The organism is Candidatus Binataceae bacterium (genome assembly GCA_035308025.1).
GTDB lineage: Bacteria > Desulfobacterota > Binatia > Binatales > Binataceae > JAJPHI01.
In genome coordinates, this window is sequence record DATGHL010000041.1 from 1 (window position 1) to 56,191 (window position 56,191).

The 56,191-nt window shown below is 62.0% G+C and carries 60 protein-coding genes and 1 tRNA gene (1 of these 61 cut by a window edge); 22 read left to right on the top strand and 39 right to left on the bottom strand.

The annotated features are described in order from the left end of the window. Positions 1–188: 188 nt before the first annotated feature. The 4 genes from VKS22_11985 to VKS22_12000 form a co-directional block, all read right to left on the bottom strand. A tRNA-Ser gene (locus tag VKS22_11985) sits at positions 189–278 on the bottom strand. An 83-nt stretch (positions 279–361) separates the two neighbouring features. Beyond that, a complete protein-coding gene (locus VKS22_11990) occupies positions 362–1,243 on the bottom strand; it encodes an alpha/beta fold hydrolase (GenBank protein ID HLW71329.1) in 882 nt (293 codons plus the stop codon). Next, positions 1,155–1,370 (bottom strand): epoxide hydrolase N-terminal domain-containing protein, encoded by a 216-nt coding sequence (locus VKS22_11995; protein ID HLW71330.1) that lies wholly within the window; start codon positions 1,368–1,370, stop codon positions 1,155–1,157. Before VKS22_11995 ends, VKS22_11990 begins: the two co-directional genes overlap by 89 nt. A gap of 89 nt (positions 1,371–1,459) precedes the next feature. Next, on the bottom strand, positions 1,460–2,962 hold the full coding sequence (locus VKS22_12000; protein ID HLW71331.1) for a right-handed parallel beta-helix repeat-containing protein: 1,503 nt from the start codon (positions 2,960–2,962) through the stop codon (positions 1,460–1,462). A 243-nt stretch (positions 2,963–3,205) separates the two neighbouring features. Between VKS22_12000 and aroQ the strand changes: the two genes are divergently transcribed. The 8 genes from aroQ to VKS22_12040 all read left to right on the top strand — a co-directional run bounded on the left by aroQ (position 3,206) and on the right by VKS22_12040 (position 11,414). Continuing rightward, on the top strand, positions 3,206–3,721 hold the full coding sequence (gene aroQ / locus VKS22_12005) for a type II 3-dehydroquinate dehydratase (protein HLW71332.1): 516 nt from the start codon (positions 3,206–3,208) through the stop codon (positions 3,719–3,721). An 86-nt stretch (positions 3,722–3,807) separates the two neighbouring features. Then, complete coding sequence (accB, locus tag VKS22_12010) at positions 3,808–4,281, top strand: acetyl-CoA carboxylase biotin carboxyl carrier protein (protein HLW71333.1); 474 nt, start codon at positions 3,808–3,810, stop codon at positions 4,279–4,281. A 57-nt stretch (positions 4,282–4,338) separates the two neighbouring features. Beyond that, positions 4,339–5,724 (top strand): acetyl-CoA carboxylase biotin carboxylase subunit, encoded by a 1,386-nt coding sequence (gene accC / locus VKS22_12015; protein ID HLW71334.1) that lies wholly within the window; start codon positions 4,339–4,341, stop codon positions 5,722–5,724. A 1-nt stretch (position 5,725) separates the two neighbouring features. Next, complete coding sequence (locus tag VKS22_12020) at positions 5,726–6,850, top strand: DUF1573 domain-containing protein (GenBank protein HLW71335.1); 1,125 nt, start codon at positions 5,726–5,728, stop codon at positions 6,848–6,850. Between the two features lie 102 nt (positions 6,851–6,952). Continuing rightward, a complete protein-coding gene (locus tag VKS22_12025; protein ID HLW71336.1) occupies positions 6,953–7,858 on the top strand; it encodes a YiiX/YebB-like N1pC/P60 family cysteine hydrolase in 906 nt (301 codons plus the stop codon). A gap of 99 nt (positions 7,859–7,957) precedes the next feature. Further along, positions 7,958–9,409 (top strand): MFS transporter, encoded by a 1,452-nt coding sequence (locus VKS22_12030; GenBank protein ID HLW71337.1) that lies wholly within the window; start codon positions 7,958–7,960, stop codon positions 9,407–9,409. 245 nt (positions 9,410–9,654) lie between these two features. Next, complete coding sequence (locus tag VKS22_12035) at positions 9,655–10,959, top strand: aspartate aminotransferase family protein (protein HLW71338.1); 1,305 nt, start codon at positions 9,655–9,657, stop codon at positions 10,957–10,959. A 53-nt stretch (positions 10,960–11,012) separates the two neighbouring features. Beyond that, entirely contained in the window at positions 11,013–11,414 is a 402-nt protein-coding gene (locus VKS22_12040) for a BON domain-containing protein (protein HLW71339.1), read from the top strand. Between the two features lie 57 nt (positions 11,415–11,471). Here the strand turns inward: VKS22_12040 and ggt are convergent, their stop codons facing one another. The 4 genes from ggt to acpP all read right to left on the bottom strand — a co-directional run bounded on the left by ggt (position 11,472) and on the right by acpP (position 15,295). After that, on the bottom strand, positions 11,472–13,163 hold the full coding sequence (gene ggt, locus VKS22_12045; protein HLW71340.1) for a gamma-glutamyltransferase: 1,692 nt from the start codon (positions 13,161–13,163) through the stop codon (positions 11,472–11,474). A gap of 47 nt (positions 13,164–13,210) precedes the next feature. Then, the gene (gene ribD / locus VKS22_12050; protein ID HLW71341.1) at positions 13,211–14,323 is read right to left on the bottom strand and encodes a bifunctional diaminohydroxyphosphoribosylaminopyrimidine deaminase/5-amino-6-(5-phosphoribosylamino)uracil reductase RibD; all 1,113 of its coding nucleotides are present in this window, start codon (positions 14,321–14,323) and stop codon (positions 13,211–13,213) included. Then, positions 14,320–14,916, bottom strand: a complete 597-nt coding sequence (nrdR, locus tag VKS22_12055) for a transcriptional regulator NrdR (protein ID HLW71342.1) — start codon at positions 14,914–14,916, stop codon at positions 14,320–14,322. The genes ribD and nrdR overlap by 4 nt, the downstream gene beginning before the upstream one ends. Before the next feature lie 136 nt (positions 14,917–15,052). Then, positions 15,053–15,295 carry an acyl carrier protein gene (gene acpP, locus VKS22_12060; GenBank protein ID HLW71343.1) on the bottom strand — a complete coding sequence of 81 codons (243 nt, stop codon included), beginning with the start codon at positions 15,293–15,295 and terminating at the stop codon, positions 15,053–15,055. A gap of 386 nt (positions 15,296–15,681) precedes the next feature. Between acpP and VKS22_12065 the strand changes: the two genes are divergently transcribed. Beyond that, on the top strand, positions 15,682–17,340 hold the full coding sequence (locus tag VKS22_12065; protein ID HLW71344.1) for a tail fiber domain-containing protein: 1,659 nt from the start codon (positions 15,682–15,684) through the stop codon (positions 17,338–17,340). Between the two features lie 130 nt (positions 17,341–17,470). Here VKS22_12065 and VKS22_12070 read toward each other — a convergent pair whose 3' ends face one another. Further along, a complete protein-coding gene (locus VKS22_12070; protein ID HLW71345.1) occupies positions 17,471–19,396 on the bottom strand; it encodes a hypothetical protein in 1,926 nt (641 codons plus the stop codon). A gap of 102 nt (positions 19,397–19,498) precedes the next feature. Then, entirely contained in the window at positions 19,499–20,500 is a 1,002-nt protein-coding gene (locus VKS22_12075) for a hypothetical protein (protein HLW71346.1), read from the bottom strand. Positions 20,501–20,714: 214 nt separating this feature from the next. Between VKS22_12075 and VKS22_12080 the strand changes: the two genes are divergently transcribed. Then, the gene (locus VKS22_12080; GenBank protein ID HLW71347.1) at positions 20,715–21,638 is read left to right on the top strand and encodes an LLM class flavin-dependent oxidoreductase; all 924 of its coding nucleotides are present in this window, start codon (positions 20,715–20,717) and stop codon (positions 21,636–21,638) included. Positions 21,639–21,896: 258 nt separating this feature from the next. On the opposite strand, the gene VKS22_12085 is transcribed toward VKS22_12080, so the two are convergent. The 20 genes from VKS22_12085 to VKS22_12180 form a co-directional block, all read right to left on the bottom strand. Further along, complete coding sequence (locus VKS22_12085; protein HLW71348.1) at positions 21,897–23,276, bottom strand: M20/M25/M40 family metallo-hydrolase; 1,380 nt, start codon at positions 23,274–23,276, stop codon at positions 21,897–21,899. Positions 23,277–23,390: 114 nt separating this feature from the next. Continuing rightward, entirely contained in the window at positions 23,391–23,801 is a 411-nt protein-coding gene (locus VKS22_12090) for a VOC family protein (GenBank protein HLW71349.1), read from the bottom strand. Positions 23,802–23,846: 45 nt separating this feature from the next. Next, entirely contained in the window at positions 23,847–24,629 is a 783-nt protein-coding gene (locus VKS22_12095; GenBank protein HLW71350.1) for a thioredoxin family protein, read from the bottom strand. A gap of 32 nt (positions 24,630–24,661) precedes the next feature. After that, positions 24,662–25,159, bottom strand: coding sequence for a GyrI-like domain-containing protein (locus VKS22_12100; GenBank protein ID HLW71351.1), 498 nt, complete (start codon positions 25,157–25,159; stop codon positions 24,662–24,664). Between the two features lie 33 nt (positions 25,160–25,192). Beyond that, on the bottom strand, positions 25,193–25,663 hold the full coding sequence (locus VKS22_12105; protein ID HLW71352.1) for an SRPBCC domain-containing protein: 471 nt from the start codon (positions 25,661–25,663) through the stop codon (positions 25,193–25,195). Then, positions 25,650–26,006: a metalloregulator ArsR/SmtB family transcription factor gene (locus VKS22_12110; protein HLW71353.1), complete on the bottom strand. Its 357-nt coding sequence runs from the start codon at positions 26,004–26,006 to the stop codon at positions 25,650–25,652. Before VKS22_12110 ends, VKS22_12105 begins: the two co-directional genes overlap by 14 nt. A 428-nt stretch (positions 26,007–26,434) precedes the next feature. Continuing rightward, positions 26,435–28,363, bottom strand: coding sequence for a phage tail tape measure protein (locus VKS22_12115; protein HLW71354.1), 1,929 nt, complete (start codon positions 28,361–28,363; stop codon positions 26,435–26,437). 160 nt (positions 28,364–28,523) lie between these two features. Beyond that, on the bottom strand, positions 28,524–28,799 hold the full coding sequence (locus VKS22_12120) for a hypothetical protein (GenBank protein ID HLW71355.1): 276 nt from the start codon (positions 28,797–28,799) through the stop codon (positions 28,524–28,526). 40 nt (positions 28,800–28,839) lie between these two features. After that, positions 28,840–29,931, bottom strand: a complete 1,092-nt coding sequence (locus VKS22_12125; protein HLW71356.1) for a phage protease — start codon at positions 29,929–29,931, stop codon at positions 28,840–28,842. Next, positions 29,928–30,230 carry a hypothetical protein gene (locus VKS22_12130; protein HLW71357.1) on the bottom strand — a complete coding sequence of 101 codons (303 nt, stop codon included), beginning with the start codon at positions 30,228–30,230 and terminating at the stop codon, positions 29,928–29,930. Before VKS22_12130 ends, VKS22_12125 begins: the two co-directional genes overlap by 4 nt. Next, complete coding sequence (locus VKS22_12135) at positions 30,214–30,531, bottom strand: hypothetical protein (protein HLW71358.1); 318 nt, start codon at positions 30,529–30,531, stop codon at positions 30,214–30,216. Before VKS22_12135 ends, VKS22_12130 begins: the two co-directional genes overlap by 17 nt. Positions 30,532–30,736: 205 nt before the next feature. Continuing rightward, complete coding sequence (locus VKS22_12140; protein HLW71359.1) at positions 30,737–31,033, bottom strand: hypothetical protein; 297 nt, start codon at positions 31,031–31,033, stop codon at positions 30,737–30,739. Between the two features lie 279 nt (positions 31,034–31,312). Then, on the bottom strand, positions 31,313–31,942 hold the full coding sequence (locus tag VKS22_12145) for a hypothetical protein (GenBank protein HLW71360.1): 630 nt from the start codon (positions 31,940–31,942) through the stop codon (positions 31,313–31,315). Between the two features lie 42 nt (positions 31,943–31,984). Then, positions 31,985–32,626, bottom strand: a complete 642-nt coding sequence (locus tag VKS22_12150) for a hypothetical protein (protein HLW71361.1) — start codon at positions 32,624–32,626, stop codon at positions 31,985–31,987. A 25-nt stretch (positions 32,627–32,651) separates the two neighbouring features. Further along, on the bottom strand, positions 32,652–33,224 hold the full coding sequence (locus VKS22_12155) for a phage protein Gp27 family protein (protein ID HLW71362.1): 573 nt from the start codon (positions 33,222–33,224) through the stop codon (positions 32,652–32,654). Continuing rightward, on the bottom strand, positions 33,224–33,532 hold the full coding sequence (locus tag VKS22_12160; GenBank protein HLW71363.1) for a hypothetical protein: 309 nt from the start codon (positions 33,530–33,532) through the stop codon (positions 33,224–33,226). The genes VKS22_12155 and VKS22_12160 overlap by 1 nt, the downstream gene beginning before the upstream one ends. Beyond that, the gene (locus VKS22_12165) at positions 33,532–33,960 is read right to left on the bottom strand and encodes a hypothetical protein (GenBank protein HLW71364.1); all 429 of its coding nucleotides are present in this window, start codon (positions 33,958–33,960) and stop codon (positions 33,532–33,534) included. The genes VKS22_12160 and VKS22_12165 overlap by 1 nt, the downstream gene beginning before the upstream one ends. 10 nt (positions 33,961–33,970) lie before the next feature. Then, a complete protein-coding gene (locus VKS22_12170; protein ID HLW71365.1) occupies positions 33,971–34,426 on the bottom strand; it encodes a regulatory protein GemA in 456 nt (151 codons plus the stop codon). A 14-nt stretch (positions 34,427–34,440) separates the two neighbouring features. Continuing rightward, the gene (locus VKS22_12175; GenBank protein HLW71366.1) at positions 34,441–35,241 is read right to left on the bottom strand and encodes an AAA family ATPase; all 801 of its coding nucleotides are present in this window, start codon (positions 35,239–35,241) and stop codon (positions 34,441–34,443) included. Beyond that, the gene (locus tag VKS22_12180; GenBank protein ID HLW71367.1) at positions 35,234–37,405 is read right to left on the bottom strand and encodes a transposase domain-containing protein; all 2,172 of its coding nucleotides are present in this window, start codon (positions 37,403–37,405) and stop codon (positions 35,234–35,236) included. Before VKS22_12180 ends, VKS22_12175 begins: the two co-directional genes overlap by 8 nt. Here VKS22_12180 and VKS22_12185 point away from each other — a divergent pair. Beyond that, positions 37,386–37,574, top strand: coding sequence for a hypothetical protein (locus tag VKS22_12185; GenBank protein HLW71368.1), 189 nt, complete (start codon positions 37,386–37,388; stop codon positions 37,572–37,574). The two genes, VKS22_12180 and VKS22_12185, sit on opposite strands and share 20 nt — an antisense overlap. A gap of 247 nt (positions 37,575–37,821) precedes the next feature. Further along, a complete protein-coding gene (locus VKS22_12190; protein HLW71369.1) occupies positions 37,822–38,550 on the top strand; it encodes a helix-turn-helix transcriptional regulator in 729 nt (242 codons plus the stop codon). Between the two features lie 574 nt (positions 38,551–39,124). Here the strand turns inward: VKS22_12190 and VKS22_12195 are convergent. The 3 genes from VKS22_12195 to VKS22_12205 all read right to left on the bottom strand — a co-directional run bounded on the left by VKS22_12195 (position 39,125) and on the right by VKS22_12205 (position 40,760). Further along, entirely contained in the window at positions 39,125–39,616 is a 492-nt protein-coding gene (locus VKS22_12195) for a GNAT family N-acetyltransferase (protein HLW71370.1), read from the bottom strand. 73 nt (positions 39,617–39,689) lie between these two features. Continuing rightward, on the bottom strand, positions 39,690–40,439 hold the full coding sequence (locus VKS22_12200; GenBank protein HLW71371.1) for a ubiquinone/menaquinone biosynthesis methyltransferase: 750 nt from the start codon (positions 40,437–40,439) through the stop codon (positions 39,690–39,692). A gap of 18 nt (positions 40,440–40,457) precedes the next feature. Further along, positions 40,458–40,760 carry an iron-sulfur cluster assembly protein gene (locus tag VKS22_12205; protein ID HLW71372.1) on the bottom strand — a complete coding sequence of 101 codons (303 nt, stop codon included), beginning with the start codon at positions 40,758–40,760 and terminating at the stop codon, positions 40,458–40,460. Positions 40,761–40,825: 65 nt separating this feature from the next. On the opposite strand from VKS22_12205, the gene VKS22_12210 reads away from it, so the two are divergent. Both VKS22_12210 and malQ read left to right on the top strand, forming a co-directional pair. Next, on the top strand, positions 40,826–41,170 hold the full coding sequence (locus VKS22_12210; GenBank protein ID HLW71373.1) for a tetratricopeptide repeat protein: 345 nt from the start codon (positions 40,826–40,828) through the stop codon (positions 41,168–41,170). Between the two features lie 32 nt (positions 41,171–41,202). Next, positions 41,203–42,777, top strand: coding sequence for a 4-alpha-glucanotransferase (gene malQ / locus VKS22_12215; protein ID HLW71374.1), 1,575 nt, complete (start codon positions 41,203–41,205; stop codon positions 42,775–42,777). A gap of 126 nt (positions 42,778–42,903) precedes the next feature. On the opposite strand, the gene VKS22_12220 is transcribed toward malQ, so the two are convergent. The 5 genes from VKS22_12220 to VKS22_12240 all read right to left on the bottom strand — a co-directional run bounded on the left by VKS22_12220 (position 42,904) and on the right by VKS22_12240 (position 47,348). Continuing rightward, the gene (locus VKS22_12220) at positions 42,904–43,707 is read right to left on the bottom strand and encodes a TIGR03084 family metal-binding protein (protein HLW71375.1); all 804 of its coding nucleotides are present in this window, start codon (positions 43,705–43,707) and stop codon (positions 42,904–42,906) included. 2 nt (positions 43,708–43,709) lie between these two features. Further along, entirely contained in the window at positions 43,710–44,051 is a 342-nt protein-coding gene (locus VKS22_12225; protein ID HLW71376.1) for an EthD domain-containing protein, read from the bottom strand. Positions 44,052–44,169: 118 nt separating this feature from the next. Beyond that, entirely contained in the window at positions 44,170–45,288 is a 1,119-nt protein-coding gene (locus tag VKS22_12230) for an amidohydrolase family protein (protein ID HLW71377.1), read from the bottom strand. A gap of 72 nt (positions 45,289–45,360) precedes the next feature. Further along, on the bottom strand, positions 45,361–46,281 hold the full coding sequence (locus VKS22_12235) for an NAD(P)-dependent oxidoreductase (GenBank protein HLW71378.1): 921 nt from the start codon (positions 46,279–46,281) through the stop codon (positions 45,361–45,363). A 47-nt stretch (positions 46,282–46,328) separates the two neighbouring features. Next, positions 46,329–47,348 carry an alcohol dehydrogenase catalytic domain-containing protein gene (locus tag VKS22_12240; GenBank protein ID HLW71379.1) on the bottom strand — a complete coding sequence of 340 codons (1,020 nt, stop codon included), beginning with the start codon at positions 47,346–47,348 and terminating at the stop codon, positions 46,329–46,331. A 127-nt stretch (positions 47,349–47,475) separates the two neighbouring features. Here VKS22_12240 and VKS22_12245 point away from each other — a divergent pair, with 127 nt between their 5' ends. Then, positions 47,476–47,733 carry a hypothetical protein gene (locus VKS22_12245; protein ID HLW71380.1) on the top strand — a complete coding sequence of 86 codons (258 nt, stop codon included), beginning with the start codon at positions 47,476–47,478 and terminating at the stop codon, positions 47,731–47,733. Between the two features lie 286 nt (positions 47,734–48,019). Here the strand turns inward: VKS22_12245 and VKS22_12250 are convergent, their stop codons facing one another. Then, on the bottom strand, positions 48,020–49,390 hold the full coding sequence (locus tag VKS22_12250) for a citrate/2-methylcitrate synthase (GenBank protein HLW71381.1): 1,371 nt from the start codon (positions 49,388–49,390) through the stop codon (positions 48,020–48,022). 95 nt (positions 49,391–49,485) lie between these two features. Here VKS22_12250 and VKS22_12255 point away from each other — a divergent pair, with 95 nt between their 5' ends. The 7 genes from VKS22_12255 to ligA all read left to right on the top strand — a co-directional run. Next, positions 49,486–50,556, top strand: coding sequence for an LLM class flavin-dependent oxidoreductase (locus tag VKS22_12255; protein HLW71382.1), 1,071 nt, complete (start codon positions 49,486–49,488; stop codon positions 50,554–50,556). Positions 50,557–50,829: 273 nt separating this feature from the next. Beyond that, positions 50,830–51,933 (top strand): inositol-3-phosphate synthase, encoded by a 1,104-nt coding sequence (locus VKS22_12260; protein ID HLW71383.1) that lies wholly within the window; start codon positions 50,830–50,832, stop codon positions 51,931–51,933. An 81-nt stretch (positions 51,934–52,014) separates the two neighbouring features. Then, positions 52,015–53,217, top strand: coding sequence for a CaiB/BaiF CoA-transferase family protein (locus tag VKS22_12265; protein ID HLW71384.1), 1,203 nt, complete (start codon positions 52,015–52,017; stop codon positions 53,215–53,217). A 48-nt stretch (positions 53,218–53,265) separates the two neighbouring features. Continuing rightward, complete coding sequence (locus VKS22_12270) at positions 53,266–53,547, top strand: hypothetical protein (protein HLW71385.1); 282 nt, start codon at positions 53,266–53,268, stop codon at positions 53,545–53,547. Between the two features lie 67 nt (positions 53,548–53,614). Beyond that, the gene (locus VKS22_12275; GenBank protein ID HLW71386.1) at positions 53,615–54,250 is read left to right on the top strand and encodes a cob(I)yrinic acid a,c-diamide adenosyltransferase; all 636 of its coding nucleotides are present in this window, start codon (positions 53,615–53,617) and stop codon (positions 54,248–54,250) included. A 124-nt stretch (positions 54,251–54,374) separates the two neighbouring features. Next, positions 54,375–55,070: an MBL fold metallo-hydrolase gene (locus tag VKS22_12280; protein HLW71387.1), complete on the top strand. Its 696-nt coding sequence runs from the start codon at positions 54,375–54,377 to the stop codon at positions 55,068–55,070. A gap of 10 nt (positions 55,071–55,080) precedes the next feature. Further along, positions 55,081–56,191 carry the 5' portion of an NAD-dependent DNA ligase LigA gene (gene ligA / locus VKS22_12285; GenBank protein ID HLW71388.1) on the top strand. Its footprint extends 917 nt past the window's final position, so 1,111 of the gene's 2,028 nt are visible here — the first part of the coding sequence; its start codon is at positions 55,081–55,083; its stop codon lies beyond the right edge, outside the window.

Consider the following 56,191-nt stretch of genomic DNA (forward strand, 5'->3'; position numbering starts at 1 on the left):
GGCTTTGTCGCCCGCCTCGATCGCCTCAATCACGCGATCGACACTGAGCTTCTCCATCTCCGCGATTTCATCTTTACTCAGAATCCGCTCTGGCATAATGAGCCTCCAACGTGTGCGATTTTATATGTCTGAACGAGTGGGACGACGCAGTCTATTACGAATCCGCCTTTGAGCTGGCGAAGAGTCTATGGCGGAGGGGGTGGGATTCGAACCCACGAGCGACTCGCGTCGCTGCCGATTTTCAAGACCGGTGCCTTCAACCGCTCGGCCACCCCTCCCCGCTGCCGCAGTTTATACGCTCTCGTGTGCCCACTGCACGCAGAGCGGCGCGCTCCGCGCGGAGCCCGCGCACCGCTAGTGTTTAGCGCAACGTTCGGAAGAAGGCGCGGATGTCGTCGATGAGCATCTGCGGCTCCTCCATCGGCGCGAAGTGGCCGCCCGACGGCATCACCGTCCAGCGCTTGAGATTGTAGTAACGCTCGACCCATTTGCGCGGCATCAGCATCACCTCCTTGAGGAAGAGTGCCGCGGCCGTCGGGGCTTCGACGACCGGCGTGCGGTTGTGCGAGGGCTGCCAGAGGTTATGCGCCGCCTCGTAGTAGTAGCGCGCCGAGGTGCCGTAGTTCTCGCTGATCCAGTAGAGCGTGCAGGTGGTGCAGAGATCGTCCTTGCTGAAACGACTCTCGACGTTACCACCACAGTCGCCCCAAGTGCGGCGCTTCTCGACGATCCACGCGGCGAGTCCCGCGGGTGAATCATTGAGCGCCGCGGCGATGGTTTGCGGCTTGGTGCATTGCAAACGCATGTAGCCAGCTTCGTTATCGATGAAATTGCGGTTGTGCTCGAGCCAACCTTCTTCGCCCGGCCCGTAGTCTTCGGGGGCCGGACCACCGCCAGTAAAGAAACCCAGCGTAATCGGCAAGTGGGTATAAATTCCGATCAATCGATCGGCATATTTGTGCCCAAGTTGCGCGGTGACGATCGCGCCCCAATCGCCGCCCTCAGCCGAGAATTTCTTGTAGCCGAGCACGTCCTGCATCAGCTTGACCCAGCGGTCGGCGGTGTTTGAGTAATTGATCCCGGGGGTCGTCAGCGGGGTCGAAAAGCCATAGCCCGGCAGCGACGGCACGACGACGTCGAAGGAATCCTGCGGGTCACCGCCGAAAGCCGCCGGATTGGTCAGTGGGCGAATCAGCTTGTGCAGGTCCCAGAAGGTCCACGGCCAGCCGTGGGTCAGAATCAGCGTTCGTGCCGTACTCCCAGTTGGGGTTGGCGAAGTCGCGCGGGTAGCGCGTGCGGGCGAGGCGGTCGCGCAGGTCTTCGAGGACAGCCTCGGGGACGGCAATCGTGAAGGGTTCTTTTTTGGCCATGCGCCGGCTCCAACGGAAGGATTTTCGTGCTGATCGGCGCCAGCGTAGCCCGCATCGGGTCGAGCGACAAGCGCGAACGCACGCATCACTCATCGCGCCGGATGTGACAGGAACGGGCTGCTGGTAACCGCGCCCGAAGTGCTGGAACAGCCGGAGGCGCCGGGGCCATCCGGACATCCCCACCAGTTGTCGGTCGCAGTCACGTTTCCACTTCCGGCGTTGGTAATGCCGCTGGCGCCGCTCCCGATCAGATTGTTGAGCATCGCGTTCGCATCGGTGTCCGTGTTGCCCACCCAGATATCGATATCTTCGTTCGACACAATGTTGTCCGCGATCGTGGTCCCCACGATCGGCGTGGCGGCGCCAAAGCCATTGCCGAAATCACCGTTGCTGAGGAGCTCGATGCCGAGGCCCGGCGGAGTGCCGCCGGGCGTCGCTTCCGAGTCGCCGCCATTGCCGCTCACCGTATTGTTAACGATCACGTTGTTATCGGCGTTACCGTTGGCCGCATGGACATGAATCGCGATCCCGGGCTGGCCGTTGTTTTTGACGATGTTGCCTGAGATCACATTGCCGTAGGCGGCGGTTGCGGAACCCGGCGGGATGCCAGGATTGGCAAAGAGTCCGGCGCCGGAAGCGCCGTTATTCTGCATCACGTTACTGTCAACGACGTTGTGGAATACGCCCGCCGACGGCGTCGATGGCGCCAGGGTACAACCCGTAACGTCGGTCGAGCCGGCCGCACAGGTGATGTGCGAAGCCAGGGTTACCCCGCAATCACCACCAAATTCGCGGTTGTTCTCCGAGAGGTTGCGGCTCACCAAATTGTTGGAGTTGGGACCGGTTTCATCTGAGAGCAAGATCCCGCCGATATTGTTAAAGACGTGATTGCCCTGCACCACCGAATTGGTCACGCTGCGCAGATGAACACCTTCGCCGCAATCGTCGTTGTCATTCGGAAAATTCCCGGGGCCGCCGGCAAACGCATCGGGACAGCATTGAATCACACCAGGAGGTGTACCGGGTGACAGGAACGACGGACACGGTGGAGTACCCAGACCAATTGTCGCACTCATGGCCTGGTCGTTGAGGGTGACCTGGTTGTTCGTGACGTTGGCGTTGTTGCTGTTCTCGACGAGAATGCCTTCGCGGGCCGCGTGCGCGGCGGTGCAACCCGCAATCGTCACCCCATTCACGCCGCTCACGTAGAGTGCATGGTTAAGGCCGCTCGCATTCAGAACTACCGATTGCGCGAGTTGGCCATTGCCGCAGAGCAGCGTCAGGCCGCTGAGCGAGGCGCCGTTTGCTGCGGTGCTGCTGATCATGCCGACCGCGCATCCTGGACCGCCGCACGTTGCGGTATAGCTTCCGGGATTAACTACGATGGTGCTGTTGGTCGAATTCACCGCGTTGATCGCCGCCTGGACCGTGCTGAAGCAGCCGGCGCCCTTCCCGACGCACAAGGGTGTGGCCGCGTCTGCGCCCAGCCCGGCTAACCCGAGCACCAGGCACGACGCGACGACAGGCAAAACCCAGCGAGTTAGATAACCACGGGCGGCCGGAGGGCGACGTTGACCATGATTGAAACCCATCGAAATTTCCTCCTGGTTAGACGGGGATTTCGGGCTTTTAAGCAGCGATGCCAGTCCACTGTATAGAATGAACGGCGTTCGTCGGCAAGGATTAGCCAGTTTTGGTCAAGCTGTTTTCCAGCGCGCCGGCCGTGGCGCATTCACGCCCAAGCGAGTCAGCAACGGTATGAGAACTCGAATCCTATCGACGCGCGAGCCGCTTGAACGTCCGTACCCTGTGAGGTTCAATATCGCGCAGGGCTGATGGCGACAAAGAGCAGGGGCGAGGTGGTGGCGGTGGCGAGCGTGAGGCGGACGCCGGTCGTGCTGGTGATTCATGGGCCGAACCTCAACCTGCTGGGCGAGCGCGAACCCGAGATTTACGGCCGCACGACGCTGCGCGAGCTCGATCGGCGGCTGATCGCGCTCGGCCGCGAGCTCGGCCTCAAGGTCGAGACCTTTCAGTCGAATAGCGAAGGCGCGATCGTCGACCGCATCCAGGCGGCGCGCGGGCAAATCGACGTTTTGATTATCAATCCAGCGGCCTATACTCATACTAGTATCGCGATTCGCGACGCGATCGCTGCGCTCGACGCGCCAGTAATCGAAGTCCATCTTTCCAACGTCTATAAGCGTGAAGCGTTTCGCCATCATTCGACGATCGCCGATGTCGTGGCCGGGCGAATCATGGGTTTTGGCGCGGAGACCTATATACTGGCGCTACGGGCCGCGGTGGGAATCGACGCCACGACAGCGCACAGCGAGGCCGAGAAAGGGTGAAGCGCGATCGTGGCGGGACTGCGAAGCGGCCGCAGCGCCGAGTCGCAGGAGCAGGAGGAGCGGGGCGGAGTTCAGTAGAAAGCCTGATGGAGACGCGGGAGATCAAAGCGCTGCTCGCCCTGATGCAAGAATACGAGCTGCTTGAACTTGAGATAGACGACAAGAAGCGCGGCAAGGTGCGACTGGTGCGTGCTGGCCGCCCGCGCGAGGCGGTCGCAGCGCCGCCGCCTGGTCAATCCACGACCGCCGCGCTGTCGCGTCATGTGCGCGCGCCGGCGCGGGAAGGAGGAAAGGCTGCCGCGCCCGAGTTGGCCGAGAATCAGCGGCTGATTGTCAGCCCGATGGTCGGAACGTTCTATCGCGCCTCCTCGCCCGACGCCGACCCTTTTGTCGAAGAGGGCGATTCGGTGCGCAAGGGCCAGACGCTGTGCATCATCGAGGCGATGAAGATGATGAATGAGATCGAGGCGGAGGTGGCGGGGCGGGTGGTGAAAGTGTTGTGCGAAAATGCGCAGCCGGTCGAATACGGGCAGCCGCTCGTCATCGTCGAGATCGGCTGAGCCGCAACCAGGGAGACCGCCTGAGCCGGAACCGAGATCGGCTAGGCCGAAACAAGCATGGCGACATTCAAGAAATTGCTGGTGGCGAATCGCGGTACGATCGCGATACGGATTATCCGCGCCTGTCGCGAATTAGGCATCGAGACGATCGCGGTCTATTCGACCGCGGACAAGGACGCGTTGCATGTGCGGATGGCCGATGAGGCGGTCTGCATCGGACCACCCGCCGCCGAGGACAGCTACCTGAGCATTCCGTCGATCATGAGCGCGGCGCTGAGCTACGGCGCTGACGCCGTCCATCCGGGCTATGGCTTCCTGTCCGAGAATGGCGATTTTGCCGAGGCCTGCCGCCGCTCGGAGGTCAATTTCGTGGGGCCGCGTGCTCGCCATATCCGGCTGATGGGCGACAAGCCGCGAGCCCGCCGCATCATGCAACGCGCGGGTGTGCCGACCCTGCCGGGCAGCGTCGGCACCGGAATCACCGAGCTGCGTGACGCGCTGGCCGACGGCCAGCGGCTGGGCTTCCCGGTGCTGATCAAAGCCGCGGCCGGCGGCGGCGGCAAAGGGATGCGGATTGCGCGCGACGCCGACGAACTCGCGAAACTGTTTCCGCTGGCGCGCGGCGAGAGCGAGGCGGCGTTCGGCTCGCGGACGATGTACCTCGAGAAGTATCTCGAGCGCGCGCGGCACGTCGAGTTTCAGATTGTGGCGGACAATCATCGCAATGCGATTCATCTGGGCGAGCGCGATTGCTCGATTCAGCGGCGGCATCAGAAGGTGCTCGAGGAATCACCCTCGCCCGCGATGACGGCGCGGCTGCGCGAGAAGATGGGTAAGGCCGCGGTGCGCGCGGCCGAGGTCGTCGGCTATTCCAACGTCGGTACGGTCGAGTTCCTGCTCGCCCCCGACGGCGCGTTCTATTTTATCGAGATGAACACGCGGATTCAGGTCGAGCACGGCGTCACCGAGATGGTCACCGGCATCGACCTGGTGAAGGAAAGCATCCGGCTTGCGGCGGGCGAGCCGCTGGGCCTCAAGCAGCGGCAGGTGAAATTTGCCGGCGCCGCGATCGAGTGCCGGGTCTATGCGGAAGACCCGCAGACTCATCTGCCGTCGCCGGGTGTCGTCAGCAGCCATCATCCGCCGGGCGGCCTGGGAGTGCGGATCGAGACGGCGTTGTACGACGGTTATCGCGTGCCGGTGCATTACGATCCGCTGATCGCGAAGGTGATCGTGCAGGCGGAAGACCGCGCGCTCGCGATCAAGCGGGCCGAGGCCGCGCTGCGTGAATACCTGATCGACGGGATCAAGACGAATATCCCGCTCCATCTGCAGATTCTGGCCGACCCGGATTTTCGCGCAGGCCATTACGCGACGGATTTTCTCAAGCGTTACGAAGGTCGCGACGCGGCCGGCGAACTCCGACTCGCGAAGGCCTCCTGACTTGCGCGAGAAGGGCGGGGCGGACGGTTTGTCAATTCATCGGCGGAGCGTCGCAATCGCGATAGTTGCAATTGGGGTTTTGCTTGGCGCAACCGCGCGAGGATTCGCGCAAAGTTCCAGCGATGCACCGATCCAGCTACCACCGGGACTGTCATCGGAGTCCAGCGGCGGGCTCAGCGGGCTGACCGCCGGCGCCTCGACGGCGGCGCCCTCGGCCAAGGTGCGCGAGCCGGTTTATGATTTCGGCACGGTCTTTCAAGGTGACAAGGTCGAACACACTTTTTGGATCGGCAACGGCGGCCCCGGACAGTTGACGATCGGCAACGTGCAGACCTCGTGCGGATGCACCGTCGCGCAGCCGGACAAACGGCAGCTCTCGCCGGGCGAGCTCGCGCAGATCACCGCAACTTTCGACACCAGCGCCGACCGCGGTCCTTCGCAACGATTGATCACCGTCGCGACCAATGACCCGAAAGAGAAACTTGTCACGCTGACGATCAAGGGCGAAGTCAAGGTCAGAGTTGACGCTAATCCGAGCCCGGTGGTGTTCGACAAGGTGCGGCATGGGACCGAGGTCTCGCGCCAGGTGATGGTCAGCGATCTGATCGACAAGGGCGGCTTCCGCATCACGTCGATCACGAATTCGAGCCCCAACCTCAAGGTCACCCAGCAGCCGCGTACTGACGGCAAACCCGGTGCCGTCCTGCTTCTGACTCTGCTCAACACCACGCCGGCGGCGACCTTTACCGATGTCGTCAAAATCGCCACGAACGTTTCGCCGCTCAATATTCCGGTGTATGGGACGGTGCTCGGCGATCTGAATGTGACGCCGCCGCAGATTTCCTTCGGCATCGTGAAAGCGCACGCGGGCGCCGTCCGGATGGCGCGGCTGGTGAACGCGAGCGATCGCGCCGTCAAAGTGCTCGGCGTTTCGACCAATAACCGCGGTGTCAGCGCGGCAATCGCGCCGATCACGCCCGGCAAGGAGTTCAAGCTGACGCTCGAGCTCGCGCCGAACTCGCCCAACGGCACCCTGCGCGGCAGCGTCGCGATCCAGACCGATGACCCGGGCCAACCGGTCGTGCAGGTGCCGTTCTACGGCATCGTCGGGACGTTCAGCGGCTGAGACCCGGCGGTTTTCCAAATATCGCAGACACATAGCAGGCTCGATCTGTTCTCCCGCGCGCCCCAGCGTTAGCATGGGTTGACCCGCGAGAATGCGGATACGATGTCGCTGCTCAGTCGAATCAATCCGATCACCTACCTGCGGCGGAAAATGGCCGCCTGGGCGATTGCGATCCTGACCAAGCCCGTCGCCCGCTACACACTCACGATCCCCAACGATATGGCTGCGCTCCGACGCATCCTGCGCAAGGGCGATGTCATCCTGATCGAAGGTAACGAGCGCGTCAGCGAATGCATCAAATACCTGACGCAGAGCTCCTGGTCGCACGCCTGCATCTATGTCGGCGACGAAGTGATGCGGCGGGGTGGTGAGCGCGCGCGCGAGGTGCGCGAGCAGTTTGCCGACGAGGCCGAATTCCTCGTGGTCGAAGCCCTGGTCGAGCACGGCGTGTTGCTGACGCCGATCAGCAAATACGTGAATTTCAATATCCGTCTCTGCCGGCCTTATGGTCTCACTGCCGCCGACCAGCGCGAGGTCGTGGACCACGCCCTGGCCACGGTTGGCCTGCGCTACGATTTCAAAAACATTTTCGATTTGATGCGCTATTTTCTGCCGGTGCATCTGGTGCCGGCGCGGCTGCGGCGGCGGGCGTTGCAGTTCGGCAGCGGCGATCCGACGCGCGTAATCTGCTCGAGCATGATTGCGGAATGCTTCGAGCGCGTGCGCTTCCCAATCGTACCGCACTATGAGCCATATCCGGACGGCTTCGTACTGCCGCGCCCGATCGGCTTACTGCGGCGCTTCGGGCGTGGCGGCCCGGCGGCGCCCGGGTTGCTGCGGCAGGTCGCAGCGTCACTGGTGACGCCGCGCGATTTCGATCTTTCGCCCTATTTCGCGATCGTCAAATTCAACGCGATCGAGAACGCACGCTTCAACTATCAGCAGCTCCGCTGGGTCGAGGAAGAGGCGAAGCCCCCCGAGCCCGCCAAGCTCGAAAAATCGGCCTAGCCGCACCGGATAGTTTCGCGGCTTTGGCACCCGCAAACCGATCTATCAGCGCTTTCGACCGATGGCAGCGGAGCCCTCCGCGCTGTAAAGAATGGTTGCGTGGCCATCCCAACCCGCGACGAAGAAACCTTTGAGACGCTGATTCCGGCGCGCCTCGACCGTTTACCCTGGAGCCGGTTTCATTGGCTGCTGATCATCGGCCTGGGCGTAACCTGGATTCTCGACGGGCTCGAAGTCACGCTGATGGGAGCAATCAGCGCGGTGCTTCAGCGGCCCGACGTCCTGCATTTTACCGGCGCGCAAATTGGCGCGATAAGCTCTGCCTATCTGGCCGGCGCCGTCATCGGCTCGCTGATTTTCGGCCATCTGACCGATCGCTACGGTCGCCGGACGTTTTTCTTCATCAGTCTGGGTATCTATCTTATCGGCGTCGGCCTGACGGCCCTGTCCTGGAATCTATGGAGCTTCGCGCTGTTTCGCTTCATCACCGGAAGCGGGATCGGCGGCGAGTATTCCGCGGTCAACTCCGCCATCGACGAGCTCATTCCGGCGCGCCTGCGCGGCAAAGTCGATCTGATCATAAACGGCAGCTATTGGCTCGGCGCCGCCGCCGGGGCCGCCTCGACGGCGCTCCTGCTCGACCCTCGCCTCATTGCGCCGAACCTCGGATGGCGCTGTGGCTTCGGCGCGGGCGCTCTTATCGGACTTGTAATTCTTTACTTGCGCAGATTCATCCCGGAGAGCCCGCGCTGGTTGATGACCCATGGGCGACGTGACGAGGCCGAAAAAACCCTGGGCGAAATCGAAGCGCTCGTTGCACAGGAGACCGGCGCATCGCTTCAGCCGCCGCCGCCCGCCGAGGCTATCCGGCTCCGGGCGCGTCACGAATTCGGACTGGGCGCGATGCTGAAGCCATTAATCACCAGCTTGGGCGGCCGCTCGATACTCGGGCTGTCGTTGATGAGCGCCCAGGCCTTCCTCTACAACGCGATCCTCTTTACCTACGCACTCGTACTCGCACGCTACTATGGCGTCGCGGCTGATCGCACCGGCCTTTATCTTCTGCCTTTCGCGATCGGGAATTTTCTCGGTCCGCTCGCGCTTGGACACTTCTTTGACACGATCGGACGCCGTCAAATGATCGCCGCGACCTTCGCGATCGCGGCGGCGCTCTTGGCGGTGAGCGGATACCTCTTTTATCGCCAGGCGCTGACCGCCACCAACCAGACGGTTTTATGGAGCGTAATCTTCTTTTTTGCTTCGCCCGCGGGCTGCTCGGCCTACCTGACAGTGAGCGAGATCTTTCCGCTCGAAATGCGCGCTCTGGCCATCGCGATTTTCTTCTCGGCCGGAACCGCGGTGGGCGGTGTCGTCGCGCCGTGGCTTTTCGGCCGGCTCATCGATTCAGGCTCGCGGCTCGAGCTGTTTGGCGGCTATCTCATCGCTGCCGCCCTGATGCTCGCAGCGGCGATATTCGAAATACTGCTCGGCGTGGCGGCCGAAGGGACCAGTCTCGAGAAGATCGCCGCGCCGTTATCCGCCGTTAGTTGAGAGGCATCAGCGGTGCTTTCGTTTCGCCAGCGGTGCTAAGGTTGTTTGGTAAGAAAAGCCGAAGAAGCTCAAAGCGGCGCCTGCTTCAAGAGATTAAAGTATCACTTTAGCTATACGTGCGGCCGACGGTCTTAGACAAAACTTAAAGTTCTTCCTGAAGATTGAGATTGCCCAATGAAACTCAACCAGCTTATCGGCACGGGACGCGCATAATGTCGGAGTACAGTTCGCGATCCACGATGTTCATGGAGAGTCCCTACGAGCCGCTGGTGATCGAGCGCGCTGAGGGCGCGTGGCTCTTCACCCGCGACGGCCGCAAAATCCTCGATGCCGCGGCCGGCGCAGTCGTCGTCAATATCGGCCAAGGCCGCGAGGAGATTGCGCGCGTCGCCGCCGAGGAAGTCGCCCGCGTCAACTACGTCCTGCCGGTATGGTCTCATCCTGCACGCGAGCGCCTGATCGCACGCCTGACGCGCTGGACGCCGCGCGGCCTCGACCGCTTCTTCTTCACCAGCGGCGGCTCGGAGGCGATCGAGATGGCGCTCAAATTCGCGCTGATGTACCACAAGGTCCACGGCCGCACGACGCGCAAGAAGATCATCTCGCGATGGCTCTCCTACCACGGCAACACGCTCGGCGCGCTTTCGGTCGGCGGTAACCGCGCCCGCCGCGCCGATTACGAGCATGTCATGTTTGACTGGCCACATATCGATCCGCCGTTTTGCTATCGATGCCCGTGGGAAAAGAGCTACCCCGGATGCGGAATCGATTGCGCCGTCGCGCTCGAACGCGAGATCGAACGTCACGGCGCGGAGACGATCGCGGCCTTCGTCGCCGAGCCGATGATGGGCGCGACCGGCGGCGCGGTCCCGCCGGTCAAAGAATACTGGCCGATGATCGCCGACATCTGCCGGCGCCACAACATCCTGCTCATTGCCGATGAAGTGATGACCGGCCTCGGTCGCACCGGTAAACGCTTCGCCGTCGATCACTGGAACGTCAAGCCGGACATCATCGTCGCAGCCAAAGGCCTCACCGGCGGCTACATGCCGATGGGGATGATCGCGGTGGACTCGCAACTGGTCGAGGAGTGCGAGCAGCGGGACGCCAATTTCATGTTCTTCACCTACAGCGCACATCCACTGGCCTGCGCCGTCGCTGACAAGGTGCTCGAAATCATGGAGCGCGAGCATCTGGTCGAGCGCTCCGCCGAGCTCGGCGCACGGCTCGGCGCGCAACTTAAAGAAGAACTTTCAGGTCATCCGATGGTCGGCGACATCCGCGGCGCGGGCCTCTTTTGGGGTATCGAGCTGGTGCGAGATAAGGCCACGCGCACGCCCTATCCAGCCGAGATGCGCCTGACCCGGCGCGTCCTCGACGCCGCGATGACGCGCGACCTCTTTGTCTATCCGTCGATCGGGATGGCGGGTCCGCTCCTCGGCGGCGACGCGGTGATGGTCACGCCGCCCTTCGTGATTGGGCTACCGGAGATCGATTTCATCGTCAGCAATCTCCGGGCCGCCCTCGATGAAGTTCATGACGGGCTCTAGCTATGCTTGCGCTCCGGTATAATCATTTCTTGAAAGCAAAGGAGGTAAAACCGATGAAAGTCAGATCAGCCCTTAAGCCTGTTGTACCAATGGTTGCTCTTGCACTCGCGTTTGCGGGGCCGCTGTTTGCGCAATCGGCCAGCGAGTCGTTTCACAAGGCCGGCGAAGATACCGAGAATGCCGGTTCCAGCGTCGGCCATGCCGCGGTCAACGTTTACCACGGCACCGCGACGGCTACGGAAGATACTGCGATCACCGCCAAGGTGAAGACTGCTCTGCACGAGAACGATATCACCGAGGGCGCCGACATCCACGTTACTACCGTCGCGGGGGTCGTTACTTTGCGCGGCAGGGTCGCGTCCGAAAGGGTTTCCGGAGAGGCGCGCCACGTCGCAGAGACGACCGGCGGCGTTAAGGGCGTCAGGAACCGCCTGCGCGTTCGATCCGCAAGCTGAGCCGCAGTTTCAAGGCGCCCTCCCACCCTTCGTCAATCAGAGAAGGGGCCGGGGTTCTTAGTAGCCGAGGGCCGCGCCGCCTTTGCGCCGGTCATAGCCGCCGTCGAGGGCGTCAGGGGCGATCCCGATAGCGTTCACCGCGCCCAACTCCGGCACCACTTTGGTCTGATAGCCCATCCTGGTTAGCGTCTCGATGGTCGGGGCCCCGATACTCTTCTCGACGAAGACGGTCGTCGGTCGCGCCTGATGGTGGATGCGCGGGAGATCGACTGCGGTCTGCGCCGGCATTTTGAAATCCAGCATGTCGAGGGCAATCTGCGCGACCCCGGTAATGATCGTGGGACCGCCCGAGCCGCCGGCGACCAGCGCCGGGCGCCCGCCGCGTAGCGCGATCAGCGGCGACATGCTCGAGAGCGGACGCTTGCCCGGGGCGACCGCGTTCGCTTGCGCCTGGATCAGCTTGTAAGCGTTGGGGGTCTGCGGCGCGATCGCAAAATCGTCCATCTCGTCGTTCAGGATCAGCCCGAGCTCGGGCACCATGAGCTTTGCGCCAAAGATGGTGTTGACCGTCGTCGTCACATCGACGACGTTGCCGGCCGCATCGACCACGCAAAAATTCGAGGTGCCGTGATCATGCGCAACGCTGACCTGCGGCGGCCGGTGATCGCGCAGGGCGGCGGCGCGTGCCGCCGCCAGATGGGTCGGCGAGAGCAGTTGCGCGATCGGAACTTTGACGAAGGCCGGGTCGGCGTATTGGTCGCGATCGGTGAAGCCCTCGCGCATCACCTCGATCAACTGCACCAGGTAGGCGGGAGAGTCCACCCCGAAGGCGCGCAGATGACCGGGCGCGAGCATCCCGAGCATCTCGAGCACGACGCCGCCCGAGGATGGCGGCGGCATCGTATAGAGGTCATAGTCGCGATAGCCCAGATGAATCGGCGCGCGCCAGACCGGACGATAAGCGGCAAGATCGTCGGCGGTGACGATCCCGCCGTGGGCCTTCATATAGGTTGCGATCGCGTTGGCGACGCTGCCGTGGTAAAACTCGCGGACCGGATCGTCGCCGAGCTTTTCCATCAGGGTTGCGAGATTTTTCGCATAGACGGTAGCGCCCGCCTTGAACGGGGTGCCGTCGGAGTTGAAGAAGGCCGCGCGAAAGCTCGCGTCCTGCCGGGTCTGATCGGCTGAAAAATCAACGTCGCGGGCCATGTGTTCGCTCAACGGAAAGCCGTCGCGCGCGAGCTTGATCGCGGGCGCTGCCAGAGCGGAAAACTTCATCGTGCCGAAGCGCTTGAGCGCGGCGTCGAGTCCGGCTACTTCGCCCGGGACAGCGACGGCGAGCGAGCCCGTGCGCGCGAGTTGTTCGTCGGGCTTGCCGTCGCGGATGTACATGGTCGAGCTGGCCGCCTTGGGCGCCACCTCGCGATAGTCGAGCGCATAGATTTTGTGTTCGTGCGCATGATAGATCAGCATGAAGCCGCCGCCGCCGATTCCGCACGAGCCCGAGTTCGTCACGCCCAGCACCAACGAGATGGCGACCGCCGCATCGACGGCGTTGCCCCCGTGTCTCAGGACGTCGAGGCCGGCCTGCGCGGCGAGGTCGCCCTCGGCCGCGACCATCGCATGATGGCTATCGGCGGCCTGCGCGGCGGCGGGAGGCGCCGGTAATATGAGGAGCGCGACCAGCAAAGGCGCGGCGCAGGCCAGGTGTCGGGGATTCTTCGGAGAGCGGAGCAGCAGGCTGGGCATGGGCTTTTACCTAACAGCGGCGGATGCGTTAAGGAAGCGCTCGGGGGTTAGGCGATGAGGTCGCCTTCGAGCAGCCAGTCGGAACCAACCTGAGAGGCGGATAAATTAATAAGATGTAGAGCATCGCGCATCGTGCGCGGAGTGAGCCCATCGACGGCGCTGCGCCCGCCGCCGAGAAGTTTCGGTGCAACAAAAAAGGCGACCCGATCGACAACTTTGGCGCGCAGGGCCGCGCCGGCGAGCCGTGCGCCGCCCTCGAGCAACACCCGTGACCATCCGCGGCCGGCCAGTTCGCGCATCAGCAGCGCCACGTCGATACCGTCGCGCGCGGGCGGCACGGCGATCAGTTCGACGCGCTTGCCATAGCGCGCAGCCGCGCGCGACAGATTTTGCGGAGTCGTCGCGATGATCGTCGGCGCGGGCGAACGCTGGCGGAAAACCCGCGATACGGGATCGCAGCGCAGCTGCGTATCGACAATCACGCGGGCGGGATCACGACCCTCCGGCAGTCGGCAGGTCAGGCGCGGATTGTCGGCGATTACGGTTCCCGCACCCACCATTACAGCGTCACATTCGCCGCGCCAGCGATGGACGATCACGCGTGCCGCGGCCGAGCTGATCCAGCGCGAGTCGCCGCTCGCGGTGGCGATACGGCCGTCGAGCGTGGTGGCAAGTTTGAGGATGGTAAACGGACGGCCGCGCGTCACGCGCGTGATGAAGCCTTGGTTGAGCCGGAGGCAGGCGTCTTCGAGCACGCCAAGCGTGACGCTGATTCCGGCCCGCCGCAGAATCGCGAGGCCGCGGCCGCGCACGAGGGGATAGGGATCGCGGCATCCAACAACGACGCGCGCGACGCCGGCCTCGATCAGGGCGCGGGCGCAGGGCGGCGTTTGACCCTGATGGGCGCAGGGTTCGAGCGAGATGAAGGCGGTCGCGCCGCGGGCGCGGGGGCCGGCGTCGGCAATCGCCTGGGTCTCGGCATGGGGACGGCCGCCGGGTGCCGTGGCGCCATGCCCGACGATCCTGTCACCTTGCACGATGACGCAGCCGACAGCCGGGTTGGGCGCGGTGCGACCGAGCATCGGCGCGGCCATCGCGAGGGCGGCGCGCATGAAGTGCTCGTCGCGCGCGACGGCCGGGAGTTTGCTCCGAGCGGTCACTCAGTTGTGCCGGGCTTCTGCGTGCGGGGCGAATCATCCTGAATCCGCGGCCCGCGAGCGCGCTCGTCCGGCTCCGCGACGCTCCGCGTGGCGGGCCGTTTTTTCTCGGGCGGAGGCGTGGTCTCGGCCGGCTCGCGCTTGCGATGTTCGATCAGCTCTTCGAGTTCGTGCATGAACTCTTCGATGTCTTTGAACGAGCGATAGACCGAAGCGAAACGGACGTAGGCGACCTGATCGATCTGGTGCAGCTCGTTCATCACGGCGGCGCCGATGAAGGTGCTGGGGACCTCGCTGGCGCCGCGCTCGGCGACGGCGGCTTCGATGCGATCGCTGATTTCGGCGATGGTTTCGGTCGAGACCGGCCGCTTCTCGCAGGCCTTGGTCAGGCCGGCGACGATCTTGTTGCGGTCGTAGGGCTCGCGGCGGTTGTCCTTCTTGACCACCATGGTCGGCGTCTCCTCGACGCGCTCGTAGGTGGTGAAGCGCCGCTCGCAGCCGCTGCAGACGCGGCGGCGGCGAATCGTCGCGCCGTTGCCAGACATGCGCGAATCGACCACACGATTCCCGCGATGGCGGCAGAAAGGACAGCGCATCTGCTTATCCTATCTGCGGTGCAGCCGCGGGGCATACCGTTGGTGCGGAGGTCCTGATGCGATCTCGGCTTTGCGGCTGCGTCGATCCTGTGGCGCGTGGGACGGGTGGCGGTCGCGAGTGGAGACGGGGATGAGGTCAGCTCTTGTGCGCCTCGATATACCCGATGACGTCTTTGACCGTGCGGATTTTCTCGGCGTCCTCATCCGAGATTTCCATCCCGTATTCCTCCTCGAGCGCCATCACGAGCTCAACGATGTCGAGCGAGTCGGCGCCGAGATCTTCGATAAACGAGGCCTCCGGCGTAACTTCGTCGGCGGCGACGCCAAGTTGCTCGCTGATAATTTCACGGACCTTCGCTTCCACCTCTGCAGCAGCCATCGTGACCTCCGTCCAGCTCTCGGCGCGTGCCGATGTATCGCGCAGCTTAGGGACTTAAAACCCTTCAAGCAAGTTCGCGGGCCGAAATTGTCGATCGCACCGCCTACGGGCTCGGCGACAAGTATCGGAATCCCGCTCTGCGGCTGAGCGCGGCGATCGAGGTGACTCAAGAAGGCCGGATCGGCGGGTCGCAATTTCACGTGCCGAACATTGATAAAGATAATCGATTTGTGCTTGTTCAAAATATGGCATAGCGATATATACGCTAGTTAGACCTGAATTTATATGAGTTGAGGGAAAATATGATGAATAGAGTCCGCATAAAGCTGTCAGTGACAGCTCTGCTCGCTGTAAGTGCTCTGATTTTATTTATTGATGCGCCAAGCGTGCTGGCGCAAACTTTTAGCGCCTGCGCCAAGAAAACCGGCAGCCTGAGTAAGCTCACCGTCGGTACGGTGGTCTGTGGCAAAACTTCGACGTCTGTGACCTGGAATTCATCAGGGCCGGCCGGGCCTGCCGGTGCGATCGGTACGACCGGGCCGGCTGGGCCCATGGGGGCAGTCGGGCCGCAAGGACCGGCAGGGCCGAACGGGGCAATCGGCGCACAGGGACCAGCCGGTCCGGCGGGACCCGTCGGTCCGGCGGGTGCGGTCGGTGCGACTGGGGCGGCAGGACCGATGGGACCGGTGGGAGCAATTGGGGCGACCGGACCGGCTGGACCGATCGGACCCATGGGACCGGCAGGACCGGTGGGAGCAACCGGGGCGAATGGTCCGGCCGGGCCGGCTGGACCGATCGGGCTGACCGGAGCGACCGGACCCACAGGACCCACAGGACCGGCAGGACCGGTGGGAGCAAGCGGGGCAAAGGGGCCGGCTGGGCCGACCGGAGCAACCGGAGCAACCGGCGCAACCGGCGCAACTGGCGCGGAAGGACCGGCGGGTCCCGCGGGTTCCAAGGATGCGTGGTCATTGACGGGCAGCGCAGGCACGACCGCGGGGCTCAACTTCGTCGGCACGACTGACGATCAACCTCTCGAGCTTGAGGCTAACGGCGGACGCGTGATGCGCTATGAGCCGGCGATGAGCAACGCGTTCGAAGACGTCAGCCCGAACCTTATCGGCGGCGACGCCGGCAATATGGTCGAAGCAGGAATCCAAGGTGCGACGATCAGTGGCGGCGGTGGACTTAGTGGCAAGGATCTGATTGGTCCTAACCTTGTGCAAGCTGATTTCGGCACGATCGGCGGCGGCTTTCATAACCTCGTATCAGGCCCGCTTGCTACTATCAGCGGTGGCGAGAGTAATGTGGCGTCCGCAGACGGGGCCAGCGTCCTCGGCGGTTTGACGAATGTGGCGAGCGGCCCCTACGCGATTGTCGCAGGTGGTACGGAGAATCAGGCGGACGGTTTCGGAAGCTTCGCCGCGGGCAGCGAGGCCGACGCCGCCTTCGACGGCACTTTCGTCTGGAGTGACGCGAGCAAGGCGGTACCCTTCCTGCCCTTGGGCCCTAACGAGTTCGCGGCGCGCGCGGCTGGAGGGGTGCGCTTCGTCACCGCGGTCGACAGCTTCGGCAATCCGACCGCCGGGGTGCATCTGTCGGCGGGCAGCAGTGCGTGGTCAACGCTCAGTGATCGCAACGCGAAGGCGAACTTCAAGCCGGTCAATAGTGAAGAAGTGGTGCGCGAGCTGGATGCAATTCCGGTTTTGACTTGGAACTACAAGACGCAAAATCCGTTAATCCGTCATATCGGGCCGATGGCGCAGGATTTTTATGCGGCCTTCAAAGTCGGCGAGGATAATCGGCATATCACGACGCTGGATTCCGAGGGCGTCGCGCTGGCGGCGATCCAGGGGCTGTATGCGATGGTTCAGGAGAAGGACGCGCAGATCGCGGCACTGCGTCGGGATGATGCGCGGCGCGACGCGCAACTCACGGGCCTCACGCGGGAGTTGCAGACCCAGCAGGTACGGCTCGAGGTGCTCGAGCACAATGCGGCAGTGGGACGAATCGGCGTAACGCCCGCCCGCGCGATCGCGAATTAATTTCTATCTGCCAGTGTAGCAGACGGGCTTCGACGCGCTGCGCGTCGAAGCCCGTCTGCTTTTGGCGATCGGAGCTTGTGGTTCGCGCTGGACGCGGCGCGCAACATTCCTGCCGGCGCCCAAGCTCGCTTCAGTCTTGATGGAACTTTTGATTGAGGCTGACGGCGCATTGGCCGGTGGTCTGCGCATTGCCGAAATAGTCATTGCAGGTCCGGCTGGCGGTGGTCGAGAAATACAGATTGGTCTCGGTCTGCCGATATATATCGGTGGTATTGTCGATGGTGATTCCGGTGGTCCCGCCGGCTTCCGGGATTTCGGACATCGGCGTCGAGGTTTGCGGGAAGCCATTCGTGATGTTGTAGGAAAAAAGGCAACCGCTGCTGCTGTCATCCTTCGGGCAGTTGTTTTGCACCCCGATGAAGAGCATGTCCTTAATGCCGTCGCGCAGAGTTTCAGTGGGGGGCGAGCAAGCCGCCGGCGCGGTCGCTAGCGAGAAGGCTCCGACTGACGCAGTACTCAGCGTTCCCGCGCTGATCGGGAAGGCGATCAGCCTGGGGAAATCGTCGATGTTGAAGCCGCAGCCGTAGATCAATCCGGTGCCGTCGGTCGAATTGATGAAGGCGCTGTCGAAGGCGCCGGCGGGAACGACCGCGCCGCCGAGGCCGATGCCGCTGCCGAGGATCGCGGTAACGGAGGTTGAAAGGGTAGTGTTCGATTGGGTGAGAAAGGAACCGAGCGCGAGGCCGGGAGGATGGCCCTGGGAGAAAGCGTAAACGGCTTCGCGGTCGATATCGATGAGCGGTGGGTCTGCGATCGCAGCGGTAACCGCGCCGGTAAGACTGCCGATGATCAGTGATGCCGCGCCCAGACAGGGCGCGCTGCCGGCGAGGCAACTCCCGGGCGAACTGGAATTCGTCCTGACATAAAAGAGCCCGCCGGTGAGGTCGGCGACAAAGAGGTTGCCGGAGACCGGATCGAAGACCGTAGGGGTCAGTTGATGACCGCCGGTGGTGGTGACAGCGGGCGCCGCCGCGGTGCCCCATCCGGTGACGATGGCGGGCGGATTGGCCGGCGTGGCGTTGAAGACCGGCGCGATCGCCAGCACGTGACCGCCGTCGTCGGTGACGTAAGCGGTATCGCTGCCGTAATCGACATAGGGTGAAGAGGCGGTGGCGCTGTTGAGGCTGCTGTAGGTTACGGTGTATTCGCAGGGCGCAACGGCGCCGTTGACCGCGCAATCTGCAAGCGCCGTCGTCACGCCCGCAACGGAGTTGTAGGGCGCGGGAAACGGCCGGGAAGCCGCGGTCGGCACGTCGCCCTCGCGCCAGAGCAGCACATGAAAGAGCGCTTGCGCAGCGCCCTGATTCTGATTTTCGACAAACGCGATTTTGGTTCCGTCGAGGGAGATTACCGGCTCGCCATTGAGGGGCTGAGCGGGATTCTGCGATGCGTTGTAGACGAACTTGGGCGTCGGGGCGGTGCCCGGGCAATAGCCCATGCCGTCGTCATTCACGTAGAGATTTTCGTAGGCGATCAGGTTGAATTGATTCGCGCTGGTGTTGGCGAGCGTGTAGACGACATAGTCGCCGCCGTTGCCGCTGCATTTGCCGGCGGTGGAGTTAAAGGAATACTTGGCCGGAAAGGTTCGCCGCACCTGCGAATTGGTCGAGCTGCCGAGCGCCTCCGACCAGTCGCGCTTGAGGCGCCCCGGACGGCTTTTCGCGGTCGAAGGTTTGGAGACGGACGAGAAGACTGCGGCTTGGAGATCGAGCGGTTGGCGCGCCACCGGAGCGGCGCTGCGCTGCCGCCGCATCAGATCGAGCCAGTAACGCGGATTGCGCTCGACGCGAGCGCGGGTCGAGTCGTCCGAGGGGGTGGAGAAAATTACGTGGCGATCGCTCCAGTCGGTGGGAATCCCAACGAAAGGTCTGCCGGCAGCCGCTTCGAATCCAAGCTCGACGCTTGATGCATCGGGGGCCTCCACAGCGAGGGCCGCGAGGGGAAATAGTGCAAGCGCAAAGACGAGCGCGAAAAACTGGATTGGCAACGACCTCATCGGCTAACTCCACTCAACTTGGGCTGGAACGCGTCGTCGCCTAAGAAAGCGCACTTTTACACGTCCGTTGAACCCAATCCGCTCAAGTGTAGCCGAATCGCGTCAGTTTGGCATCCAGGCGATCGCACGAATTTCGCCAAATTCGCGGCGGTTCTTGCTCCAGGTTGCGCCCGCGTCGTGGCTCGTAAAGACATAGCCGTGGAGGCTGTTGGCGACGACGACGTCCGGATTCGCCGGATGAGTGGCGATCCAGTAAACCACGGAATTCGCCTCGACCGGCAGCTTGCAGGATTGCCAGGTCGCGCCGCCGTCCATGGTGCGCTGGATGGTTCCGCGCTTGCCCGGGATGAAGTCGCCGTTGCCGACGAAGATCACGTTGGGGTCGTCGGGCTTGAGCGCCATCCCGCGGCAGTAGGAGATCGCGTCGCGCTCGGCGAATTTGGGAAAGCCGTGCAGCGACCAGCTCTCACCGTCGTCGAGGCTGGTCCAGATGCCGTCGGGGGTCGTGGCGTAGAGCTTGGGCTTGACGCCAACGCCGCGCGCGACGCCGTGAATATCCTGATTGAGCATCTTGTCGCCGAGCGGCGGCAGGCGGAGCCACGAATCCCCGCCGTCGCGGCTGCGGAAGATGCCGTCAATCTCGACGCCGACAAAAACGGTGCGCGGGTCGGCGGAATCGACCACGATGTTGGTGACTTTGGGGGCGCCGGCAAAGCATTCCTTGGCCATCGGCACAGCCAGCTTCTCCCAGGTCGCGCCACGATCCTTCGAGCGATAGACGTTGGGCGCTTTGGTGCCGGCGAAGAGGATGTCGGGATCGCGCGGATGCCACGAGGCCGACCAAATCTGCTGCCCATCCATCGGCGAATCGACCAGATCCCAGCTCGCGCCGTTGTCGTCGCTGCAGTAGAGCCCGGCCTCGGAACCGGCGAGCAGATGATGAGGATTATGCGGCGATACCGCGAGCGTGCGAATTTGCACCTCACCGGGTTCGGCGTGGAAGGGCAGCTTCATCTTGCTGCGCCGCCAATGATCGCCGCTGTCCGGACTGAACCAGACGCCCGCGCCAACGGTGCCGACACAGATTGTAAATCCTTGTGCCATGATGATCACCTCACGGATTAGCCGGATTAGCGCGACGAGCATCGCCGCGTCGCCGGCCGCTGATCGGGTTATAGGGCAGGTCGCACCGGTTTCACAAGCTCATCGACCGTATCCGCGCAAGCCGCTCCTCGCTATCGGCCATAACCTGCTATATCCCGATTAGCGGGATGTTTCACCGCGCCTCGGCGATGAGAGCCAATAAGGAGTTGTAGCGATGAGCGGGATCAAGATCGGGATTGGCTTCGGTCAATGGCAATATGGCCTGCCCGAGCCGGAGCTGTTGTGCCGCTACGCCGAGACGGCCGAGGCCGTCGGCCTCGATTCCATCTGGCTTTCCGACCATATCGTGACGCGCAATCCGACCCTGGATATTGCGTGTATGTTTGCGATGATCGCGGCGCGCACGAAGCGGATGAAGATGGGACCGAGCGTGCTGACCCTGCCCGCCCGCAATCCGGTACACGTGGCGAAGACCTATGCGACGCTCGATTATCTCTCCAATGGCCGGATGGTGATGGCGGTCGGCAGCGGCAGCGATTTGCGCGACCTCGCGGCGAGCGGCGTGCCGGTGGAGGAGCGCGGCAAGCGGCTCGACGAGGGTATCGCGATCTTGCGCAGGCTGTGGACGGAATCCCACGTCACGCATCGTGGAGCGTTCTACCAGTTCGACGACGTGACCCTCGAGCCCAAGCCGCGCAAGGGCGCGCTCGACATCTGGATCGGCGGCAAGAGCGACGCGATTCTCAAGCGGGTCGCGCGCTTGGGTGACGGCTGGTTTCCGGCGCTTACCACGCCGGCTGAATTCAAGCATGACATGGCCAAGCTGATTGCGTTTGGCGAAGAGCGCGGACGCAAGGTGAATCCGCGCGAGGCCGGGGTCCTGCTGCTCACGCACGTCTGCGAAGATCGTGACGCCGGATGGCAGACGGTCGCGCCATTCCTGCGCAACCTGCCGATGCGCCAGGAGGACCTCGCGGAGCGTTGCCTGATCGGTCCCGCCAGTGAAATCATTGAAAAACTTGGCGCTTTTGTCGAGGCCGGTTGTACGAAGTTCGTTCTGCGGCCATCCTGTCCACCGACCGAGGTTCTCGGACAAATCGATCTTTACGGTAGGCAAATTCTTCCCCGTTTCGTTTAAGGCTATGAGCGGCGCTGCTTAGAGAAGTTGCCACTTTGCACCTGGGTGCCAAGGATCCCTTGCATCGACGTGCATGAAATCGAGGAAAGCCGCGATTTTTCGACTGGTCCGCCAATTGCTCACATAAGAATTAGCTTCGTTGTAGTCCCCCGAGTACCGCGGAGCGGCCATAAAAGGCGTCGGTTCGGATCACGCGTCCCTAGTCCTCCCGCGGATACGGGCCGACGCCATCTCTCCAGCCAACGACTTTGGAGCACATCACGACCGCAAGAGTTCGCGATAGAATTTTATCGCCCCCTCGACATCGGCGAGGAAGTTGTATTCGTTCGGTGCGTGAATCACCCCGGTCGACGGCCCCGGACCGAAGACGACAGGCTTAAGGCCGGCGGCGGCGTAGATACCCGCCTCAGTGCATCCGGCCTTGACGGTGGTGCGCAGCGGCAAGCCAGCGCGCGCGAGTGCGCCCAAGGCGAGCTCTACGGTTTCGCTGTCAAGCGCGCCGCGAAAGCCCGGGTTGGCGCGACGTTCGCGCAGGTCGAGTTCAAGGCCGGGCGCGTCGTCGCGTAGGCGGGTGACGATCCGCGCGACGCCCTCGCGCACGCGGTCGAGATCCAGTGACGGTGGCGGGCGCAATTCGAAGTCGAGGGTGAGGGAATTGGAGGTCGAGCGGATCACGCCCGGATTGCAGGTCAGGGTTGGCGACGCGTAGTCGGGTTCGGGCGGGCCGGCCTGATCGGCGAACTGTTGGAGTGCCGCAGCGAAGCTGGCGAGAGTTGCTAGCGCCGCGTGGGGAAGCAATGCGGATAAGCTTTCGTCGATGGCGATGGTTTGCGTATCGGGAATCCCCCCTGGCGCGGCGCCTTGCAGGAGGACCTCGCAGCGCGCGGGAACTTTGTTCACGGCGTCGCCGCCGCTGATCGAGGCGACGCTTAACTCCGGTCGTACCGCGAGGGCGTCGAGCGCGAGCAGGATCGCGTTACGGCCGAGCGCCGGGGTGCTCGAGTGCGCGGCACGCCCGGCGAAGAGCAGCCGTTGCATCTTGGCAGCCGAACGTGGCGGCGAATCGGGCCGGAAACCCACGCGCAACTCGAAGACCATCAGGCCTTTGTGTGCGGTTACCACTTCGAGACGGGACGGCTCGCCGACGAAGGCGAGTGCGCCGCGCGGCAATAATCCCGCCGTGGCGAGCTCCTTCGCTCCGACCAGGCCGTGCTCCTCGCCGAAGGTCGCGACCAGCCAGGTCTGACGCCGCGGCTTCGCACCAATCAGCGCCATCACCTTCGCGACGAAATCCAGTTTGGTATCGGCGGCGCCGAGCCCGTAGACGCGATCGGCCTTTATGATCGCGGCAAACGGATCGCCGCCACACTCGGTCCAGAGCTCGGGATTTCCGGGCGGCACCGTATCGAGATGGGTATTCAACATCAGCGGCGCTGCGGCGGGATCGGCGCCCGGGATCATCGCGAGCAGGTTGACCTGCGTCTCGCCCTCGTCCTTTGAGGGAATGAGCCGCGCTTCGATCCCGGCCGGCGCGAGCAGCTCGCGGGCGCATAGCTCGGCGATCGTGCGCGTGCCCTCGTGGGTTACGCTGCGGCATCCGATTAGCCGTCGGCACCATGCGAGCGTTTGGTCGTTCATCGCGAACCTTCCGCCGCGCCGATCCTGCCGATCACGGCGAGGTCTTGCGGCAAGGTCATTGTAGGCCGCGGCGCGGCGGGAGTTCAGGGACTATCGCTGTCGATGATGTGGCCGTCAGGCGGCAGGCTCGCAGTTGACCATCCAGGCGATGCCGAAGCGATCAGTCACCATACCGAAGCGCTCGGCAAAGAAAGTCTTCGTCATCGGCATCTGCACGCCCCCTTTCTCCGCCAACTCGCCGAATATCCGCTCCGCGTCGGCAACGGTATCGACACCGACCGAAACATAGAGACCCTTTGGTTGCTGGTAGTGATCGGGCGGGGCGTCCGAGCCCATGAGGAGCGTGTTGCCTACCCGCAGACGGGCATGGATGATCTGCTCGCGCGATGCTGGTGTCACCTGATCGGCCATCGGCGATTCGCCGTAGGTCAGCATCAGTTCGAGTTTTCCGCCGAAACAGCGCTCGTAAAACTTGAATGCGGTTGCGCATTCGCCCTTGAATCCCAGATAAGCACTCAATTGCACGGTGCAGTTCTCCTATTAGCTAATCCTCTTGAAAATCGTTCGCTCTCACTTGTGAATCGAACATCCACAGGGCGGCGCGTGATAACGGCCGTTCCCTTCGACGATTCCACCCTTGCCGTACATGTTCCGGGGTCGAGCCCAGTCGCCCAGCGAGTGATATGGCCCAGCCTCATTGCGCCCCTTCGGCATCACGTCGAGATACCCGTAGATGCCGAGAAACTGCTCGCCGCCGCGGCCATACGTCGAATAGGTATGGAAGATCTCGCCTGTTTCGTCCTTGTAGAAAATGCTATCCCCGGAGAGATCTTCCAATCCGGCGGCCCATTCCGGGGCCGGCTGAAAGTTGTAAAGTGCGTGGCCGGAAGCAATTTGCTCGGCGGTAAAGGAGACGTTGAAATCGTAATTGAAGTCGCTGTGATAGGAGGAAACCCAAGGGAAGCGCCAACCCATCCGTTTGCGAACAGTTTCGATCTCCGAGATCGGCGCACGCGCCACCGCCGCATAGGTTACGTCATGATTTTGAAGATGCTCGAGTATGCCATCGAGGTGGTCAACCTCGAGCGAGCAGCCGACGCATTGGTGCGCAGCACCCGGTCCCATCATGAAATGCTTAACGAAAAGCTGACTGCGGCCGTCGAATAGTTCGGCGAGCGTAATCTTGCCGTCGGGACCGTCAAAGACGTATGACTTCTCGACCTTGATCCACGGCAGCGCGCGGCGCTGCGCACTGACCTTGTCGCGCATCCGCGTCAACTCCTTCTCATTAGCCAGAAGCTGCTGACGTGCGGCGAGCCACTCCTCGCGTGACACGATTGGGTTGTGATTCATCTGTGCATCTCCTTCCTTTTCGGTTGTGCCGGTTATGCCGAGAGCGGCATCCAGACCTCGATTCCGCCGGTTCCGGTTGAGGGATTGAACTCCTCGCCATAGCGTTCGAAGAAGTCGGGTGCATCGGGAGCCGCGTGAGCAAGTTGATAGCCTGAGCTGGGTAGCCACTCACGCAAGATGGTATCGACAGTAATGTGCACCTGAGACACATGTGCTCGATGATGAAAGATCGCGCAGCGCTGCGCCGGAATCGTCGCTCGGGTGAGATCAGCCGTTACGTCGGCGAAGCCGGAAACCTCGACACCCGCGAGGTACTCGATCGGCGCACTGCCAAACATGTTGAAGCATAGACCATAGGTCGTGCGACCCACCTGGCTGGGGATCTTACCGAGATGCGACGCGAAACGCTCCCACTGCATCGGAACTGTGTTCATCGTCGATGCAGTGAAGCGTTCACGCAATCCGACAATGAGTATTGGTCCCACGTTTTCGATGCGCGGCGTTTCAAATTGTTTAAGTTTGCTGCCCACGCTTGCATCCTCCTTGGTGTTGGGTTGATTCGATTAGGCAATCGCCAGGTAACCGGCGAGCCGCTCGAGCGAGCTGCTCCAGCCGGCGCGATGGGCATCGCGCGCCGTGACTGATTCGAAGAGCGCCTGACGCAACGTCAGGAGGGTTTTGCCGTCGCGCTCGTCGAAAGTAACAGTTAGTAGTGTTTCGGGTCCTTTCGCGTTGCCTGCCGCATCGGCCCAGAGATAAGTGCAGACCAGCCGCTCGGGCGGCACGATCTCGCGATAGACCCCTTGCTGCCAATGGTCAGTGCCGTCGGCGGAACGCATGTGAAAGCGATAGGCGCCCCCGGGTCGCAGGTCCATCTGCAGGACAGAGCCGGTAAAGCCTTTCGGGCCGATCCAGCGCGCGCGTTGCTCGGGCTCAGTCCAGGCCTTGAAGACCAGCGCGCGCGGCGCGTCAAAGGTACGCGTGAGGACCAATTCACGTTCTGAGATTTCGATCGCAGCACTACTTGCGCCCATGCTTCTTCTCCTTGTTCTGCTTGTTCTTTAGCTCCTTCAAGTACTCGTCCAGCCGATCGAAACTTTCCTCCCAAAAGCGCCGATAGTGCTCCAGCCAGTCGGCAACATCCTTGAGCGGCGCCACCGCTAGCCGGCATGGCCGCCACTGCGCGTCGCGGCTCCGCGCGATCAGGCCGGCGCGCTCCAGCACTTTGAGATGTTTGGAGATTGCCGGCAGGCTCATTGCGAAGGGCGCGGCCAGCTCGCCCACCGAGCGCTCGCCCGCGGCAAGGCGGGCGAGGATCGCGCGGCGCGTCGGATCGGACAAAGCCGCGAAAGTGGTGCTGAGTTGATCGGAAGGCATCTTGTGCTGAACCATACAGTTAATTAACTGATAAGTAAAATACAAAGTTGGCTTGTTCGTGTCAAGCGCGGAGCGGTGATGAGTGTGGGCGATCACTTGAAACTGGCAATCCGATCACTTGAAGCTGGCAATCGCTCGCGCTTATGCGCGCCATAATGCGCACGTCGCGAGGGCAGCCGGGCCGGAAAACCGCGCGGCCATTAACACAGCTAATATCGGGAGGAGTTGTATGGCGGGGCGATGCTCGGATGGTTTGATCTCACCGAGCTGGTTCAAAACACGACGCGCGAGAGCTCCTCGGGCATCATCGCTTCGAGCTCAGGATCGTAGAGCAACTCGTCAGGTGGAACGGGATACACGGCCCGCTGATTATAGCGGTGTCGTGCTGTTCACCGCATACTCAACGGCTTCACGTTTTTCCACCATCCTTACTCGCCGAAGCTCCGTCGGTCGCGACGCTCCATCTCCCGCCCGATGATCCGCATCAGCTCATCCGCGTGCCGCTTGGCCGACCTCGCCCACTCGTCCGGCGAGCCGCCATTGATCTTGACTGAGTAATTGATCGTGATGCCCGCCGGGGCGGCGCCGGCGCTCCCCGCCCCGCCGAGCAACATCGGCCCCGCGATTGCGGTCGCGGCGGCCAGCCGCCGCATCGAAGTCAGCACCGCCATGGGCTGCAAGGTGCTCCCGATCGTTTTACTGAGGTTTAGCTCATGGAGCGGACCTTCGGGCGGAGGACTATGGCCTATCAAAAAGCGTCCCATCCGGCCCGCGAGCTTCTCGACCTCATGGATCGGATACATCACCGCGCTCGCGATCCCAGAGGCGAAGCTTTTCAGCAGGTTGACGCCCCAATGGAAGGCTTCGGGAATCATCTTGGTGACGAACGTCTTGACCATGTCCCAATGTTTATAAAGCTCATAGACGATTCCGATCAGCACCGCGACGCCGATGATCGCCAACCCGATCGGATTCGCGTCCATCGCCGCATTCAGTAGCCATTGCGCGGCTGTCCAGACTTTCGTAGCTATCCCGGCGCGGCCGATCACTCCGACCAGCGCGGTCATCCCCGGAACATAGGACGTGATGAAACTGAGCCCCGCGAACAGCACTGCGATCGTGCCGAGCGGGATCGTCACTGCCGCGAAGCCCGCCATGACCTTGAGTAGCATCGTCACGGTGCCCCGATTCTGTTCGACCCAGGTGTGCATCGACTGGAGCCCGCTTATCAGCTTCGGAATCCAGCGATTAACGATCGGCAACAAATTCTCTCCAATTGCCGTTCTGAGCAGATCGAGATTGTTGAACAACTTCGCCCATTGCTCGTCGACGGCCGACATTCTGATCGCCGCGAGCTTCGCGGCATCGCCTTGGGAATGATCCAGATCCGCAGTCGCGGCGCGGAGCTCGCTGACCTTGCCGAGCAGGATGTTCACGCCGGTAACATCCCGAAGATTGAATCCAAATCCCTTGAGAGCCATCCCCTGCTGAAGCGGCGAAAGTCCGGCCATTGCCGATTTGAGCGCGTCGAGCGAAGCCGCCAGATCGAACCCGCCTTGCTTATTCGTCCGAACGAATTGCTGCAACTTCGAATCCGTCGTGAACTTCGCGATCATCTCGCGAAAGGCCGTGCCCGCCTCCTGGCCATGCAGCCCGCCGACTGACAACATCGCGAGCGCCGCTTCCATTTGGGATACGCCCATGCCTGTCTGCTTGGTCACCGGCTGTGCGTACTGAAGCCCGTAAGTTACTTCGGAAATGTCCAGTTCCGCATATCGCGTTTGGAGCGCCGCCATCTGATCGGCGGCCTGCCGCGCGGACATTCCGAATAGCTGATGCATGGTCGTGAGCGTGCGCGTCGTCGGCGCCATCTGCGCTTGCGCGTCAGCCGCGTTCCGCGTCGTCGCGATCACCAGGTCATTCGCCGCTGCTACCGCGTCGAGCGCCTCGGCATGACTCATCATGTTCGAACGGGCGACGTAGTATGCCTCGCCGAGTTGCGTTTCACTGATCACGCTCTCCGCCGCGATTTTCTTAGCCGTCTCCCGCGCTTCGTTTAGATTTTTCATCGTCGCGGCGCCATCGTTCATGGCTTCCTGCACGCGCGACCATTCCGCCTGCGATTCGATCGCCGGCTTGAGCACCGAGTAGAGCGCCCCCGCCGCCGCGCCGCCGGCGGCGAGTGCGGCGCCGCCCATCATGCCGAGATTCGCAGAAAACTCCCGCATGGCCTGCGTGCTTTTGACGGCTTCATTAATCTTTTCAAAATCACGGGTGACGCTGGCCATGCCGCTGTGAAACGCCGCCAGGCCCTTCAGTGCAATCACATAGCCAAGCTCGAAAAGCTTTACCGCCATGCTTCAGCTACTCCGTCGCCGGAAAACACCCGTCACCCTCCACGCGCCCGCGCGATCTCCTTATTGACTTGTTCCTGATGCTCCTGCACGGCTTCCAGCCAATAGGTCAATCGCTCGAAACTCATCCGTTCCAGTTCAACGGCTAAAAAGCCGAACTGAACTAAACCGGCGAAGTCGGCGCGGGAGGGGAATCGAAATTTCCGCTCATCACCCGCCCTTGGAGCATAAGAACATCCGGCAGGTTCATGTCGAGCAGGTCCTCATACAGTACCGCCGCACCGTCGATCTCGACGAGCTGCGCGACCAGGGCCATCGGGATTTCATCGACGGTCTTCGCGACCTTCTGCGCCCTCATTAGGTCGCGGCCGAAGCCCTCGCGGATCACCGCCTTGCGCCCCGAGGGCAACGTGATTTCTCGTGTTTTTGGTTCCGCCATTTTTCCGATCTCTCTCCCTTGTGAGTTTAGTGCGTTATTCTCATTCGCCGGCGTAGCTACGACGGACGGCGCCGGCTTTCCTCATCGCGGCGTGGATGTAGCCCTCCGCGTTAGAGAGGTGCTGCAGCGACTCGATATTATTCGGATCCTTGAGGAAGGCCGCGATTTCGTCGGCCGCCATTTTCAGCAACTCCGACGGCTCCGCCGGATCTTCTGGATTATTGTCACTGAGACCCGCGGCCTTGGCATGCGAGAAAGTTAGCGGCTTGCCGCTCATCCGCGCGTGCTTCGCGATCGCGAACTTCGCGAAATTCAGATCCTGTTGTTTGCAAAATTCCAGGTCGGCCGCCGTCAGAAATCGCGCCGCCGCGTGCCCGATGAAATTCGTCATGTAAGCGTGCGCAGCGCGCAGATTACCTGTCGAGCGCGTGACCGCGTATTCGGTCAACTGATGGGCGATGTTTTCACATACCCCCAGCGGAGCCGGCGCTCCCGCACTGAATAGTCCCGTCCTAGTCGTGCCGCCGCGCGTCGCTTTCATCGCCGCGAACTCCGCCTCGCTCACCCCCACCTGCGCGCAGACTTGTTTTTCCAGCGCCGTTAATTGGCTAGTCATTTGATCACTCCTCGCCGAAGAGATTGCGGTCATGTATAAATTCGGGTTATTCGTCACCGCTGCTCGCAACAGGCATAGAACGTTCCCATCCTGGTCGTGCTCGAAAACCGGACTGACATACCGATACTCACGTGATGCGACTTTACGCGCGCCCTCTTGGGTCCATTCGACCCGGCCCTGAATCCCGCCGCGCACAATCCGCAGCTCTTTGATCCAACCGGCCGCCGGCGCCGGCCGTCCTTCCGGCGCGGCAACGTCGGTTGCATGCTCGTAATCAATTGGGAGACCCGCCGTCATGCGGAGCTCGCGCGTCGCCGCGATCACCGCGTCGGGATGATCGTTCTTGAAGGGTCCGCGCCCATCGCGCGTCGAAAAGCTGCCGGCTGGAACCAGATCGATCCATTCCGGCGCGTGTTCAGTCGCGGCGCTCCGCGCCATGGTCGAGCCGTGACACGCGCATGGCCTGGTGATTCGCCGATCCGGGGTGATCGGGCAGATGCAAGCGCCCTCGCTCATCGCTTTTGCCCTTCGACGACCCATTGCAGTGTACGTTCGAGCTCAAGGAACTGCTCCCCAAAGGCCGCGATGCTTTCGACTCCCCGCAAATGAGCGCGGATGCTCGCTGTCGCCGCGTTACATTCCCGGATGCCCTGCGAGAGAATTTCGACGGATTCGATCGGCAATGCGCGGATGCGCTGCAACGCCATGATCGACGCTTCGAACGGCCGTTTCACATCATTGAAGGTCCCGATCAGCGAGTCGCACGCGGCCTGAAATTCAGCGAGTTTACTTAAGGTCTTACCGAGTTCGATCATTCGACTTCTCCATCATCAGGCGCCGCTCGAATCGCTCAAGGGTCTGGCCCAGGTGCCTCAGCGACTCAGTCTCACGAATTAGTTTCAGGCGCATCTCGCCAGCCAGTGTGCTGATCTCACGTGTTACGGATGCCTGTATATCCGCCGGCAGCCGCATCACGGCGATTCGGTCAACTATCGCGAGGATCGCCTCGGCCGGAATGACGACCGTGTCGCGGACCGCCGTCGCAGTCCGCTCCGCCGCGCCAACCAGAGTCCTCGATGCTTCTTGAGTTGATGCCATTAGAATACTCAGTTCCAACTCATCTCGCGGAAGCGATGCCCGTCCGACAACTCATTGCACATCAGGATCGTGTGCCGCTTCAGACTCCATCCGCAAAATCCACAGACTAAGTTTCGCCGCGCGTGCAACTCTTCCAGGATGAAAACGAGGAAGTCCGCGCTAAACTGGCCCTTTCTCATCTGATACAGAACCAGCGCTTCGCCCAGCTCGCCACCTTCTTCCACTATTCCGCAGTGGTGGCGGCTTTGTCAGCCTGTCGCAGTATCTCACCGATCAACCGCAACTCGCTTTCGACAGGGTGCAAATTGATCGATTTGAGATGCCGGTCGATCACCCTGATGCTCGCTTCGATTCTTATCCTCGGGCCATTTAGATCGTCTGCCGCTGACGCGCCATCGAGCGCCGCCACCCGATCGCCGAGTGCATCTAGCATCGGCCGCATTCGATTGACCGCTTCGACGATCGAGTCGAAGTGCTTTGCAAATGTAACTTGTCGAGTTTTGAACTCCGGTATTTCCATCGCTCACCCCTTTTATTGAAACCAACTCGCCAGCTCGGCCGCCGCGATGCGCTCAGCCCGGCTCAGCCGCGCGCCGATCACGCTCCGCTGGCGGCGTCGCCGTGGATGCTCGCGCACCCAGGCCGCGTTGCGGCACCGGCCGCCCTTGCAGTATTTTTGATTTGATCTGGCGCCAAGCATCACCTGCCCACACCGCCCACAAACCGCCTCAACCGCCATCCCTCACCCCACACCGCATAAAGCGTTGTCAACGCTTTATGCGGCCTCTGCGCGCCCGCGTCAGGCCATCCCGGACGCCCTGACCCGTTCGAGCGCCGCCTTGATTTCAGGATCGCGAGACGCCTGAAACTCTATCGTCGAAGTCCTCGGGATCTGGTTCCGCGCGTCGTAGCGCTCCAGAAATTGGCCGTCCGTAGTCTCTTTGTCCCACGCCAGTCGCATACCGAGCCTAATCTCTTCGCGCTTATGCACATGGCCGTCGATCTTCACCGCCCACCAGGAGACCGCCTGAATTTGCGTCCCGGGTTTGAGACGCGCCTTAACGACCCCGATCTCTCCCGAGTCCCAGCCATAGAAGCGGAAGGTTTTTTCCCAGATCTCAATCTGTGACGGCTCGACCTTCGCATTGCTGTACCCGCCAAACCGAATCGCATGCGCCAGCTTGTCTTTTTCACTAGCGAGAGTCTGCTCATCGCCGCGCGAGATCGCCTCGACGATCCGCGGATTCGCGACATTTACTAGATCGGCAACCTCACCGCGCCGCGACGGATGGATCAGTGTATCGACCGTCAGCCTCTTCAGCAGCGCTGCGACGCGCATAGGCGGCGATTGCCACGCCCGCTCCGCCGCCTCATTGAGCGACTCCACCGCCGCATCAAGTTGATCCGTCATTTTGCTATCGTCCCCCATCTCCGCCCCCTCTCTCTCCCGATTTTTTATTCTCAGTTCTAATTAGTGCCGCGCCCGGTGCCGGCATGCATATTTCGCGATTCGTTTCGCCTCATCCTCCAGTACGACCGAGAGATGAAGCGCGCGGCTGACGTAAACATCAGCATCAAGCCCGGCCTGCAGGTCGTCGGTATCCGTCATTGTCGGCGGAAAGAATGAAGCGGTTACCTCGTTCGCTAGATCGAGCAGCCGCGCCAGGTTCGCAGTTTCTTCCAGCGCCGGACCCGCCAGCACTGCGCAATGCCGGACCAGATCCATCGAAACCTGCTGGATCTGATCGCGCGCGTCGATGGCGCGCTGATTCGCGTGATGGTAGTCGCGCGAGGCGTTATGAAAGGCTGGCTCCGATGTAAGACGCCAGATCCCGCGATAGCGGCGTATCTGTGAGAGTTGCCTTAGTAGGTCTGCTCCTTCTTCGAGCTCGCCCAGCGAACGGACTAGAACAAAGATCGCGCGCCGCAATTTCTTAGAACTATCGCCGGTCCAAGCTGCCAGTTGTTCTAGTGACGAAATGGTGAAGTCCGGATAGCGAGTTGCCGAGTGCCCCTTCCCTGTCGGCCGGCCAGCACTCGCCGCGCTGCCGTTTAGGTGCTTCCCGTTTCCGTTGAGGCGCCCCGCGCCGCCCGACTCGATTTGATTCTCCATTCGCAAATCCTCCTGATGGGTTTTTTTATTCGCGCGCCGCCGCGCGCTTTTCACTAAATGGATCGATATCCTCGAATAGTGCGCGACGAATAGCATCAGCGGTCTCGTCACTTAGCCCGCCGCCTTCGCCTCTCATCGCGCCGATCTTTTTGCCGACCGCCGTCTTCTGCGCTTCGAGCCGTTCGCGTATGGTCTCAGACCATTCCCGTTGTCGAATCGTTACGCGGCCGAGCTGCGAGATGGCGCGTGCCAGCTTCGCCAGATCCCCCGTGTCGCCGATTTCCTGCGCTTCGAGCAGCAACTCGAAAATTTTCTGTTGCAACAATCTGACTAGCGCATCACCCATCGCGCCGGTCATATCGGGATCGGCTTCGACGAATGCGCGCGCCTGCTCGCTGGCCATCTTTATCGCCGTGAGCTTGCGCTCGAACTGCATGGAATATCGGCCAAGCGCGGAGTGACTAATCACGAAGCCCTTCTCGCGCAGCCATTCGATTAAGCCGTCGTAATCCGAAAACTCACTTGCGACTAGCCTCCGGTCTAGCTCGGCCCTCACCTCATCAGGCAAGAGAGTCTTGATTGTCGATCTGACCGGCATTAGTGCGTCTCGCGATGCGGCCGTGCGATTCCCGCCGGCGCCGCCGCCGTGTACTCGACCACCTCGACACCCGCCGCCGTCAGCCGTGCCGCTACAGTCTTGCCGTGCCTGTCATGCTCGATTTGAATCAGGTCGAGACCATTGAGATAGTCGAGCTCGCGTTTCAGGTCGCGAGCCGCCGTAATTAGCTTTTCATCGATCAGAACCCGCAAGATCACCGCGTCGTTGACACCCATCGGCCGGCCCGCATCGAGGATGCGTAAGATGCCCCACCGCGCCCCCTCTCGCCGCGCCTGCTCGATCTCCATCACTCGGCCGCCCTTCCGGCCGTGGCCTTGCCGCCGGATTTCATGATCATCAGCTTGTCGCCTGGCAATAGCGCGCTTCGGATCGTCTGCTCGCGCCCCATCAACGCGATAATCGATTTGAGATCGAGCAAGAAAAGGCTCATATGACCGAGCAGATCGTCACGCTCGGCCTCGTCGTTGCAACCTGCCATCGCTGCGGCAAGATGCGCGATATTGTCCAGCATCTTGGACGCCGCGATAGCCCGCAAATCGTTTCCCACCGAGCATAAAATCTGACGCACGGTCGCGCGATCGGCGGCGAACTCCGCCAGCTTGGTCATAAACTCCGCGGGTTTCTTTCCGCCGCCGAGCCATTCGCAAAACTCGGCCGCGTCGATCTTCGCTTCTCGCGAGATCGCGGCCGGCGCGATCCCCTCTGCTTCGATCATCGACAAAATTTCAGTTCGGACATTCATTATCGTTTCCGCCGGATTGTTTCTCCCGTTCGCGCCGCCGCCACACCTTTAAGCTCTCGATCAGCACGTTCATCTGCTTCACGTTGAGCCATTCGGGCGTCGCCACGCCAGTCAATCTTTTCGCAAATGTTCTCAGCGCGGCGTCGCTTGGATCATGCAACACGCCCATGTCGGCGAGATCGCGCCAGATCGCGATCGCGAGCCTGAGTTGCGGCGCCGCCGGTGACTGATCCGGCGCCATCGTCCGATGCGATCGCGCGCCCCGCCGCCGAAATTCATCAAGGCAGCGGCCAATCTCATCATCGCTCATCTGGCCCGCAGAAGTTTTGCCGGTCAGCTCCCAGAGCAAATTGCGATAAGTGTTCTCGTCGATGCCGAGTTGGGTTCTCCTGACATGTAGCGCCGCGAGCGCTCGCCGCCGCTTCGTTTCCGGCGGCATTTTGATTTCCGCCTTCATGCCACACCTTTATTCAGGCGGACCGGCAACTCGCGTGCGGTGATCGCCTTGAGCGGCGCCGGAAGTTTGGCTTCCGCCTTTACCCCGCCGAGCATTTTGATCCAGCCAGCGAGATCCAAGGATTTTACATCCGCGAACAAGGCGGCCTGCTCGATGGCCTGGAGTTCGTGTAAGATGGCGCGGATCGATGCGCCAGCCCGCTTGAAAATATCGGACGCCAGATCGCCCGCGATCTCAACTTCGGACAGCTCCTGGGCTAGCAACTTGACGTCGCGCAGTGATGGAGCGGGCAATTCAACGCGAACGTGCGCCCGCGACGACAACACCTGCATTTCCGCTGTCGCGGCTGCTTTCAACGCCCGTAGCAACGAGCCGCGTGAGCAGAGGATTAGTTTCGCGCGGGCGCGATCACAGATATGCCGCATCGACTCTAGCTGCCCGTGATTCATGTTTTCAATCTCGTCCGCGATTAGCGCGCGGCCGTCACGACGCTTAAGCTCTCGCTCGATCTCGCGCCAGCGGCTGTCCGGACCCCACTGCGCAGGCTCCCCGCCGACTACCGATTCGTAGAGGCGGTCAAGCCACGTGCGGTCCGTCGCATTCGGGGGCGGAGTGAATAATGCCGCGTCAGTTGTGATCGCAAATTGCGCAGCGGCCGTGGTCGTCCCGATGCCGGACTGACCGGACACAAAGATTGCGACAGAGCAAGCGTACGGCTCGGGGGGGATGGCGTAAAAATCTTTCAGCCCCTTCTCAAACGCTCGCATGAGGCTGGTCGCCGCGATCAAATCACGCACGGTTCGACCTCGTGAGTCGCGCGCCGGCCAAGAACGACTTGTATTGAAGCGGCTCGTCGCCAAGGACGCCGCTATCGAACACAGCGACCCAGCGCTTCTGATCCTCATCCCAAGCGGTGGAGCCGATCTTCTCTAACTCCTTGCGATAAGCGCGCCGCTCGGCGCCCAAATCTTCTTTCGATTGCGCTGGAGTTTGTGACGCCGGCGTCGCCCCACTCGGCTGCTCAAGCCCCGGCCGAAATAGTTCTCGCACATTACTCCGGATAAATACCTGTGGCGCGGGCGGAGTTGGTAACTTCGCCGTCAGCTCAATCGCGGACATTCGCTGCGCATTTTTCGCGAGCGCCTTATAATGTTTCCCGCTCTGACGGCGCAGGCGGTTATGCTCTTTCGCCGCGCTGGCGTCGATGAAGCCGACAGGGGCGTGACATTGCGCCTCGCCCACGATTTGACCATCAAGATTGTAAACGAAAACGTTATGCTGCAACTTTTCGGGGTCGAATCGGACGACCACTTCCCGTCCGGCGAGTGCCGCGACGCTCTCGCCCCAATACCTATTGCCGAACAGTTCAATATGCCCGTCAATCTTGGCGCACCTAACTTTCTGGGCGGCCAGCAGGCACAGTCGCAACTGCTCGGGTGTCGGCCGCTTAACCGTGATCGTCGCAAAACTCTCTCGGAACACTTCCCCAAAAGATCGACCCCGGCAGACTGGACTCCGCCGGCCGGGTCGTTCGTTATTCTCGGCAATTCCGGCGAGCACGATCTCTTTAAACTTCTCGAATGGGACGGGCTTGCGGGTCGCGTCAGGCCGTGCCGCCGTGTTGTGACCAAGCCAACTGCCCGCCAGCGCCGGAGAGCGAGCTATATCCCTATCCCAGTCGCCGCCAGCGCGCTCACCCGGTTTTGATGACCCGCCAACGCGTGGCAACGTCGCGATGTGCCGCGCGCCCAACTGCGTAATCAGGCCGAACACGTCGGCCTCCTTGGTCGTCCAACGATGGCGGCTCGGTGACCGCCCCGTAATCCATTTACTCGCCGCCGCCATGGTATTATCGATCACAAACAACTCAGGTATGCAGTAAGCGGAGATCAGCCCGCCAATGCTCAACCTGACAAGTCCGGCGTGCTCAGTTTTGCCGAACTGGATCGACTCGATCGGAATGAAACTCGAATAGGAACATTGAAAGTACCACATGAGCACGCGGCAAATTTCGCCGTCCGGCCAAATCACCGAATTGTTCCACCTGTAACCGTCACCGTTGACGCACTCCATTGCGTGCAGGATTGAACGGTCTCGCGTCTGAGCAGGATAGGCGCGGTGGAGTACTTCCGAGCCATGGCGCGCAAACTTTATCGATTGCCATGGCACCTCCTTGCGCAGTCGACGCCATAGCGTGATCTCGGCCGGAAGATCGTCGCCGCTAATTCCTTCGGCGCGAGCCGCCGCTATTGCGCGGCGATAGCAGGCGATCCGCGGCGGCCGGTCCATCCTTAGGTAATCGGAAGAGTAGTAGTTAAAAAAACTCTGCGGATAGGAGTAGGCAGCAGCCTCCGAACGATTCCCGCGCTCATCGATCAGAGCCGCGGCCCAGTCGGTCCGCTCAATTGATTTAACGGCCCTGATCCAGTCACGCAGGGTGGAAACTGCGACCTCGCGCTCTCGCGCTGCTTCCGCGTATGCCTCCATCTTGGGACAGCCAGACCTGATCAACTCGAAAGCCTTCAGTACCGCCGCTGCGTCTTTGGTCGCTTCGTCTCTGACGGTCTGCTTCTTGGTTTCGGCTTTTCTCCACAGCTCGGCGCGGATCAGCTCGTATTCTCGGCTCCCGTGAACCGCGATAGTCTCGCCGGCCGCGACTTCGACAACGTGCGTTGCGCACGGTGCGCCAGCGCCAGAATCAGAACGGCTGACGCGCTTGGTCTCGGTCGCGACCGGCAAGCCTTTGACGGCTTCGTGCTGAGCGAGTGCGGCGAGCTGCTCGGCAGTCAGATTTGATAAGAGGTACTCGTTATGCTCGCCGCCAATCGCCTTGATTTTTATGACGGCCCACTGGTGTCGGTCAGCGTAGCGTCGAACTTTATCTCGCGAGGTGGGAAGCCCAGGCAGCCGAGCTTTCGCGAGCTGCTTAGCCGTTCGGGATATGCTGGCCGCGCCGAACATTTCGCCTCAGGCTGCTAGCCTCAGGCTCGGCTCGGCCGCTGCTTTCGCGATGATCGCCGCGCGGGCCTCTATCTCGCGCATGAGCCGACGAAGCCTGTACGCCGCTTGCTATTTTGGAATCTTCGAGCTGCGATACGTGCTGGCCAAATATCGCAAACCGATCTATTGAGGGCGCGGGCGATGATCACTTCGCCGCACCGGTACGGCTTGCGAAGAGCGACCGATAGCGTCCTCTCATGGAGCCCTGCGGAGAGGGAGAGTTGGCGAAGCGAAAGGCCTTTTTTATGCAGCGCGCACACAACGTCGGCCGGCGGCCAATCTTGCCCTATGCCGCGTTCGCAATTAGAAAGGAGTGTATCGAGCGACATCTTGAATCCTAGCTCAACCACTAACTTCAATACCGGATTTAGTACGCAATGTCAAATCTCAATGAGAACGAGGCGGAACGGGCCGACCGTCTCTTATTTTTAGAGCGGCTCGGAAAGCTTGCTGAACGTGTCGGCGGTAAAGCGGCCCTGGCTAAACTAGCAGGCCTCAGCCCGACCTCGATCCAAAATTACTTCGGCACAACTGAACCGCCCAGGCCAATTATTTTGGCCCTGGCGTCGGCGACGAAGACTTCGGTCGGGTGGTTGGCCGGCGAGCCCGAGACGGAGGATAATGGGCTCCCACAGAGCTTCATCCGCCTACCTTTTTTCGATCTTTCTCTTAGGAAAAACTTGGTCTATCCCTTGTTCAATCGCCATCCCGAGCCGGAGATGGGTTGGCGAATCTTCCATCGTGCCGATTTAGTCGGGAGGGTGAAGATGCTGTCGAACCGTCTCTTTCTGGCTCGAATTTATCAGGCCAGATTCACGCCCCTGATTTCGACGAATGATGATGTTCTGGTTGATGGGTTGCTTGCAGACGATCCGACCATTTCGCCGAAGCTCTGGGAGTTTCCTATCGACGGCGAAGCAATCTATTTTATCGGGCGCGGATCGAAGGCCGCTTTGCGAAAACTACGAAAAAGAAAAGAGCATATCGACGTGCTCGATGAGCGCGGCCGGATCGATTTCAAGGTTTCGCTGGAAGGACAAGATGATTTCCTTTTTTGGGGCCCGGTCGTCTGGCGCGGTGGTGCGATTCAAATTCAACTCCCATAACACTGGCTAATAAGACCGGAGCGGTTCACTTTTGACTGAACCCGGTTCACTTTCGGTTTAGCGGTTCACTTCCCGGCGGTTCACCTTTAAGTGAACCGCTCCGCGCGGTCTTTCCCCTAAAGTCCCCGTAATTGCTAGGCGAATTTGAGGGTTTGCAAATTTGTAAGCCATCAAATTGCACAGCTTTAGATGATCCAACTCGGGGCATTCTCTGAATAAAAGGCGAAACCACGGATCACCCTAATCTGGCAAAACACTCCGGCCCGCAAATGGTCGCCGGCGGTCTCCTGATTCTTCAATGATTTCGGGCGGTTAGCGAACCGCCCATCCCGCCTCGACCCCATAACATCCCGCCTAATCCCGCCTAAATTGCCGTCCTGAGAATTGCCAGAGTCGGATGATCTCTCACAATGAGCGTGTGAAGCCGAGTATACATGGCCAGGAATCCGGGATTCTTCACTGCCTTCAGAATGACAAAAGCGGCGCGGTCGTTTCCAATCGACTTGCGCAGTGGCGTGCCGGTGGTGTGCGGGTAACGGCTCAGGTTGCCGCTTCCACGATCGGTGAAAGCGGTTCAGGGCTCTGGCGCGATAAAGAACTTCTCCATCAGATAATTGTGAATGCTCACGCCGCGCAGGATGAAATCGCGACGTTTCACCTGGGCGAAGCCCTTCCTGAAGAACAGCCGGCGCGCGGCCTCACTGGCCTCGACAAAGAGCCTGGTTATTCCCCGCGCGCGAGCCTGCTGTTCCAGCCGGTCGTACAATGCGGATGCCACTCCGGCGCCGATTATTTCCGGGTGACAGTACAAGTGGTCGATGTGCCCGTTCAATTTGAGGTCTCCGTATGCAATCGGTTCGTCGGCTTCGTTGACCGCGACCAAAATCAGACGACCGTCCTTAGCCCGCGCCTCAAAGCTCGCCGAGTCCGGCATTGCGGGCGCCCATGCTTCGACCTGCGCTTGACTGTAATCGCGCAGGCCTGCTGTCCGGACCGCGGCGAAAAACACCGCGCCCAGGAAAGCCGCATCCTTCGACTCATAACACCGGATATCTGCAAATCTCATCGTTCACAGCTCCGCGCCGTTAAACGATCCCGCAAAATCCACTGAAAGTCGGCAGCAGATTCAAACTGACACGCTAGCGAAGGCCGCGATGGATCGCGACAGTGCCGAAGCCGGTGAGTTGGTAGGCGGCCTCGGCAAAACCCGCAGCACGCATCATCTTCGCGATGAGGTCGGCGTTGGGATGGCTGCTCAGCGATTGAAAGAGATAGCGGTAGGCCGCGTAGTTTCGGGCGACGATGACGCCCAGCAGCGGAACGATCGTCGCGATGTAGAGCGAGAAAAAATGGCGCGCCGCACCACGCGGCGGCGTCAGATCGAGGCAGACGAGGCGGCCGCCGGGTTTGAGCACTCGATACAGTTCGGCGAAGGTCGTCGGAAGATCAGCGACGTTGCGCAGCATGAAGCCATTGACGATGGCGTCGAAGGTCATGTCGGCGAACGGCAAGCGCATCGCGTCACCGACCATGAAGGCGACCTCGCCGCGCTTTCCGACGCGTGCGGCTTTAGCCGCGGCCGCGACCACCATCGCGGGACAGAAATCCGCGCCGACCACCTGCCGCGCCTCCTGCCGGACCGCCTCGAACGCGAGGTCGCCGGTGCCCGTCGCGATATCGAGGATCCGCGCGCCGCGCGGCTCGGCCAGCGCCACGGTGAGCCGGCGCCAGCGCCGATCGAGCCCGAGGGTCATCAGGCCGTTGACGAGATCGTAACGCGGCACGATCGCCGCGAACATCTCTCTGATGTGCGCGGGCTTGTCATCCTTGCGCGCAGAATCGTCCCGGATGCGCGCGGGTTTATCGATCGGATTGGGCCGTGGCTTCAAGTAGCGAAATGAGGGAGGTCAGTCGTCGAGGTTTAGTTGCTTGCGCGCGGCCTCGCTCATCCGATGAGGCGTCCAGGGCGGCTCCCAGACGATCTCGACGTTGGCGCGCGCGCAGTCCGGAATGCCGAGCAGCTTGTCTTCGATTTCGTTCGCGATCATCGCGCCCATCGAGCAGCCGGGCGCGGTCAGCGTCAATTGGATCGTGACGCCGGCGTCGCTGATCGCCACGCCATAGACCAGCCCGAGATCCACGATGTTGACCGGGATTTCCGGATCGTAGCACTCGCGCAGCACTTCGTAGATTTCTTCTTCGGTCAACATCGTTGGGTCAACAGGAGTATACAGCTAAGATAATCCTTATCGAAACCGACTCCGAGAGAAGCCTTATGCCTGACAAGGAAGAACTCTACGACGCCGCCATCGACCTGTACGCCGACGATAAGTGGGATGAAGCGATTGCGACCTACAACCAGGCGCTCGAGCTCGACCCGAGGTTCAGCGACGCCGTGCACGGACTCGCGATGTGCTATCAGGCCAAGGGCGACCTCGACACCGCGATCGCGCTGACCCAGCGCTATATCGCGGCGGAGCCGGAAGACATCCTGGCCTTCACCAACCTGAGCATGTTCTATCAAAAGAAGGGGATGATTAAGGAAGCGGAGGCGGCGGGCGCCGAGGCGCGCCGGCTCGATTGGAAACGCCAACTGCATGAGGCGAAGAACAAGGCCTAGAGCGCGGCGCGCCGCTCCGCCACCGTAATGCTGTGATTCCTGAACGCTTGGCCGGGATGATGGTCCCGCTGTTTTCGATTCGCTCGGCCGATGATTTCGGGCGCGGCGAGATCGGCGGGTTGGCGGCGCTCGGCGAACTCGCGCTGGCGATGGGCCAGCGGCTGATCCAGCTCCTGCCGATCGACGAAACGCCGCCAGGCGAGGCAAGTCCCTACAGCGCGACGAGCGTGCTGGCGATCGATCCGTCGTACATCTCGGCGTGGGAGCTCGCCGGCATCGACGCGACAACGTATCGAAAGGCGTGCGACGAGGCGGCCAAAGACCCGATTAACCTCGCGCGGCTGCGGACGCTCAAGGATACGCTACTCTCTGAAGCTTTTCACTACTTCAAGGCAGAGGGCGGCGCGGACGAACGGAAAGCCTTTGCCGCGTTCGCCGCGGCGAATCGCGCATGGCTGGACGACTATGCGATGTTTCGCGCGCTCACGGAAAAGTTTGGCAGTGCACAATGGACGAACTGGCCGCGGGAGTTGAGCGGTCGCGAACCCGGCGCGCTCGCAGCGGCCGCCCGCGTATTGGCTGAGCGTATCGAGGGCTTCAAGTTCGCGCAGTTCGTGGCCGCCCGCCAGTGGCGAGCGGCGCGCGGGCGGCTGGCCGCGCGCGGGGTCTTTCTCGGGGGCGACTTGGCCTTTTCGCCGGCGCGCGACAGCGCCGAGGTGTGGGCGCATCAGGAGATGTTCGACCTCAGCCGCGCGGTTGGTGCGCCGCCCGACGCCTTCTCGGCGATCGGCCAGCGCTGGGACTTGCCGATGCCGAACTGGCGGCGCATGCGGGCTGGCGGTTTCAGTTTTATCCGCCTGCGCGTGCGGATGGCGCGCGAGCTCTTCGACTTTCTTCGCATCGATCACGTCGTCGGGCTCTTCCGCACCTACGGCTATTCGGTTTGCGACGCGACCGCGGGGGCGTTCGATCCACTGTCCGAGGAAGCCCAGCGCGCGCAGGGTGAGGCGGTGCTTGACGCCGTGCTCGAAGAGGCCGGGCCGATGGAGATTATCGCCGAGGATCTCGGCGTGATTCCGCCGTTTGTGCGCGAGACGCTCGCGCGGCTCGATCTGCCGGGCTACAAGATCGCGCGCTGGGAGCGTGACTGGGCAGCGCCGGGGCAGCCGTTTCATAGCCCTGCGAGCTATCCGCGCTCGGCGCTCGCCACCACCGGCACGCATGACACCGACACGCTGGCGGAGTGGTGGGAGACGATCAGCGAGACCGAGCGGCGCGAATTCATCGACGGTTTGGGAATCGAAGATCAGGCGGCGCTGAGCGCGTTCGACGATCGCCTCCGTGAACAGATTATCAGCGCAATCTACGCATCACCGGCGCGGCTGGCGATTTTCCCGATTCAGGATTTGTTCGGATGGAAGGATCGGATCAACACGCCGGGGACGATCGGTCCCGACAATTGGAGGTGGCGGATGCCGTTTGCGGCGGGCGAGGCGCTGGCCGATCCGAATCGGCGCAAGGCGATCGAAAAGATTCGGGCGCTGGCCGAGCGCACCGGCCGCTTCGCGCCCGCTAACGCTTCAGACCGAAAGGCTAAGAGAAAATGACGGAAAATCGATCGCGCTGGGCCAATCTAATCCGGCCGGACCGGATGCACGGCTCACTCTACAGCGATCCAGAAGTTTCACCCTGGTGCACAACGACGAGGCCATCTACACGCTGTCGTTCTTGATCTAGCCGGATTGCCTGAAGCGCGCGCCCGGCGGCGGAGGCTCTTCCGGGGGGCCCGCGAAGCATTGCGCGATCGACATCCATCGGATCGCCGTCTCGCCAGTAACTTTGAGCGCCGTGTCTGCCACGTTGCGGGTTTGGGCGACGACCTGACAGAACTCGGTCGCGCTACCCTCGATGAGGTTCGCCCGACCCGACCCGAGCCATTCCCACGATGCTCCCGAGGGCGCCTGCAGCCGCACCGTGGGCCGTTCTGCAGGCGCCTCGAGGCGGCGATTGGCGAAGGTCCAGCCGAACGTATTGATCCCCAGGACGGCGATATTCTTGAGGCGATCGGCGTCGCGCCGCTCGACTCCGAGCAGATCGTAGATGGCCTGACCGTGCGCCCAAGTCTCCATCAGGCGCGCCGTGATACTCGAGCGGACGCTCATGTCGGGTCCCACCCAGCGGACGCGCTGCTTGGGATCGGCGTCAACGAAGTGATCGGCAAGCTCGCAATAGAAATCGCGCCAGCGGCTCAGCAGCGCGCGATGCTTGATCCCGTCGAGCCACGAGTGGGTTAGACTCAGATGGCTCACGCCCGGCGCGCGGGCCGCGAAGGTCCTGCCCGTCAGAGCGATAAACCCATCGTTGTCGCGCAGCGAGAGGTCGGCGAGATAGTTGCCCAAGTGAAGGTGCGCGAGAATGTCGTTGATCGTCCAATCCTTGAATTGCGTCTTTCGTTCCCAGGCACGCTCGTCCAAGGGTTCAAGCAGCGCGAAGAGCGCGTCGCTTTCGTCCCGGAAGTCGATGGCTTCCTGCAGCACCGCTAGATGACCTCAAGCTCCTCGGTCACGAAAGAAATGCATCGATGCGGATCGACGAATTTGAGTTCATCCGCGCGAATGATTTCGAGATATTTCGGTTCGCTGAACGCCTTCTTCGCCTCGTCCACACTGTCGAACCAAAGCTCGGCGACGCCGTCGTAAGCGCCCGGGATGCCGAAGGGGACCGGGCTCTCGACCAGATGGCATTGCACGTATTTCCTGACGTGACGGCTGAACTCGGTCACGCTCTTCACCAACGGCCCGTGCTTATCGCGCCAGTAGGTATCGAATTGTTCGGCAGTTATATCGGCTCTGCGGCTGGCACATATTATTAGTTTAATCATCAATATTCGAAATCCACCCTTATCTGACGGCAGGAGGGTCGGCGATGCGGTCTTCAGATTCTTGACACAGTTCGCAGACTCGCCTGCTCGCTCCGGCGTGCGGCACGCCGCGCTAGTGTTAATTCAGATTGAACATGCGGGCGGCGTTGTCCCAGAACAGCTTGCGCCGCGACTCGTTCGAGATCGGTTGCTTCATCATCGCCTCGATCCCCCACGGATAGGTGCCATCCGGATGAGGATAATCGGTATCCCACGTGAAGTTGTTGTCACCGACCAGCTCGACCGCGGCTTTCATCGTCGGCTCGTCGCCGCGGAATGCGACGCAGACGTTGCGCTTGAAATACTGCGTCGGCCGCATCGTCAGATACTCATGCTCGGCGTTGCCGCTGAAATCCCAATGCTGCTCCATCCGTTGCAGCCAGTAGGGCACCCAGCCGCCGTCGGCCTCGACGTGGACGACCTTGAGTTTGGGGAATTTCTCGAAGATGCCGTACCAGATCAGACCCGCCATCGCCGCCATCGCCTCGAACGGATGGGAGAGGATGTGGCCGCTGACGTGGGTATCCATCCGCTCGCCGAACGAAGGGACCTCGGAGGAGGCCGACTCGTGCGTCGAGATAGGTTTACCGCTGTCTTCGATTTGCATCCACAGCGGCAGGTAGTCGTCGCTCCAGAGTGAGCGGCCGCGCACGGGATTCGGCCGCATGTAGTAGCTGACGCAGCCCATCGCATGGGTGCGCTGCGCCTCTTTGACGGCCTCCTCGACGTCCTGCATCGGCAGGGCGGCGGCCCAGCGCAGGCGCTCGGGCGCAGCCGAGGCGTAGTCGCAGGCCCAGTTGTTGTAGGCGCGCACGCAGGCGGCGAGGAGGCGGGTGTCGCGAAACTCGCGTCCGAGCATCTGGCCGGTATAGGTCGGATAGAGGATCTGCGTGTCGATCCCCTGCGCGTCCATATCGGCGAGGCGGCTCGCGGCGCTGAACTCTTTTTTCCGCGCCTCCTCGAAGCGCTCCATCGCCTTTTTGACCGCGTTGAGGAAAGCCGGCGCCGCCATCGGATATTTACCTTTTTCGCGCACGAAAGAATCGCCCTCGACCAGAAAGGTGCGGCGATTGGATTCGGGCGCGCGCCCCATCTTCGGCGCCTGCGACTTGTAGGCGTCGTCGATATAGCGCTCCCACAGCCATTCGGGTTCCATCATGTGGCAATCGGTATCGACAATTTTGAAGCCGTCTCGCATGGTCGTTCTCCTCGTTGGCTAAAGAGAAAATCCCTCAATCAAATTCTTTATCAGATATGGCGATATTACCACTCAAGGCTGCTGAATCAGATGCGCGTAATCGCGTTCGAGATACTCGCGCAGAGCGGCCCGCCAGTCGCGCATGAGATTGATACCGAGGTTCTCGAGCGCCTGGTTGAAGAGCATCTCGGAACGCGGGCGCGGTGCAAAAAAGCGCTCACCGAAGAAACTCGAGTCGACCGGCTTGACCTCGACCTCGCGTCCGCAGATGGCAACTATTTCCTTGGCGACGTCGAAGCGCGTGCCCATCCCCTTGCAGACCATGTGATAGAGGCCGTAGGCGCCGCGATCGAGTAGCGCGAAGAGATTCATCGCGAAGTCATGCGTGTAGGTCGGCGTCCCCCACTTGTCGTCAACGGCATGAAGCGTACGCGCGCCTTTGGCCAACTGATCGAGTATCAGGTAGACGAACTTGTGATCGTTGCGCCGCCCGCCGCCGACCATCCAGCCTGGCCGCACGATGTAGTGGCGGCCGCCCGCCGCGCGAACCTCGCCTTCGCCGGCGAACTTGCTCGCGCCATAGACCATGATCGGATTGGGCTGATCGGCTTCAGTGTAGTAACCGTCTTTAACGCCGTCGAAGACGCCGCCGGTACTGATGTACACGAGCGTCGCGCCGTATTCCGCGGCGCGCCGCGCGACAATTCCGGTTGCGGTCCGATTGGTGTTTTCGGCTTCCGCGGCGTGCAGTTCACAGAACTCGAGATCGACCAGCGCCGCCAGATGCAGCACCAGGTCAGGCCTAAACTCCGCGAACGTCCGCCGCATCGCTTCGCCGTCGCGCACGTCGAGGTAGGTCAGCCAGCCGCGTTCGTCCGGCTCGATTTGGATGTCGGTCGCCAGCACATGCGGGCATCGTTCCCGGAAATATGGAGCGATAGCGTTACCCAGCATCCCGCCGCTCCCGGTGATCAAGACCTTCTTGAACTCCATCTATCTGCAGTCTTCCTAAATGCAACCTTCTGGCCGCCTGAGCTAGTTCAGGCCTGCGGCAAAATCAGGGCCTTTACGCCCTGCTTGCGGTTGAGCAGCTCGAACGCTTCAATCCCGCGATCGAGCCCGTAGCGATGAGTCACCATCGGCTTCAAATCTACCTTGCCGTCGGCGACCATCGCAATTGAGCGGCGCCACGAACTGGCGACGCGGACGCGCGACGGAATAATCTTGACGCCGTGGAAAAACAGCGAGCGCATCTCGGCGTTGGGAATGTCGCGGGCGGGCCAGCCCAGCTCGATCAGCTCGCCGTTGCGGCGCATCAGATGGCGCACCGAGTCGAGGAAGCCGGCGGCGTCGAAGACCGCGTCGGCGCCGTCGGTGGGCATCAGCGCGCGCACCTGATCAATCCAATCGCGGTCCGAAGCACAGACGGTCTGGAAGCCCATCGTGCGGGCGAGCGCGAGCCGTTCGGCGTCCACCGCGAGGCCCGTGACAACGATCGACGTCACACCCAGCGCGCGCGCGGCCAGTGCGGTGCAAAGTCCGATTGGCCCGGGGCCTTCAATCACGCAACTGTCGCCCGCCTTCAGTGATGATTCCTCGAGCGCGTGCACGCCGGTCGCGAAGGGTTCGAGCAAGGCCGCCTGTTCAAGGTCCATCGATTTGGGCACCAGCCAGGCGTTTTGTACCGGCGCGATCGCGTATTCGGCGAACGCGCCGCCGAGGCGTCCGGGATGGAGGCAGAAGTTAAAGCGTCCGTGTGAGCACGACGAGCATTGTCCGCAGGCGCCGAAAGGATCGAGCGCGACGTGATCGCCGACTTTGAAGCCGCTCACGCTCGCGCCGACCTCGACCACTTCGCCCGCCGGCTCGTGGCCGATAACGGTGGGAAATTTCGCGACGACGCGATCGGCGTTCAGCTCCCACAGATAGATGTGCAGGTCGGAGCCGCAGATCCCGCAGACCGCAACCTTGACCAGCAAATCGCCGGGGCCGGGTTGGGGAATCGGCGTCTCGATCAACTCGACGCCCGGCGCAGGCCGGGTCTTGGCGATGGCTTTCATGAATTAACCTCGAAGCAGTAATACGACCGCCAACGCCGAACGTCAAAGGTAGCGGACGCAGGTGGGTGGTTTTGAAAGGGTGCTTGCTTTTGCATAATGTTGCCCGCTAGCGACGGACCCAAGATGGATGATTGTGCTCAGCGGCCTCGGCGGCGCGCTTGTTGGTGCGACCGCGGCGATCGCTGCGCAGTTCGTAGCGAATGGCCTCGCCACGGAGCGAGAACTCCGCCGGTTCAAAATACAGGCGTTTGAACGGTTCCGAAAAGAATTTAGCGAGGATCAGAATCTGCGACGGATCAGCATCAAGAAAGAAAAACTAACGGATGACGAAATCGGCGATTATATTGGATTTTTTGAAGAAATTGGCTTATCATTCCCATCGTAATCTTGTGGACATGGAGCTAGTCGATGGGTTTCTGGGTGACGCAATCATCTATGCTTGGGAGAACAGCGCAATTCGCGGATCAATAGAGGCTATTCGGGGTTCCGAAGATGATTGCACTTACTTTGAACACTTCGAGGCCCTCGCTAAGTACCTGATCGACAAGAGACAGGAGCGCATTAAGAAGGAGCGTAGATATGCGGCGAAATCGTAGGGGCGGTGGACGTAAAACATTGAAGCGGACGACCACTCGCAAGGGTTAGACGGCACACGCGCGGCTGGAGCGATCCTATTTGGTCGCTGCCCAGTGGCGTAAGTGCGAGCCGTGATAACGCATCCGCGGGCGGATCAGGCGGTTATCGGCATATTGTTCGAGGCTGTGGGCGATCCAGCCGGCGGCGCGGCCCAGCGCGAATACTCCGGCCGGCAGGCTGGCCGGAAAGCCCATCATCCGTACGCACACCGTAAGGTAGAAATCGAGGTTCGGGCGCAGCCGTTCGCGTTTCCACACCGCCTCCTCGATCTTGTGCGCCAGCTCGAGTAGCCGCCGCCCTTTGTGGCGGGCAAGCTCCGCCGCGACCGCTTTGAGCAGTGCGGCGCGCGGATCGCCTTTCGGATAAATCGCGTGACCAAAACCCGGCGGCAACAGATGCCGGCTGCTGAGGCCCGCGAGCAGCGCGTCGAGCCTGACGCCGCCCTCTAATTCCGCCAGCATCTGCTCGATCCGATCGCAGGCGCCGCCGTGGATTGGGCCCGAGAGCGAACATAAGGCCGCGAGCACCGACGCATGAAGGTCGGCGCCGGTGCTCGCGACGACGCGGGCGGCGAAGGTCGAGGCGTTGAGCTCGTGCTCGGCGCACGCGATCAGGATGCGATCGGTGGCCGCGTGCGCCCACTCCGCGGCCTCGCCCAAGGCGCGATAGAGCAGGCGTCCGGCGACGGTCGCCAGTCCGCCGGACGCGTTGCGCGCAGATCTGCCGGCGAGATTGACCATCGCCAGCGGCATCGCGCTCAGGATTGCCGCCGCCTGCTCGAGCGTGGTCGGCGCCGGATTGTGCGCTTGGCTCACCGACAGCGCGGGCATCATGATCTGGAGCCGCAACAGCGGGGCCGCGTCCGAGCCGACCGCGACCAGGGCGGAATTGACGGCGGGCGGCAGCGTGCTGCGGCTGACCTCCGCGCGCAGAGCCGCGATCGCAGTCGCGGCGGGTCGCTCGCCGTGCCAGAGCAGCAGCGCGACCTCCTCGAACGTCGCGGCCTCGACCAACTCCTCGATCGGATAGCCGCGGTAGGCGAGCTGCCCATCGATTATTGAGCTGATCGCGGATTCCGCTACGATCACGCCCGACGACTCGTCGTCGCCACCCGGCTGCGCGATCGTCACCCACGACGAGGCGTCCGGCAGGCTGCGCGCGCGCCGGCCCCGTTCCGGTGTCGTGACGCCGCGCATGGCGTCGATGTCCGCGCGGCGATAGAGCGTTTCGCGGCCAACCTTGCGCTTGTAGCTCTTGAGCCAGCCGCGGCTGACATAAGCGTAGAGCGTGCCGAGCTTGATCCCGAGGCGCGCCGCCGCCTCGGCCGCGGTCAGCATCTGCGGTTCGCCGGATGAGGGATGAGCCGCCACGCGACGATCACGCCATCGGGTCTTCGCGACTGTCAAGCGGATCCGTTTCTGTGCTCGCCGGAGACCGCGCCAAAGTTCGCGATTAATGTATAGTCTGTGGCGCGAAGTTGGCGACCGGGAGTGGAATAGAGATGGAACTGGGCACATTGATCTTTACCAAGCCGCAGCGGGCGATCCGCGATACTCAACGCGCCGAGGAGCGCGGATTTGCGCAGGCGTGGTTTCCTGACTCGCACATGATCTGGGGCGACGCCTACGTCTGTATGGCGTTGGCCGCGGCCAACGCCAAATCGATCAAGCTCGCGACCGGCATCTCGGTGGCCTCGAACCGCATCCCGCCGGTGACGGTGCACTCGATCGCGACGATCAACGAGCTCGCGCCGGGCCGCGTGATGCTCGGCTATGGCACCGGTCACACCGGCCGGCGCGTGATGGGGTTGCCTCCGGTGCGCTTCGCGGATTTTCGCGAGCAAGTCCGGGTGATCCGGGATCTACTCAAAAACGGCGAAGCGATTTACAACACCGAGGGTCTGAGCCGCAAGGTGCGCTATCTCCATCGCGACTTGCGCTTCATCAATCTCGACGGTCCGATTCCGCTGTATGTCGCGGCGAACGCTCCCCGGATGCTCGGGGTGGCCGGGGAGTTCGGCGACGGCATTATCACCAGCGGCGCGATCACTGCCGAGCGCGTCGCTGCGATCTTCCGCCATGCGGAGGAGGGCGCCCGCGCGGCCGGCCGCAAGCTCGACGGTCCGATGCCCTGCATCTCGCTGGCGCATCTCTGCGTCCAGCGCCCCGGCGAGAGCCTCGACTCCCCGCGCATCATGAAGCTGGCCGGTCCCTGGGTCATCACCTGCCTTCATGCGATCGCTGCCGGCTATGCCAAGCCGCGCTCGTTGCCGCCGGACGCCCGTGTGGTTTACGACGAGTATGCAAAGTATCTCGAAACACTCGGAGTTGAGGGCGAGCGCTACCTTGATCTGCATAATGGCCATTGCACCTTCGTGCCCGAGCGCGAGCGCAAGTTCGTCACGGCGGCGACGATTCGTGCGACCACGTTGGTCGCGCCGCGCGAGGAGATTCTCGACCGTTTGCGCCAGCTCGCGGCCGCCGGGCTCAATCAGCTCGTGCTCAATCCGCCGTTCGAGGGCTTTGACGAATTTGTCGACGAAGTCTCGAAGGAAATCATCGCGCGACTCTGATGTGCGCGGCGGCAGTCGTATCAACCTCCAGATACGCGATCTTTCCACAACCGGCAACATCGCCGCGTCAAATGCTCGATCATCGTCCAAGTTACGTCCTGGATAGCTGTCATCGCCTCTTTGGCTTAAAAGCTCAATTGGAAAACTTGACGGAGAATTTACTTTAGGTTCCCGCTCCGTTAAGAATGTCGCGTCGGCATGAATTCGCCAGGAGAGGCGGCGATAGCGGGATAGACGCCGCGATCGTGAGACAGCGGCTGACTCAAGAGGGCGATGTCCAAAATTCGGTTAGCAATCGTCGGGGTAGGTAATTGCGCATCCTCGCTGCTCCAGGGCCTGGAGCACTATAAGCAGGCGTCGGTCGCCGACTTGCAAAAGCCGATTGGGCTGATGCATTACGATTTGGGTGGCTACCGCCCCGCCGACCTCGAAGTCGCCTGCGCCTTCGACGTCGACGCACGCAAGGTCGGACGGCCGCTCGATGAGGCCTGCTTCGCCCTGCCCAATAACACGGTGCGGATCTGGCCGGATTTGCCGCACTGCGGCGTCAACGTCGAGATGGGCGAAATCCACGACGGCATCGCGCCGCACATGGCCAACTACCCACCCGAGCGCACCTTCATCGCAGCCAAGGATCGTCCGGTTGATATTGAAAAGCGCCTGCGCGACAGCGGCGCCGAAGTGATGCTCTGTTATCTGCCGGTCGGCAGCCAGAAGGCGGTCGAGCGCTACGCCCGCGCCTGTCTCGAAACCGGCGTCAGCCTGCTCAATTGCATGCCGGTCTTTATCGTCTCGAATGACAAGTGGGCGGCGGAATTCACCGAGCGCAAAATTCCCGTCGTCGGCGACGACGTCAAGTCGCAACTCGGCTCGACGATTCTCCATCGCGCCATCATGAAACTCTTCGCCGATCGCGGGATCAAGCTCCGCCACACCTATCAGCTCAACACCGGCGGCAACACCGACTTTCTCAACATGCTCGATCGCGCCCGCTTGGGCTCCAAGCGCAAGTCCAAGACCGAAGCGGTGCAGAGCGTGTTGCCCGAGCGGATGCCCGATGTTGACGTGCATATCGGGCCGTCGGATTACATCCCCTGGCAGAACGATAACAAGGTTTGCTTTTTACGCATCGAGGGCGAGGGCTTCGCCGGTATTCCGATCGAACTCGAGCTGCGGATGTCGGTGCAGGATTCACCGAATTCGGGCGGCGTGGTGATCGACGCGATCCGCTGCCTCAAGCTGGCGCGTGATCGCAAAATCGGCGGGCCGCTCTATTCGATCGCGGCCTACACGATGAAGCATCCGCCGCGGCAAATAGCCGACGACATTGCGCGTGATCGCGTCGAGAAGTTTATCAGCGGCGAACTCGAACGCTAACCCAGCGCTCACGCCGGTGAAGCGCGTTTATGCTAGCGTCCGGCTAAGTCATTGCGCTTATTTGATTAAGGAGCACCACCCATGCCCGGCGACGCGCCACTGACCGGTATCAAGGTTCTCGACCTCACCAAGCTTGCCCCCGGACCTCATTGCACGATGATCCTCGGCGACCTCGGCGCGGATATTATTCGTGTGGACGAGCCGGGCCCGCCCTCGGGGCGGCGCGCGCAGCAAGCCGGCGGGGGCGACGTCAAGGCGCCGCGGCCCAGCGCCTCGCCCGCCAATGCGCTCGCGCGCAACAAGCGCTCGATTGCACTTAATCTCAAGAGCGGCCCGGGCAAGGAGATCTATCTCCGCCTCGCCCAGCGCGCCGACGTCGTCGTCGAGGAATTCCGCCCGGGCGTCGCCAAACGCCTCGGCATCGACTATGAAACCCTGTCCTCGCGCAACAAACGCCTCATCTACTGCGCCGTCACCGGCTTCGGTCAGACCGGGCCCTACAAAAACTTCGTTGGCCACGACCTCAACTACATCGCGACTGCCGGCGCGCTCTCCCTGATGGGTCCGACTGACGGCCTGCCCGCGATTCCCTGGAACTGGCTCGCCGACTATGCCGGCGGCGGAATGCACGCGGCGATCGGCGTCCTCGCCGCACTCGTCGCGCGCGGGCAATCCGGCCGCGGCCAGTACGTCGACATCGCGATGCTCGATGGCGTTATGCTGCTGTTGGCGCAGGCGCTCTCTGCCCATTACTCCAGCGGCCGCGTGCCCGCTCGCGGGACTACCGCGATGGACGGCGCCGCGCCGCACTACAGCCGTTACGTTACTGGCGACGGCAAAATCATCACGATCGGCTCGATGGAGCCGTGGTTCTACGCCAACCTCTGCCGCGCGCTCGGCGTCGAGGAGTTCGCCGCCGATCAGAACAACAAGGCCCGGTGGCCGGCGATGCGCGAGCGCTTCACTGCGATCTTCAAGACTAAAACCCGCGACGAATGGTTCGACCTGCTGATCAAGGCCGACATCTGCGTCGGCAAGATGCTCACGCTCGACGAGCTTGAACACGACCCGCAGATTCGCGCCCGCAACATGATCGTCGAAGTACCGACCGCCGACGGCGGCACGGTCAAACAGGTCGGCGTCGCGATGAAGCTCTCGGAGACCCCAGGCTCGATTCGCTCGGTCGCGCCGCAGATGGGCCAGCATACCGACGCCATCCTCGCCGACCTTGGCTACTCGCCCGAGGATGTCACCCGCTGGCGCTCCGACGGCGCAATTAAGTAAACTCCAGAACATCAGCGGAGTCGCGCCGCACGCGGCGGGAGGATCGAGTTGGCGCAAGACACAAGCGCGAGCGGGAATCAGCGTGAGTCGATCGAAAAGACCATCGCTAAAATTCTCCATCGTTACTGCAATTTCGGCTGGGCCAACTACTACATCCCAGGCGAGAAATTTCCCAGCCTGATCGAAGAGCTGGTCGACATCGCGAGCCCCGGCGGCCAGGCCGGTTACGAGGAGATCGTCCAGTTCTTCCTGCGCACGCAGCGGATGGGTTCCGCTCAGGAACGCGCCGCCAAGCTGCTCGAGGAGTTCTCGCTCCAGCGCAAGAGCTGAGCCGCCGCCGAATCCGCCCAAGCGCGAAGCGCCGCGCGCCCTGCTCTGACGCGAAGGATTTTCTCCGATGCCGATTCGTTTGACCCGCATCTACACCCGCACTGGCGACAAGGGGCTGACGGCCTTGGTCGGTGGCGCGCGCGTGCCCAAGGAGTCGGGCCGCCTCGAGGCCTACGGCACCATCGACGAGTTGAACGCCGTCGTCGGTCTCGTGCGCACCTACCTGCCCGACTATCGCGCAGGCTTCGGCAAGGAATTCGATTCGTACGCCGAGATGCTGCGGCGGATTCAGAACGAACTCTTCGACGTTGGCAGCGAACTCGCGACGCCGCCCGACGGCGAGTACGAGGGCATGCATCGAGTTGGCGAGGCCGAGACCAAATTGCTTGAACGCGAAATGGATCGGATGCAGCGCGACCTCGCGCCGCTGAAATCCTTCACCTTGCCGGGCGGCGGCGTGCTCAACGCCTTTCTGCATCAGGCTCGCACCGTCTGCCGGCGCGCCGAACGCGTCTGCTGGGCGGTCAAGCGCGAGGAGCCAATCAGCGACGGGCTAATCGTCTACATCAACCGCCTCAGCGATCATCTCTTCGTGCAATCGCGCTGGGTGGCGAAACTCCTCGCGGAGCCCGAATATCTCTGGGATCGCGGCCTCCGCCTCAGCCCCGAACCGGCGCGGCCCGCAGCGAAGAAGAAAGCGTGAAGTGGTCCGTCATCAATGTCAGTTACAAAATGAGAAGCCTTTTTTGTCATTCTGCGCGTAGCGAAGAATCCCGGCTTCCGCCAAAGCCGCTCATTCCTCCGAGATTTCCCTAGCGAGATCACATATGGATAACCCGGAACAGAAACTTGCGCTCGTCCAGGCGCAGCTCGGACCGATGGCGAATTTCGTCTATATCATCGGCGATCCTTCTACGCACAAAGCGGCCGTGGTCGATCCGGCCTGGGAGGTCGATCGCATAATCGACTATACCAATAAGAAAGGTTACACGATCGAGCAAATACTCATTACGCATTATCATCAGGACCATCTCGGCGGTAATCTGATGGGACAGAGTATTCAAGGCGCGGCCGATATGCTCGCGAAGATCAAGGCCAAAGTTTACGTCAACAAGCATGAGGTCGAGGGCGTCAAGAAAGTTTCCGGCCTCAGCGATTCCGACCTCGTGACGGTCGAGGCCGGCGACGTTTTCAAGGTCGGCAACCTCGAGGTCAAGTTCATCCATACTCCCGGCCATACGCCCGGCTCGCAGTGCTTTCTCGTCGACGGCAATTTGATTTCGGGCGATACCCTGTTCGTCAACTCCTGCGGACGCGTGGATCTGCCGGGCGCAAATCCCGCAGATATGTACCACAGCCTCAATCACACGTTGAAGAATCTCGACGACGCCACAGTAGTTTATCCCGGCCACGCCTATTCCTCCGAATCGAGCACGACGATCGCCGAGCAGAAGCGTCACAATATGTATATGCGCTTCGACAACCTTGAGGACTTCCTCAGCGCGATGGGCTACAGCCGCTGACGCTTCTGCGATGACCCGGCAGCCGTCCAATCCCGCAGCCGAGGCTGAGCGGCTGCGCGAACAGATCCGCCAGCACAATTATCGCTACTACGTCCTCGACGATCCCGCAGTCACCGACGCCGAATACGACCTGCTGATGCGCCGGCTCGAGACCCTCGAGCGCGAGCATCCGGAGCTGCTGACCAGCGACTCGCCGACGCAGCGTGTCGGCGCCGCGCCGAGTGACAAGTTCGCCGTCGTGGTCCATCGCCAGATGATGCTCTCCCTGGCCAACGCGATGGACGCCGCCGAGATGATCGAGTTCGATCAGCGCATCAAGCGCTTTCTCAGGGACGACACTGAGATTGAGTATGTCGCCGAGGTCAAGCTCGACGGCCTCGCGATTGAGCTGGTCTACGAAGACGGCCGCCTGCTGACCGGCTCGACGCGCGGCGACGGCCTCAACGGCGAGGACGTCACGCAGAATATCCGCACGATCAAGAGTATCCCGCTGCGCCTGCTCAAACCCCGCGATCGCGCCATCCCCAAGCTGCTCGAAGTGCGCGGCGAAGTGATCTTCCCACGCCGCGGCTTTGCCCGGCTCAACGAGGAGCGCGTCGCCGCCGGCGAGCCGCCCTTCGCCAATCCGCGCAATGCCGCGGCGGGTTCGCTGCGCCAGCTCGATCCGAAAATCACCGCGTCCCGCCCGCTCGAGATTTTCTGCCATTCGCCCGGCGTGATCGAGGGCGTAAGCTTCCCGAGCCAATGGGACTTTCTCGAGGGGCTGCGCGAGTTCGGCCTGCGCATCAATCCGCTGTCGCGGCGATGCTGCGGTGTTCAGGAAGTGCTCGCCTACTGGGACGATCTAACCGAGCGGCGTCACTCGCTCGATTACGAGGCCGACGGCGTCGTCGCGAAAGTTAATTCAGTCGAATTGCAAAATCGTCTCGGCGAAGTCTCGCGCTCTCCCCGCTGGGCCGTCGCCTACAAGTTCAAGGCCCAGCAGGCCGAGACCCGCGTGCGCGAAATCAGCGTCCAGGTCGGGCGCATCGGCTCGCTGACGCCGGTGGCCAAGCTCGAACCGGTCCAGTTGGCCGGCGTCACGATCTCCAACGCCTCCCTGCACAACCTCGACGAGATCC

What these genes read in the sequence shown, in the direction of transcription:
- accC (HLW71334.1), top strand. Translation starts at nt 4,339, where the DNA reads ATGGCGACATTCAAGAAATTGCTGGTGGCGAATCGCGGTACGATCGCG.
- VKS22_12125 (HLW71356.1), bottom strand. Translation starts at nt 29,931, where the DNA reads ATGAGCGAGGGCGCTTGCATCTGCCCGATCACCCCGGATCGGCGAATC.
- VKS22_12025 (HLW71336.1), top strand. Translation starts at nt 6,953, where the DNA reads ATGTCGCTGCTCAGTCGAATCAATCCGATCACCTACCTGCGGCGGAAA.
- VKS22_12040 (HLW71339.1), top strand. Translation starts at nt 11,013, where the DNA reads ATGAAAGTCAGATCAGCCCTTAAGCCTGTTGTACCAATGGTTGCTCTT.
- VKS22_12160 (HLW71363.1), bottom strand. Translation starts at nt 33,532, where the DNA reads ATGGAGATCGAGCAGGCGCGGCGAGAGGGGGCGCGGTGGGGCATCTTA.
- VKS22_12225 (HLW71376.1), bottom strand. Translation starts at nt 44,051, where the DNA reads ATGATTAAACTAATAATATGTGCCAGCCGCAGAGCCGATATAACTGCC.
- VKS22_12170 (HLW71365.1), bottom strand. Translation starts at nt 34,426, where the DNA reads ATGCCGCCGGAAACGAAGCGGCGGCGAGCGCTCGCGGCGCTACATGTC.
- VKS22_12075 (HLW71346.1), bottom strand. Translation starts at nt 20,500, where the DNA reads ATGGCACAAGGATTTACAATCTGTGTCGGCACCGTTGGCGCGGGCGTC.
- VKS22_12070 (HLW71345.1), bottom strand. Translation starts at nt 19,396, where the DNA reads ATGAGGTCGTTGCCAATCCAGTTTTTCGCGCTCGTCTTTGCGCTTGCA.
- ggt (HLW71340.1), bottom strand. Translation starts at nt 13,163, where the DNA reads ATGCCCAGCCTGCTGCTCCGCTCTCCGAAGAATCCCCGACACCTGGCC.
- aroQ (HLW71332.1), top strand. Translation starts at nt 3,206, where the DNA reads ATGGCGACAAAGAGCAGGGGCGAGGTGGTGGCGGTGGCGAGCGTGAGG.
- VKS22_12255 (HLW71382.1), top strand. Translation starts at nt 49,486, where the DNA reads ATGGAACTGGGCACATTGATCTTTACCAAGCCGCAGCGGGCGATCCGC.
- VKS22_12185 (HLW71368.1), top strand. Translation starts at nt 37,386, where the DNA reads ATGCTGGCCGCGCCGAACATTTCGCCTCAGGCTGCTAGCCTCAGGCTC.
- VKS22_12080 (HLW71347.1), top strand. Translation starts at nt 20,715, where the DNA reads ATGAGCGGGATCAAGATCGGGATTGGCTTCGGTCAATGGCAATATGGC.
- VKS22_12230 (HLW71377.1), bottom strand. Translation starts at nt 45,288, where the DNA reads ATGCGAGACGGCTTCAAAATTGTCGATACCGATTGCCACATGATGGAA.
- VKS22_12240 (HLW71379.1), bottom strand. Translation starts at nt 47,348, where the DNA reads ATGAAAGCCATCGCCAAGACCCGGCCTGCGCCGGGCGTCGAGTTGATC.
- VKS22_12275 (HLW71386.1), top strand. Translation starts at nt 53,615, where the DNA reads ATGCCGATTCGTTTGACCCGCATCTACACCCGCACTGGCGACAAGGGG.
- VKS22_11995 (HLW71330.1), bottom strand. Translation starts at nt 1,370, where the DNA reads ATGGCCAAAAAAGAACCCTTCACGATTGCCGTCCCCGAGGCTGTCCTC.
- VKS22_12260 (HLW71383.1), top strand. Translation starts at nt 50,830, where the DNA reads ATGTCCAAAATTCGGTTAGCAATCGTCGGGGTAGGTAATTGCGCATCC.
- VKS22_12140 (HLW71359.1), bottom strand. Translation starts at nt 31,033, where the DNA reads ATGGAAATACCGGAGTTCAAAACTCGACAAGTTACATTTGCAAAGCAC.
- VKS22_12280 (HLW71387.1), top strand. Translation starts at nt 54,375, where the DNA reads ATGGATAACCCGGAACAGAAACTTGCGCTCGTCCAGGCGCAGCTCGGA.
- nrdR (HLW71342.1), bottom strand. Translation starts at nt 14,916, where the DNA reads ATGCGCTGTCCTTTCTGCCGCCATCGCGGGAATCGTGTGGTCGATTCG.
- VKS22_12155 (HLW71362.1), bottom strand. Translation starts at nt 33,224, where the DNA reads ATGCCGGTCAGATCGACAATCAAGACTCTCTTGCCTGATGAGGTGAGG.
- VKS22_12095 (HLW71350.1), bottom strand. Translation starts at nt 24,629, where the DNA reads ATGAATCACAACCCAATCGTGTCACGCGAGGAGTGGCTCGCCGCACGT.
- VKS22_12115 (HLW71354.1), bottom strand. Translation starts at nt 28,363, where the DNA reads ATGGCGGTAAAGCTTTTCGAGCTTGGCTATGTGATTGCACTGAAGGGC.
- VKS22_12035 (HLW71338.1), top strand. Translation starts at nt 9,655, where the DNA reads ATGGAGAGTCCCTACGAGCCGCTGGTGATCGAGCGCGCTGAGGGCGCG.
- VKS22_12235 (HLW71378.1), bottom strand. Translation starts at nt 46,281, where the DNA reads ATGGAGTTCAAGAAGGTCTTGATCACCGGGAGCGGCGGGATGCTGGGT.
- VKS22_12105 (HLW71352.1), bottom strand. Translation starts at nt 25,663, where the DNA reads ATGGGCGCAAGTAGTGCTGCGATCGAAATCTCAGAACGTGAATTGGTC.
- VKS22_12210 (HLW71373.1), top strand. Translation starts at nt 40,826, where the DNA reads ATGCCTGACAAGGAAGAACTCTACGACGCCGCCATCGACCTGTACGCC.
- accB (HLW71333.1), top strand. Translation starts at nt 3,808, where the DNA reads ATGGAGACGCGGGAGATCAAAGCGCTGCTCGCCCTGATGCAAGAATAC.
- acpP (HLW71343.1), bottom strand. Translation starts at nt 15,295, where the DNA reads ATGGCTGCTGCAGAGGTGGAAGCGAAGGTCCGTGAAATTATCAGCGAG.
- VKS22_12190 (HLW71369.1), top strand. Translation starts at nt 37,822, where the DNA reads ATGTCAAATCTCAATGAGAACGAGGCGGAACGGGCCGACCGTCTCTTA.
- VKS22_12180 (HLW71367.1), bottom strand. Translation starts at nt 37,405, where the DNA reads ATGTTCGGCGCGGCCAGCATATCCCGAACGGCTAAGCAGCTCGCGAAA.
- VKS22_12120 (HLW71355.1), bottom strand. Translation starts at nt 28,799, where the DNA reads ATGGCGGAACCAAAAACACGAGAAATCACGTTGCCCTCGGGGCGCAAG.
- VKS22_12165 (HLW71364.1), bottom strand. Translation starts at nt 33,960, where the DNA reads ATGATCGAAGCAGAGGGGATCGCGCCGGCCGCGATCTCGCGAGAAGCG.
- VKS22_12085 (HLW71348.1), bottom strand. Translation starts at nt 23,276, where the DNA reads ATGAACGACCAAACGCTCGCATGGTGCCGACGGCTAATCGGATGCCGC.
- VKS22_12205 (HLW71372.1), bottom strand. Translation starts at nt 40,760, where the DNA reads ATGTTGACCGAAGAAGAAATCTACGAAGTGCTGCGCGAGTGCTACGAT.
- VKS22_12150 (HLW71361.1), bottom strand. Translation starts at nt 32,626, where the DNA reads ATGGAGAATCAAATCGAGTCGGGCGGCGCGGGGCGCCTCAACGGAAAC.
- VKS22_12130 (HLW71357.1), bottom strand. Translation starts at nt 30,230, where the DNA reads ATGATCGAACTCGGTAAGACCTTAAGTAAACTCGCTGAATTTCAGGCC.
- VKS22_12145 (HLW71360.1), bottom strand. Translation starts at nt 31,942, where the DNA reads ATGGGGGACGATAGCAAAATGACGGATCAACTTGATGCGGCGGTGGAG.
- VKS22_12000 (HLW71331.1), bottom strand. Translation starts at nt 2,962, where the DNA reads ATGGGTTTCAATCATGGTCAACGTCGCCCTCCGGCCGCCCGTGGTTAT.
- VKS22_12195 (HLW71370.1), bottom strand. Translation starts at nt 39,616, where the DNA reads ATGAGATTTGCAGATATCCGGTGTTATGAGTCGAAGGATGCGGCTTTC.
- VKS22_12245 (HLW71380.1), top strand. Translation starts at nt 47,476, where the DNA reads ATGATTGTGCTCAGCGGCCTCGGCGGCGCGCTTGTTGGTGCGACCGCG.
- VKS22_12265 (HLW71384.1), top strand. Translation starts at nt 52,015, where the DNA reads ATGCCCGGCGACGCGCCACTGACCGGTATCAAGGTTCTCGACCTCACC.
- VKS22_12110 (HLW71353.1), bottom strand. Translation starts at nt 26,006, where the DNA reads ATGCCTTCCGATCAACTCAGCACCACTTTCGCGGCTTTGTCCGATCCG.